Here is a 57,671-nt window from a genome sequence, read left to right as displayed (position 1 = left end):
CCCCGACCAGGCGCCGCGCCAGGCCGGGCCGCAGATGGGCGCCGACGATCCCACGGACCAGGTGCGCACCGTCGATGACGGCTATCTGTATCCTGCGTCGAACCAGATGCTGAAGGTGACCATCACCCCGGCGCGGTAGCGGGGGCACGAGCGGCAGCGCTGGCCGCTGGACCACGGCCCGGGTGCCTGGCGGCCGCGCGGGGCGTCTCCGCCCAGCACGGCAATGGTGACGCCTCCTCGGGGACCTGCCGCCTACGGAGGAGCCTGCCGGTGTTGGATGGCGTGCTCGGCCTCCATCGTGTACCGGCGGCTCTCGGCCTCGTCGGGTTCGAGCCCCAGCTCACCATAGCGATAGGCCATCGCCAGCGCCTGGAGCGCCGCGGGGTGCTCCCGCTCGCCGGCGCTCTCGTAGAGTTCCACGGCTCTTCTGTCATTCCTCGGTACGCCGGCGCCTGCTCGATACGCGTTGGCGAGCAGGAACATCGCGTCCGGCGACCCTCCGCGCGCCGCGATCTCGAACCAGCGCGCAGCCTCCGCAGGGTCCGCCGTCACGCCATCGCCGTTCTGGCTGATCACGCCGAGGAAATACGCGGCGCTCGGGTGCTGCGAGGCGGCGGCTCGCAGCAGCCAGGCGCGGGCGCGCGCCGCGTCCCTGGGGACCGACGGCAGCCCCTTCAGGTAGATCCTTCCGAGCGATACCTGCGACTCGACGTCTCCCTGCTCGGCCGCCCGCGCGAGTGAATCCATCCCGGCGAGGACCTCCCCGGGATCCGCGAGCGTGAGCAGGCGAAAGCCGAGCGCCCGCGCCTCCATGCCGCTCGGGGGCGATGCCCCAGGGCGCGACGGCGGCGAGGGCGCCGCGGCGGCCGTCGGGCGGTCCGCCTCGGGACGATCGCCCCCGCGCAGCCCTCCAAGGGAAAGAGCGGCGGCGCCGCCGAGCACGAGGGCGCCGCCGGCCAGCACAGCGAGCCGCACGCGAGGCGGGACGCTCACCGGCTCAGGTCGATGGAGTACACCGAGAGCATCTTGGCGCTGCCGTCATCCTGCGCGACGAGCGAGAGGTTGGTCAGCCCGGCGGCCTCCGCCTTCGGCAGCGCGTTCTGCGCCGAGGTGAAGGTCACGGGGCCCATCGTCGTGACCCGGGCGAAGCGCCAGCTGCGGGCAGCGCCGTTCTGGGCCCGCGTGAGGTTCTCTATCTTCTTGATGTACGCGATGAGCACGTCGCGGTTCGTGTCCGGCGCGGCGTAGATCGTCTTCGAGCCGTCGAGGCCAGGGAAGCTGCCGCCGCCGCTCGCGCGGTAGTTGTTCGTGGCCACGATGAACTCCGCGGCCGGATCCATGGGCTCCCCGTTCCACTGGAGGTTCTTGATCCGGCCGCTGGCCTTCATCCCCGTGGGCGGCAGCGGCTGGGTCACGTCGATCTCGTACGTGATCCTGCTGTCCGTGAACATGTCGAAGTTGTATCCGGGCATCGCGGTGTTGATGAGCGGCTGCGGCTCCGTCTTGCTCGGATCGATCTGATTGAACCGCGTCGCGGCCCTCTCCAGCCAGTCGAGGATGTCCGCGCCGGTGACCTTCACCGCCTGGACCGTGTTCGCGTACAGGTAGAGATCGGCCGCGTTGTTGATCGCGATGCTCCCCGCCGGCACGTCGGTGTAGTCGTTGCCGCCCTGAAAGCCGGACTTGAACGGCGCGCTCACCGAGAGCACGGGCAGCGACGCGTACTGCGGCAGGTTCTCCTGGACGTAGCGGGCGACGTAGTCGGCCTGGGCCTGGTTGACGATCTGGATCGCGCTGGCGTCCCCCACGTCGGCGAACATCGACGACATCGGGAAATCGCTCGTGCCGATGGGCGTCTTGACGTAAGCGACCGTCGCCTGGTGCTCGGCGTCGAGGAGCGGCGCGATGGAGGCCTCGGCCGCGACGAGGACCTTCGTCTTGTCCGGCTGCGCGTCGCAGAGCGTCGCGAACGCGCAGGGCGCCCCCGTGCGCCAGCGCTCCGTTGCATCACACGCCTCGGGGAGCCCACCCTTGCAGGTCGTGGCGATCGGCCGGGCCTCGACGACCGTCTTCGCCTTGTCGACCTTCCAGCCCTCGCCGTCGTGGGTGAGCCCCAGCTTGATGACACCGAGGTGCTGGCCCCAGAAATTCGCCATGACGGCGGGGACGCCGTCGACCGTGCCCGCGTCCTTGTCGACCTTCGGCAGGCTGAACTGCGCCACGGTGCTGCTCGGGTTGGGGAAGATCTGGTGCGAGTGGCCCATGAGCATCGCGTCGATGCCGGGCACCTGGGCCAGGTGCCACGCCTGGTTCTCGAGGGTGGGCGTATACGGCGAGTCGTCGAGGCCGCCGTGGATGATGGCGACGACCAGCTCGGCCCCCCTGGCGCGGAGCGCGTCCACCAGCGGGGCCGCGACCTCCTTCACCCCCTTCGTGAAGACCTTGCCGTCGAGCCATTTCTTGTCCCAGCTCAGGATCGTCGGCGGCGTGACGTCGATGAAGCCGACCTTGACCGTGCTCTCGATGGCGCCGCCGCCCGGCGCCGTCGCCTTGATGGTCTTCTCGACGATGACGGTGCTCGGGAAGAGCGTCTCGTTCGTCTTCAGGCTGAAGACGTTGGAGTTCACCAGCGGGAACCGAGGGCCCTCGCAGTCCGCCGAGCCAGCGAGATCGAGCCCCTCGACGTCGAACGGGGTGTGGGTCACCTGCGAGAGGAAGGCGAGGCCGAAGTTGAATTCGTGATTGCCGATCCCGCCGACGTCGAACCCCAGGTGGTTCATCGCCTTGTACATGGCCAGCGTCTCGCCGCACGCGATCGGCTCGACGAGCGCCTGATAGTCGGCGAGGACGGTGCCCTGGATCGTGTCGCCGTTGTCGATCAGGAGATTGTTCGTGAACTCGGCCCGCGCCTGGTTGATGAGGGTCGCGGTGCGCTCGAGGCCAATCGATGGATCAGCGACCAGCTTGAAGTAATCGAAGCCGAGGATGTTGGTGTGGAGATCGGTGGTCTCGAGCAGCGCGAGGTCCGCCGTGGCTCCGCTCGGCGTCGCCGGGGCTCCTCCCGCGCCGCCACCGCCCTGCTCGCCGCCTGCCGCGCCGCCGCCGCCCTGCTCGCCGCCTGCCGCGCCGCCGCCGCCCTGCTCGCCGCCTGCCGCGCCGCCGCCCCCCGTACCGCCTCCTCCCGCTCCGCCTGAGCCTGCTGAGCTGGAGGTCGATGAGCCCGTGCCGCCCTGGTCATCGCCGCACGCGGTCAGCGCGGTCATGGCCAGAATCACCGAGGAAACCGACGCTATCCGTCCGACTCGACCTGTCATCGTGAACACCTTTCCGAGCGCCGCCTCGGCGCGATGCTTCTTCGCGCGAATACAGCCATGTTGAATCGGGGCGGTCGAGTTTTGGCACCTATGCATGCCCGGATCAAGGGCCTCGATGGAATTCTCGGCATGTCAGCAGCACCGGAGAGGCGATGCGGCGGAAGAACGCTTGAACGGCGCGCCCGCTGCGCGCCGCTGCGTCAATCCGATGGACGGTTGGCAACAGTCTCGTTAACGCTCGCCACGTGCGAAGGACCGCACGCAAGGACGCGCTCTCGCAGCCTGTGGAGTGAAGGGTCGGGACGGCGGCGGGGCGTCGATTGGGGCCCGGTGTCTCAGGCGCACCGGCGCGGAGGGGGCAGCGCCTCCTCCGTGCTCCGGGAGCTCCCGCGGGGGCCCACGCGGGCCATCATGGCAGCTGTCCCCCGCCCTGGACTGGCCTCAAAACACGATCGTCCAGCCTGGGTTGCTCACTTGCTGCTTGGTGTAGGACACGCCGTCGACCTTCAGCCCTTCCGCGTTGAGCAGCGTGATGATCCCGCCCTTGTTGGAGAGGACCATCGGAGCCTGGACGACGACCGTCGTCAGCCCACCGGGCTGAAGCTCTCCGGTAAGCGCCATCTTCGATTTGGCCTTGTCGGCCAGCGACCAGCCACCGAGGTTGATCTTCCGGTTCGACGTATTCAACAGTGTAACGGTCTCCCGTTCGGGTGTGCGCGTGTCGTTCACGAGGGCGGCGACGATCCGCACGATCCCGTCGGGCTGCTCTACCGTGGGGAGTTCACCGCCTCCACCGGTCACATCGGACGGCGGTCCGGATACAGGGACGTCGAGCGTATGCCCTGTCTGGTCATCGGTGTGCCACGCCTGCGTCTGAAATTTCATGAAGATCGCGACCCACTGGTCCCCACGCGGGAAGTGGATGAGGAGGCCGCCGTCCTGCCAGACACCATCGTCCTTCTTGAAGCGGGCGTCGTTGCCCTGGTTCATGTGGATATCGTGGATGCCGTTTCCGGGCAGGAAGCCGAAGATCTTGTCCTTGGTCCCGCTCTCCGGACCCCAGCGCTCCCCGAAGGCGTACAGGAGCGCCGTCTCGTCGGCCATCGCCCGCTGCACGTAGTGATCGAGCTTCTCGTTGAGGTCGTTGTCAGGGCCTGGGGCGGAGAAGGGCAGCGGGACGAACTCCGTCCGATCCACGAGGTTGCCCCGGATGAAGTCGAGCCCGAGCCCACCCGGCTTGCTCTCCAGCCGATGGAAGCCCCGCGTCAGCTCGTGGACCTCCTGAAGCAGCGGGTGCGCGAAGTGTGACTTGACGACGTATTCGACCTGAGAGCCGTCCTGCGACTGCACATTCACCGCGATGCGATAGTCGATCGTGTCGTCCACGACGTGGATCTGATAGTGCGGGTTCGCCCCCGACGCGAGGCGCCGATCGATGACTGTACCCTTCAATACGCCATAGCTCTTCAGCGGCATGTTGCCTCCGGCATTCATCGGCTGAGCACGGCCGGTGCCCGCCTGTGAGATAGTATCAAGACCCTACTTCACTGCCTCGAATGGTGATGGGTCATCCGGCGTGCGCTCCCCCTTGGGGCCGGTGACCGACGGGTGTTGAATGGAACGCGCGATAGCGCGTTCTACACCATGTGAAGCCGTCTTTTTTTTGAAGTCAAGGCTGAACTGCCCGTGGACTCTGAAAGTCCGCCGCCCTGTCACGCAACGGTCCATTTGCGGAAAGCTAGCTGCGAAAGCTAGCGGAAATCCAGGGAGCTGATGCCGGAACCCCATCGTCTCTCGAGCGGCCAATGCCAAGCCGAGGCGCACGCTCCTTACAGGCACATCAAATTCATCATCGATTTGGTCGCGCCGCGCCAGGCGCGCTTCAAGCGGTGTGCAATCACCGGGGCCATTTCGACCGCGACGGATCTCGCCGGGGCCGTCACCTCTGCGCTGAGACTACCTACTCGCGGCGGCTGCGGCCGGCGCGCGCCGGGTCGGTCGCCGGCAGCTCCCCGAGGAGGTGGTCGATGCAGGTCCGGACGGCGGCCGTCAGGGCTCGATGCGCGCGATAGAGGAGACTGACGCCTCCGGCCTCGGCCTCGTAGCCTTTGAGGACGCGGACGAGACGCTTCGCGGCCACGTCCTCGGCGCAGAACACCTCCGGAAGCATCGCGATACCGACGCCCGCGAGCGTCGCGCGGTAGGCGGCGGAGGACTCGCTCACATAGAAGCGGGGCTCGAAGGCGACACGCCGCCTCCGGCGCCCCTGCCCGAGCGTCCACGCCGCCATTCCGTCGGTCGCGTGCACCGCGATGCAATCGTGACGCGCGAGGTCCTCGATCCGGTGGGGAACGCCCCGCGCCTCGAGGTAAAGCGGGCTCGCATACAGCAGCTTCCGCGTCGCCCGCCAGAGCTCTCGCGCCACGAAGTCGGTTGTGTCGTCCACGTGGCCCGGGACGATCGCGATATCGAAGCCCCCGGCGAGGAGGTCGACCCGCCGCGAATCGATCTCGAGGTCGACCGACACGTGAGGGTGCTTCGCGAGATAGGTGCAGACGACGCTCGCCACCGCGGCGCCGAGGGCGATCGGCGCCACGATCCGCACGCGGCCTCGCGGCTCACTCTGGAGCTCGCGGACGTGATGCGTGCCTCTCGTGAGATCGTCGATCGCCCGTTCGGCGTGGCCGAAGTACGCGCGCCCGGCCTCGGTCAGCTCCAGCCGGCGCGTGGTTCGCTCGAGGAGCCGGACACCGAGCGCGGACTCGAGCCGCGCGATGCGCCGGCTCACCGTGGAGACCGGCACGCCGCGCTCGCGGGCGGCGGCCGAGAAGCTGCGCGTCCGGACGACCCGCACGAGGAGCGCGGCGTCGTTCAGGTCCAGATCGATTCGTGCGTCCACGACAACAGTCCCTTCCCTCCAGGCACACTAATGCGCTCCGGTGGCCGGCGCTAGGCTCGACCACGTGAAGAAGCCCATCGTCACCGGGCCACGCGGAGCACGGGGCGCCGCGTCCGCGTGATCCCTGGGATGACCGCGCAGGGTCGCTGCGCCGAGCGCAGCAGGAGGTTGTCATGATCATCGTCACCGGAGCCAACGGTCACCTCGGCCGAGCCATCATGGAGCGGCTCCTTCAGCGCGTGCCCGCCGCTCGGCTCGGCGTCAGCGTGCGCGACCCGGAGCAGGCCAGCGCGCTCGCCGAGCGCGGCGTCCGCGTGCGCCGGGGGGCCTTCGAGGACGCCGCGAGCCTGCGCCACGCGTTCGAGGGCGCCTCGCACGTCCTGATCGTCTCCATCAACAGCGCAGGCGAGGCCGCGGTGCGCCAGCACGAAGCCGCGCTCGAAGCGGCGCGCGCGGCGGGCGCCCGCCGCGTCCTCTACACGAGCCACATGGGCTCGAGCCCGGCGTCCCGCTTCGAGCCCATGCGCGACCACGCGGCCACCGAGGCCTTGCTGCAAAGGTCGGGGGTCGCTTTCACCTCGCTTCGCAACGGGTTCTATGCGGCGTCCGCGCTGATGCTCCTCGAGCGGGCGCTCGAGACGGGCAAGCTCGTCGCGCCAGAAGACGGCCCGGTCTCGTGGACAGAGCACGGCGACCTCGCCGACGCGGCGGCGATCGCGCTGACCGACGAGGCGCGCCTCGACGGGCTGACACCGCCGCTCACCGCCTCCGGGGCCCTCGACCTCGCCGACATCGCGGCGATCGCCTCGGAGCTCCTCGGGCGCCCGATCACGCGGGTGACCGTCAGCGATCGAGCGTTCAGAGAAGACATGGTGTCTCACGGCGTCCCCGAGCAACGGGCAGACCTGCTCCTTGGCATGTTCGCGGCGAGCCGGGAGCGCGAGTTCGCCGCGGTGGATCCGACCCTGGAGCGCCTGCTCGGCCGGGCGCCGATGTCCATGCGCCACTACCTGACGGCGCGCCTGTCACGCTGAGGCACGGGGCGCACCTCGAAGAGCAGGTCGTCTTGGGCCTGCTCCGAGCGGTTGTTTCGAGAGACGAGCGCCGCCTCGCGGCGCTGCGCGAGGCCGATTGCGGATGAGGGGCGGGCGCCGGAGCTCAGCGCACCATGGTGAAGAAGTTGAGCTTGTTGCCGTCCAGGTCGCGGAAATACCCTCCGTAGAAGCTCTGTCCGCGCGGCCCCGGCGCGCCCTCGTCCTTGCCGCCGAGTTCCAGGGCCTTCCTGTGGAGCGCGTCCACCTTGGCCGGGCTATCGACGACGAGCGCGACCATCACCCCGTTGCCGACCGTGGCCGGCTGGCGGTCGAAGGGCAGGGCGACGGCGAGCGCAGGCGCGTTCGGCTTCACCGCCCAGATGATCATCCGCTCGAGCTGCCAGAGCCGCGTCGCGCCCAGCTCGCCCAGCAAGGCGTCGTAGAAACGGGCGGCGCGCTCCAGATCGTTCGTGCCCAGCGTGACATATCCGATCATCGATCTCTCCGTTCGTTGAAATGATTCGTCTTCGTTGCCTGATCAGGGTCGGGTGCCCCGAGCGCCATGCCGACCTGCCTCGATCGCGCGTGGCGCGCGCAAAAAGCGACCCAGGCCTGCGGAGAGCCGTGTAGCATGGCCACTGCCCGCGAGGCGCGGTTCCCGCGCTTCGGCAGGGTGATCGTGTTCTTCCACGAGGTGGGTGCGGGGCGGCGATTGCAGGACTGGACTCGCCATGAGCATGACGACGACCACGACGACGATCCAGTTCCTCGACGATGGCGAGGCGAAGCCGCAATCGGTCGAGGTCAGCGACGCGCTGGCGGCCGCGGTGGGCCGAGCCGCGGAGGTGAACCAGGGCAAGGATCCTTTCCTTGTGTCGTTCACCTCGCTGCTCATCGGGCTGGTCACGGCGCCCGACGAGGTCGGTGAGTGGCTGCGCGCGCAGATCGATCGGCCCAGCGTTGGCCTGGACGTGCTGCTGCACCGTCGTGGGCTCCGTCGGGAAGACCTCGATCGGCTCGCCGCGGCCGACGAATCCGCGCTGCTCGCGCGGCCCCTGCCGCGGTCGAGCTCCGCCCGCCGGGCGCTCGACGAGGGCCAGCGGCGCGCGCGCGCCCACGCGGCGCCGGTCGACACGCGACACGTGCTGGCGGCTTATCTTACCTTGCCGGACTACCACGAGGGCGACTTCCACGAGCTGGGCATCGCTCGCGCCACCTGGGCTGCGGCGTTCTCGCGGTTGATGGCCGAGCGCTACCCCCACGAGGGCTGGGCTGCCCCCGCGGCGAGCGCTCCTCCCGCGACGACGGCGGCCCCGCCGTCCGACGCGGCGGCGCTCGATCTGTCCGATCCGAGGCTGGAGTCCCAGGTGGTCCGGGCGCTGAAGGAGGCGTTCGCGCTGGCCGGCTCCCAGCAAGTGCTCCCGTCACACGTGCTCACCGCCGTGGTGAACGTGTCCGAGGAGGCAGGCTCTGCCGCCTTCGAGCGCTTCGCGCGCATGGCGCCGCTGGCCCGCCGGCGTCGGTCGCCGATCGCCTCCGATCAGACGATCGCTTCCGAGGAGCTGATCGCCGGCGACGAGTCAGCGGTGCTCGCGCTCGACGCAGGCAGGCTCGACGAGCAGCTGCGCCGCCAGCTCGCATGGGCGCAGCGCCCGCGCGCCGGCGAGACCGCGCCGCACCCGGTGTGGGGCCGCGACCTCGTGACCGCGGCCCTGCTCTGCAGCGGCGAGGCCGCCGCGACGCTGGAGAAGGCGGGGCGCTCGCTCGACGTGATGCGCGACCTTTGGCATGCGTTCGTCTCGTCGGACGCCGAGCACCGATCGCGCGATGAATGGAATGGGTGGTGGCGGGCGGCGGGCGTGCCGCTGCCAGGGCCCCGACGCGCCGGCTACGCCACGGAGACCGACAGCGGCGACGACAAGCTCGGCATCGAAGCAGAGGCGCGGGCGTTCGCCCGGCTGATCCTCGACCGGGACGTGGAGGCGCCGCTCTCCATCGGCCTGCTCGGCGACTGGGGGTCGGGCAAGTCGTTCTTCATCGAGCAGATCAAGAAGCAGATCGCCGTGCTCAAGGGAGAGCGGCACCCCGAGCTTTACACGAAGCCCGTGGAGATCGAGTTCAACGCCTGGCACGCGTCGGACGCGAACCTCTGGGCCAGCCTGGTCACGAACATTTTCGACGAGATCTGGGAGAAGATCTCGCCCCGTGACCACGAGAAATCGCCAGAGGAGGCGCGCCGAAAGCTGCTGGAGAAGATCGAGGAGGCCCGGGGCGCGGTGCACGAGGCGGAGACGCAGGTCGCGCTCGGGCGTGCGGCGCTCGCGAAAGCGGAGAAGGATCTGGAGCGACGGCGCAGCAAGCTGGCATGGTTCCAGTACGCCAGATCGATCACGCGCGAGAGGCTCGCGGAGATCGCGAAGGCCGCCGGGTTTCACGAGCCGCTCGACACCATCAACGCAGTCGACGCCGCCGCGCGGTCGCTGGCCGACTCTGGCAACCGGCTGCGCCTCGTCGTCGCGGCTCTCCTGGAGAGGCCGCTCCGGTACATCGCGCTCCCCACGGCCCTGATGGCCGCAGCCGTGGTGGGCGTGTGGCTCCTGGTCGAGGCGTATTTCCCGGCGGCATGGGCCGCTCAGGTGGTCAAGTGGGCGGCGGCGCTCATCGGAGCCGTGGGCGCGCTGGTGGGCCCGCTCCAGGCGGCCAGCAGCAACGTGTCCGGGCTCGCGGACAAACTCACGGAGATCCGCGACGAGTACGACCGGGAGCTCAAGAAGCAGAGCGACGAGACGATCGACGAGCTCACGAATGCCCGGCGCGAGCTCGAGAGCGCCGAGGCCAGCGTCGCCGCCGCGAAGGCGCGGCTCGGCGAGCTGCTCAACCAGCAGGCCACGCTCGATCCCCGGCGCAGGCTCGGCGCATTCCTGCAGGAGCGCGTCCAGTCGACGCAGTACCGATCACAACAAGGCATCATCGCGCTCGTCCACAAGGATTTTCGCAAACTGTCCACGTACATGAAGGACCTGCGGGAATCGCAGCCACAGGAGGACGCCGGCGAGGGAGCTCAGGACGACATCGAGCCCTTCGACCGCATCGTGCTCTACGTCGACGACCTCGATCGCTGCCGTCCGGACCAGGTGGTGAACACGCTGGAGGCGATCCACCTGCTGCTCGCGCTCGACCTCTTTGTCGTCGTCGTGGCGGTGGACTCGCGCTGGCTCATCCGCGCCCTCGAGGTGCACTACCGGGATCTGCTGGTCGCCACCGACGGTCCGCTCCGCGCCTCCACGCCGCAGTGTTACCTCGAGAAGATCTTCCAGATCACCTATGCGCTGAGCCCGATGGATCCCCAGTACTTCAGCCAGTACGTGGCGTTCCTCGCCGGCGCCGGCGCCGGGGCCGAGAAGAGAAAGGTCACGCAGGGCGCCCCCCCGCGAGCCACCGGGGCGCCGCGCACGGTGACCCAGCGTGCAGGCGCCGCTCCGGCAGGAACGCAGACAATCCAGGCGGAGCCGGAGCGGGCCGCGGCCGGGACACCTTGGGCGACGGTCGGCCCAGCGCCCAAGGCGCTGCCCGCCCACTCCGTGCGAATCGACAAAGGAGAGCAGGAGTTCATCTGCCGGCTGGTGCCGCTGCTGCCGACGCCGCGTATCGCCAAGCGCCTGGTGAACGTCTATCGGGTGATCAAGGCCGGCAAGGACGCGGCGGCGCTCGATCGGTTCGAGCGGGAGCGGCGGTCCGAGTCGTGCTTGCTCATGCTCGCCATCCTGTTCGGGCAGCCGGTCGTCGCCTCGGCGCTGCTCCGCGCGCTCCATGAAGGAACGGAGCCGTTCGACGACCGGGAGCAGTCTTTCGTGGAAGCCGTCAGAAAACGAGAGGCGCTCGACGGCGAGCCCGCCTATGTGCACGAGGAGTGGGCGAGGCTGCACGCGACGCTCCAGGGCCTGAACGTGGCTGTCACCGTGGGGGAGTGCGCGCGGGAGCCGGAGGAGGTGGCGCGTTATTCGCTGGTGTCGGGTCACGACTGGCACACATGGGCGCGGCCGTCGCCCTCTCGTTCTGGCACGAGCAGCGCGAAGGCATCTTGAACAGGACGGCCGTGTCACGCCGCCGGCGGCCGCGAGCCCTGGCGACGGACGCGGGCGGCGCGCACGATCGGAGGTGAAGGCGAGCGCATTCTTCTGATGGATCCTGCGCGGCCGCAGAGATGGCGACCGCGTCAGCCCGCGACGGCGTGAGCGCTGTCGCGCCGCGCTCCCGTGATCACGAACGCGATCCCCGAAAGGACGTACGGGCTCGCGATCACGAGCGCATCGAAGGGCTGGTGAACCCGGGTGAGGCCATAGCTGGCGCCGCCGATGGCGAGGAGGCCGGTGATCCAGGTAGCTTGATTCCAGGTCCTGGTGGCGAGGCACAGGCCGGCTCCAGCGCCCATGATCGTGATGAAGGCACTCATCAGCGAGAGGTCCGGATGCGCACGGTTCTCTCCCAGAGCCCCCGGCGCGAACGGTGCCCCAGGCGACATTGCGCCCTCGCGGTGAATGAACCGGCGAGCCGAGCGCGGCCGGCCGCGCCGGCGGATCGAGCGCTGAGAGCCCCCTTCCTGCGGGATGGACGCCATGGCGGGTACACCGAGCGCCTGCTCGCACACAGGGATCCATCGCTCACCCCTGGATGAAGGCGATCTTCGCGGGGTGATCTTTTGGTACCGTGGTCGCAGGCGCCTCGCCTGCCTGATGCGCGCTCGCTCGGTCGAGCAGGGCGCACCGAGTCGGGCTTCGCGCGCCTGATGGGGTTCGAGGGAGGGGTATGCGAACGAAGGCTTTCATCGAGAGAGCGATATCTCGTGCTGTCGCGCTGCTGGCGCTCCCGGCGCTCGGCGCGTGCGGCGCGGAGACACCGCCGTACGACGACCTCCCGCTGCGCGACGCGCTGAGCGCCGCGCCGGAGGTCCTCGCCGCCTTGCCGGAAGAGATCCTGCGCGACGTGGCGGTGCGGCTGGAGGAAGCGCACGGCGAGCAGGGAGACGAGACGGCGATCGACGACGCGGAGATCGCGAGCGTCCCCGCGCTCGTCCGCAGCGCGGACGCGGCGCGGGACGAGGTGGGGAAGGACGCGATCGTCCTCGGCGCGCTGGAGCCGTCCGAGGACGGGTTCGTGCTCCGCTCGGTCACGCCCGTCGCGGCGGGGCGCGGGCCCGAGGGGGCGCTCGCTCGACCCGCGCCGGCCCTCGCGGGGCCGCCGGCGTCGGCGGAGACCGCGCCGCTGGAGGACGCGGCGCTCGGCGGCCGGGCGGGCGAGATCCTGGCGGAGCTCGCGCGGCGCGCGGACGCGCAGGACCTCGTCCGCGTCACCGGCCTGCCCGCGGGCGTCATCGCCCAGGATCACACGGTGTACGTCAACGCCGCGTGGCTCGTCGCGCTGAGCGCCCTCTCGCCCAAGGACGCGCCCGCGCTCCCCACCGACCCGGGCGGCGCCGCGATGCCCGCGTGGCCCCGGAGCGCGCCGCGATCGGTGCGCGTCAACCCCTATCACCTCCCCTCGTCCGTCGCGGAGTGCGCCGCCGAGGTGCGGGACGTGTGCACCTGCGCCGTGGCCGGGCCGTGCGAGCACGACCGCACCGACCCGACGTTCGCGGACGCCCAGGCGGAGTGTTCCTGGGTCAACGCCGGGGCGCTGAACGCCGAGGCGCTCTGCGTCCTCGCGCTGCTGAGCATCGACGGGGTCAAGGAGTGCGTCCTCTCCGCGGGCAGCGGCGCGTGCGCCGCGCTGCCGATCGCGGGGCGCGACGGCGCGACGGCGTTCGCCGGGGACGAGGGCTGCATGGCCGTGCTCGACCGCTGCCTCCAGTACGGCAGCCCGACGGTCCCGGCCGTCACCCCGAGCGCGCCGAGCGGCACGTCGAGCGGCGACGGCTGCGGCAGCTGCGGCGGCGGCTGCGACAGCTGCAACGAGGACGTCTCGGGTTGCAACGAGAACTGCAGCGATTGCAACCAGAACTGCCACGACTGCAACCAGAACTGCCGCGACTGCGACCAGAACTGCAAGAACGGCGATCCATCCACCGGCAGCAACTCGAGTTGCAAGCTGAGCGCCGGCCGGCGCGATCCCGGAGGAGGCCACCCGGGCGCGCCCGTGCCCCTCGGCGCCGCGTTCTGGCTGCTCCTGCCCGCGGGTTACATGCTGCTGCACATCCGGAGGCGGCCGTGAACCGGGCGGTGATGCTCTGGCTCGCGAGCCACGGCCTGCCGCCGTGGCTGGCGCCGACCTACGCGGTGATGGTCGCCGCCGCGGGGCTCCTCGGGGCGGCGGCGTTCTTCTGGCTCGTGCGCCGGGATCGGGGGGATGTGGCCGTGGAGGGTCGGGCGCTCCTCTCGGGCTACGTCGCGGCGCTCCTCGGCGGCTACGTCTTCGAGGCGCTGCGCGCCGCGCCCGAGGCGCTCGCGGGGGGCTCGTGGGGTCCGATGCTCCACGCCGGCCGCGCCGCCTACGGGGGCCTCATCGCCGGCGTCGCCGTGGCCGGCCTGGTCCTCTACCGCAGCGGCGCGGCCGTGCTCCCGTTCCTCGACCGGCTCGTGCCCGGGCTCGGGATCACCTACGCCTGCGTGCGCACCGGGTGCTTCCTCGCGGGGTGCGACTACGGCCGCGTCACCGGGGGCGCGCTGGGCGTCCGGTTCCCCGCCGGCAGCCCCGCGGCGGCGGACCACGCGGCGGCCGGCTGGGTGCCCCTCGGCGCGCCGAGCCTGCCCGTGCACCCCACGCAGCTCTACGAGGCGGCGCTCGGGGCGATGGCGTGCGCGATCGCCGCCCTCTGGCTCGTCCGGGGGCACCGGGATGGGCGCGCGTTCGGGACATGGCTCGCGCTCTACGCGGCGGGCCGGTTCTTCGTCGAGCTCCTCCGAGGGGACGCCGGGCGCGGCGTGTACGGGGGGCTCAGCACCGGCCAGCTCGTCTCGCTGGCGCTCCTGCTGGGGCTCGCGGCGGCCGTCGTGCTGGCGCGCCGCGCGCTGCGAGCGCGGCGCGCCGCCGCCGTGGCGCCCGCGCTGGTGGCGCTCGCTTCCCTGAGCCTCGCCGCGGGCGAGGCCGCGGCCCAGCCGGCTCGCCCCGCGCCGCCCGCGCCAGCAAAGCCCGAGGCGGCGAAGCCCGAGGCCGCGAGCTCAGCGCCGGCTCCGGCGCCTGCTCAGAGGCCGTCGCCGGCTCCAACGCCCCATCCGTACGCGCCGCCCCCGGGCGGGTACCCCGCGCCCTACCCCTACCCGCCGCCCGCGGGCGGGTACCCCGCGCCCTACCCCTACCCGCCGCCCGCGGGCGGGTACCCCGCGCCCTACCCCTACCCGCCGCCCTCGGGCGGGTACCCCGCGCCTTACCCTTACCCGCCGCCCGCGGGCGGGTACCCCGCGCCCTACCCCTACCCGCCGCCCGCGGGAAGCTCTCCCCCGGCCTACCCCTACCCGCCGCCCGCGGGAGGATACCCCGCGTCCCCCTCTCCCTCGCCCGCGGCTGCCGCACAGCCGGAGCGGCGCACCCCGGATACGCCGGGGCCCGCTGCGGAGCAGCCCGCGACGGGTCATCAGGCGGAGGCCAACGCGCGGAGGATGGCGCTCTCGCTCGGGATCTCCGGCTACTTCGTGCCGGGGCGCTTCGCGGTGAAGGACGGGATGTCCGTGGATCTCGACGTCCTCGCGCGCCTCCGCCTGAGCGAGACGCGCCGCTTCGAGGTCGGCGCCGAGCTCCGGACCGTCTCGACCACCGACGTCAACCAGCTCGCAGTCGGCGTGCCCCTCCGGCTCGTGATGGGGGTCGGATCGCACGTCGAGATGTCGGTCGGGATCACGCCGGGCTATCACCGCATCTTCTTCGACTCCCCCTATTTCGAGAGCGTCGGCGCCTTCGGCGCTCGCTTCGGGTGGGGGATCCAGTTCCCGATCACCTCGCACCTGCTCATCGGCTTCTCTCCCCTGAGCTTCCTCGTGCTCGCCTCGGACGACGTGGACGCGCTCGTGGCGTACGAGCCCGGGCTCTGGGCCGGCGCAGGATTGCTGTGACAGCCGTCGCTGGAGCTGCCTTGCGCGGCCGTTCTCTAGGCGCCACCGATCCTGGTCGCGATGATGAGCCCTGACGACCAGCAGAGCTTGGTCAGCACGAGATCCTGGCGTCGCTCGAGAGCGGCGATCAGCTCTGCCGCCTTGGGAGCGTGGTCATCAGGCCAGTTGGGCTGAGGGAGCATGTCGTCGATGACATAGAGCCCGCCGGGTTTGATCAGGCTCAGCGCCTCGTCGAGGGCGTAGTACTTGCCCGGCCATGTATCGGCAAAAACGAGCTCGAATTGCTGACCCAGGGCGGAGCGCAAGAAGGCTTCGCCATCCATGTTCTTGAGCGTGAGGCGGGGGTCGCCTCCGAGGTGCTGGCGCGCCACGGCCTGGACCTTCTCGTCGTGCTCCACGGAGACGAGCGTGGAACTGGCATTCATGCCATCGAGGATCCAGCACGTAGAAATGCCCGTGCCGGTCCCGAGCTCGAGGAAAGCGCCCGACTTGGCGGCGGCGAGCGTACGCAGCATCGAGCCCGTCTGCCTGTCACTGGCCATGGCAAACCCGATCTCCGCGGTGGCCCGCTCGATCTCCTCGAGCGCCGCAGGCGGCCTCAAATTCTCTAGATCCTTCATGACCCGATCCCTCTTCACGCGGCCAGTCGCGCGTCACTCTACAGCACCTCGATCTGGCGGCCCCCCTGGAAAGAGCCAGCGGTGGAGGGCGTGCTGCGCGGGGGGGCGGCGGGGCAGGCCCCCACAAACCCCGAGCGCCGGCCCGCAGCGCAGCCGGTCGCCCCCCGATCTCGCCTCCCGCGTACAAGGCAATAGCCCCCCAAAAGGCGCGAGTTTGTGGGACAGCCCCGCCGCCCCCCCGCGCAGCACGCCCTCCACCGCTGGCTCCGCTGCAGCCGGCCGAGCTCACTCCCCGAGCAACGCGCGCGCAAGCGCGAGAGTCCGGGCGTTCGCGGACACGTTCTCGAGAAAGCTCCTCCGGAACGCAGGATCCTCGATCCTCGCCGCACGGGCGAGCAGCGCCGCGCGCTCCTCGCGGACGACCGCGCGCGCGCCCTCGGCGTCGCCCTTCGCGTGCAGCGCCTCGGCGTACAGCGCAGGGATCACCTCCTGCCGCAGCAGGAAGACCGTGCCGGCCTGCCGCTGGAGCGCGAGCGCCTCGCCGGCCATCGCGCAGGCCTCCTCCGTCCGCCCTTGCTGCAGCCGGATCTCGGCGAACAACGAGAGATGCACGGCCCCGGAGAAGGGCGCCATCGCCACCGGATCCCCCGCCGCGCAGAGCTCCTCCTCCGCCCGGGCCAGCTCGCCGAGGAGCATCCGCCCCTCGGCGAGGAGCTGCCGCGGGATCACGCTCCGGCTGCGATCGCCGCGCGCGAGCATGTGCTGGAGCAGGCGGCCGCCCATCTCCAGCGCCTCGGTGATCCTGCGCCGCTCGAGGAGCGACACGATCCGGCACGTCACGGAGGTCGTGAACACGTAGTCGAGCAGGCCCTCGGTCGCGAGCACGCGATCGAGGCACTCGTCCGCGGCGGCCATGTCGCCGAGCCTCGTGTAATCGATCGCCACCAGCATCCACGCCCAGGGGACGAACAGCCCGCTGCCGAGGGACTCGGCGCGCCGCGCGGCGGCGAGGTTCGCCTGGAGCGCTCCCCACAGGTCCCGCGCCGCATGGCAGCGCCAGAAGCCGCGGGTGAACTCGATCCAGAGCGCCGCATGGAGATCGCCCTCGACGGCCGGCGCGATGACGAGCTCGAGCCGGCGCACGATCCGCTCCGCCAGCGCCGTCCTCCCGTCCCAGAGCAGGCTGAAGACGATCCGGGTCGCGAGCTCCGGGCTCAGGACGTCGACGGGGAGCTCCTCGGCCAGGAGGCGCGGGACCAGCACCTCCACGGCCCGCCGGTCGTCGCAGAGCGCGACGCAGTACATCGCGCCGCTCAGGGCACGCCAGGAAAGGAGGCTCCCGGGCGCGGCGAGCTCGAGCGCCTGGAGCGCGCTCGCGTGGGCGTGCGCGGCGTCGTCGGTCCAGATGAAGGCGTTCATCCGGAGCAGGTGGAGCTCGGCCAGCGGCTCGCCCTCGGCCCCGCAGGCGATCCCCTTCTCCACCGCCGCGAGCGCCGCCTGCACGTCCGCCCCGTGGAGCGCCAGGGTGGCGGCGCGCAGGTAGAACCCCCCCGCGCGCGGCCCGTCCCCGCCCCGCGCGAAGTGCTCGGCCAGCACCATCGGGTCCTGCTCGCCTGCCGAGAGCAGCCACTCCCCGGCGAGCCTGTGCCCGACAGCCCTGTCTCGCTCGGTGAGCATCGCGTAAGCCCCCTCCCGCAGGAGCGCGTGACGGAACGCGATCTCCTCCTGTCCCGCGAGGCGCGAGCTCGGGCGGCGCTCGAGGATCTCGCGATCGAAGAGCTCCGCCAAGGCGTCCGCGTCGCTCGCCCCCGACGCCAGGGTGCGCGCGCCGACGAGCGCGCTCACGCCGCCGATCCACGAGACGTCCCCGAAGACGCTCGCCGCCCGGAGCAGCCGCCGCACCTCGGGCTCGAGCGCCGCGAGGCGCGCCTCGACCATGCCCAGCACCGTCTCCGGCAACGCACCGCCGCGCCCCTCCGCCACGGCCCGGACGAGCTCCTCCAGGTAGAAGGCGTTGCCCGCGGCCCGCTCCACGATCGCCGCCACGGTCCCCGGCTCGACCGACGCGCCCAGCGCGCCGCGCACGAGCTGCTCGGCGGCCCGCGCGGGCAGCTCGCGCAGCCGCATCGCCGTGAGCCCTCGCTCGACCCAGAGCCGGGGGAAGAGCTCGTGGACCTCGGGCCTGGCGAACGCGAGCACCGCATAGGGGCGCTCGCAGAGCGCCCGCAGCGCGTGATCGAAAATTTTCACCGAAGGCGCATCTCCCCAGTGCAGATCCTCGAGGACGACGAGCATGGGCCGCGCGCTCGTCACGGCGCGCGCGTAGTCCAGGTAGGCCTCCTGGATCCGGTCGGCCATGTGCGCCGGGTCCTGCCGCGCGGCCCGCAGCATCGGCCCGTCGTCGGCGAGAGGAACGCCGAGCAGCTCGCCGAGGAAGCAGGCCACGCGCCGCTGCTGCTCCCCTGCGAACAGCTGCCCCACGGCCCGCGCGAGCTTCTCCCGCTGCGCCTCGGGGGCCTCGCCGGCCGCGATCCCGAGCGCGCCCCGGAGCGACCCGGCGAGCATCGCGAACGCGGAGCCCGCGCCGATGGAGTCCCCGCTGCCGACGCCCAGCACGAGCTCGGGGTGGCGCGGCCGCAGCGCCTGGACCAGCTCGTGACGCAGGCGGGATTTGCCCATCCCCGCGGCCGCGGTCACGAGCGCCACGGCGGCGCGCCGCTCGGTGAAGCTCTCCTCGACGAGATCGAGCAGGCTGCGCAGCTCCCGAGCGCGCCCGACATAGGGGCTCGGCTTGCCCAGCAGCCTGCGCGCGCCGTCGGCGACCTCGCGCTCCGCCTCCACCCAGGAGAGCCCGTCCTGCTCCGCGACCTCGAAGCGCGCGTCGAGCAGGGCCCGCGTCACGGCGTCGACCGCGACGCGGAGCCGGCCCGGGCGGCCCCGGGCGGCCGCGTCGTCGAGCAGCGCGGCCGCCCTGTCCAGGACCTCGCCGAGCAGCGATCGTCCCGTCGCCTCGCCGCGCCCCGTCACCAGCACGACGTTGGCTCCGGGGACCGACGCGCGGATCCGCAGCGCACAGCGGGCCGCGATCGCCGCCTGGTCGGTCGCGCTGCCCGCGCCCGCCCCCGCCGCCAGGATCGCCACCACCGCCCCGCTGGCCAGCTCCTGTACGGCCGCGCCCAGGGGCGAGGCCTCGTGCCGGACGGCGGCGACCGCGCTCCGCTGCGATCGATCGGCAGGCACGATCCCCGTCGACGCCGGCGCGCTGACGTCCGTCGGCCCGACGGCCACGATCGAGCAGAGCCACACCTCCGCGGCGGTCACGAGCTCGACGGCGGCCAGGCTGGAGCGAGCGCCGCCCGCCGTCGAGGCGCCGAGCGCGTCGAGGCAGCGCACCACCGCCGCGCCGTCGGCCGGGCGCTCCGCCGGGCGCTTGGCCAGCATCTGCGCCACGAGCTCGTCGAGCGCCTGCGGCACCTCGGGCCGCAGCGCGCTCGCCCGCGGCGGCTCCTCCTGGAGGAGCTTGGTCAGGATCGTCATGAGGTGCCGCCCTTGAAACGCCGGACGACCCGTCAGGCACTCGAAGAGCACGCACCCGAGCGAGAAGACGTCCGCGCGCGCGTCGAGCTGCGCGCGCTCCCCGCTGGCCTGCTCCGGGGCCATGTAGCCGATGGTGCCCACGAGGGCCCCCGTCCGCGTCAGCCGCGCCGAGGCGCCCGAGAGCCGGGCGATGCCGAAGTCGAGCACCTTCACCCGGTCGGCGGCCCCGCCCGGAAGGAACAGGTTGCTCGGCTTGATGTCGCGGTGGACGATCCCGCGCGCGTGCGCCGCGCCGAGCGCGTCCGCCACCGCGCGCACGAGCGCGACGCTCTCCTCCACGTCCAGCGGTCCCCGCGAGAGCCGGGCCGAGAGGCTCTCCCCGGAGAGCCACTCCATCGCCAGGTAAGGCTCCCCGGTAGGCGCCACCCCGTGCGTCACGTAACGCACGACGTGCGGGTGATCGAGCGTGGCGAGCGCCCGCGCCTCGTGACCGAAGCGCGCCGCTGCCTGCGCGTCGACATCGCCCAGCAGCTTCACGGCGACGACATCGCCGCTCGCGCGATCCACGGTCCGGTAGACGGTGCCCATTCCTCCCGTTCCCGCGAGGTCGACCACCTCGAACCGGTCGGCGAGCAGTCTGCCGTGGAGCATGCGCGCCAAGGATGTCCCCACGCTCACTCACGCGCCAAGCGGAACGAGCGGCGAGCTACGGCGCGATGTCGTCGAAGCGCTCCGCGACGGCGTGGCGGCTCTCCGCGTCCCGCGCCGTCCCCGGCCGGAGCAGCTGCGCCGTGCGCATCCCCGCCGCCGCCGCCGCGTCGAGCTCAGCCACGATGTCGGACAGGAACAGCACCTCTCCCGGCTGCAGCCCGAGCGCCTCCGCGATCCGCTGGTAAGCGCCCGCCTCTCGCTTCGGCCCGGTCGTCGTGTCGAAGAACGCCGTGAACAGGCCGGTGAGATCGCCGGCCGTCGTGTGCCGGAAGAGGAGCTCCTGCGCCTCGACGGACCCGGAGCTGAACACGGCGAGCGTCACCCCGAGGTCTCGCCATCTCCGCAGCGCCGGCGCCACGTCTGCGTAGACGTGGCTCCGGAGCCCCCCCGACTCGTAGGCGCTGCGCCAGATCTTGCCCTGGAGCGCCTTCAGCGTCGTCTCCTTGCGATCCTGGTCGATCCACGCGAGCAGCGCCGCAGCGAGCTCGCCGTCGCTCACCGCCTGCTCGCTCTCGCCCCGCTCGCGCGCGACAGCGCGCCGGGCTGCCTCGACCTCCGGGCTCCCGGCGTGCGCCGAGACGTACGCGGCCATATCCCGGCGCGCCACGGAGAACAGCGTGTCGTGCACGAAGCGCACGTCGGTCGTCGTCCCCTCGATGTCGACGAGCACCGCGCGCGCAGGGGCCGCCACGCTCACGCCTCGAGCCGCGGGAAGCGCGACGCGATGTCCGACCCGGTGTGCTCGGCGACCCACCCCCTCGGGTCGGAGAACCACCGGATGCAGGTGAACGAGGGCTCCGGCCCCATGTCGAACCAGTGCCGCGTCCCGGCCGGTACGCTGATGAGATCGCCCTTCTCGACGAGGAACGAGAGCACGCGCTCGCCGTGATGGATGCAGAACAGCCCTCGTCCCTCGACGAAGAAGCGCGCCTCGTCCTCGGTGTGGATGTGCTCGTCCAGGAACTTCCGCCTGAGGTCGGCGTGGTTGGGGGTGCTCGGCGACACCGACACGACATCCGCCGTCACGAACCCGCACGCCTCGGAGAGCCGCTTCACCGGCCCCGCGTACGCCTCGAGCACCTGCTCCTGCGCCGTCCCCGGCGGCAGCGGGCGCTCGGCGGACCAGCGCTCGAAGCGGATCTGCGCCCCGGCGGCGACGCGGGCGATGTCCTCGAGCGTCGTGTATTCGTCGGCCCTCGTCGGGTCGCTCTCCCGGTAAACACGCAATCGGCTCATGATAACCCTCCTTCCAGCAGCGCGCAGTCCAGCATGAACTCGATCGCCTCGATGTGGCGGATGGTGCCGGCGATGTCCGATCCCCACGTGTACAGCCCGTGACCTGCGATGAGGTACCCGTACACGGGCGGATGCGCCGACATGAACGCATCGACGTCCTCGGCCAGCTTCCGGATGTCCTGCGTGTTGACGAACACGGGGAGGAGCACCGTGGCGCTGTGCGTCGTCATCCCGGAGAGCGCCTTCGCCACCTCGTAGCCCGAGAGGGTCACGTACCCCTCTTGCGCGCACCGCCGCGACAGCACCGTCGCCGCCCGCGAATGGGTGTGCGCGACGGCGCCGATCTCGCTGTCGTGCCGGTAAAGCTGGCAGTGCAGCGCCGTCTCGGCCGAGGGGCGGGCCGCCGAGGGCCCGGTCAGGCGGCCGTCCGCATTGACGACCACGATGTCCGACACGCCGAGCGCGCCCTTGGGCCGCCCGGACGCCGTGATCGCGAGGGTGCCGTCGCCGAGCCGCGCAGAGAAATTGCCACTCGTGGCCGGCGTCCAGCCGCGCTCATGGCAAAAGCGGGACAGCTCGATGAGCTCGGCCGCGACCGAGGAGAACGATGCAAACGACGTCCCGCGTACGCTCACGGCGCAAACATACCAAAGCGAACGCGGGTGATCAACGCGCCGCGCCGCCGTTCGAGCCGCTGAACCCGGGACGCCGCGCGGCTCGCGCTCACGGCGCCGGAAGGCGCTCGGCGTCGCGCCGGCCGGCGCCGCCCCTCGCGCCGCGGAGCAGGCCGGCCCAGAAACCGAGCCCGTGCGCGGCGTGCACAGCGGGAAAGATGGCGCAGAGCAGGGGGAAATCGCGCGGCGAGGCGCGCCGCGCGAGCCGGAGCGACTCCGCGATCACGAGCGCGGCATAGGCGAGCGAGGCGAGCGCCAGCGCCGGGCGGACCGCCGGCAGGAGCGCTGACGCGACCGCGAGCAACGCTCCGGCCGTCACCATGCAGAACGGCAGCGCCGGCCGGAGCGACAGGAACCTGCGGCGGCACAGCAGCGTGCGCGCGCGCCCCTTGCCATACGAGAAATACTGCCGGACGAGCGCGGCGAACGACGACCGCGGGTAGTAATAGGCGACGATCTCCCGGGACAGATAGACCGCGCCGCCGGCCTCGATGATGCGCTGGTTCAGCTCGGCGTCCTCGTTGGTGATGGCGGCCGGGTCGTAGAGGCCGGCGATCTCGAACGCCTCCCGCCGGAAAGCCCCGTTGAACACGGACTCGACGAACCCCTCGCGCGACGGGTCCCGGTACGCCGAGCCGCCCACGCCGAGAGGGCTCGAGAGAGCGACGCAGAGCGCCCGCTGAAAGCCGTTCCGGTGGCGCGGCCGCGCCGCGCCGCCCGCGTTGAGGGCGCCGGTCCTCCGGAGCGCCGCGACCGACGCAGCCACGTAGTCGCCGGCGTAGTCGGCGTGGGCGTCCATCCGGACGATCACCTCACCTCGCGCCCGGCGAATGCCGATGTTCATCGCCGCCGCCTGGATCCGGTCGGGGTTGTGGAGGAGCGTCACCCGTGGATCTTTGGCCGCGACGCGGCCGACGAGCTCCCGTGTCCTGTCGGTCGAGCCGCCGTCGACCACGAAGATCTCGAGGAGCTCTGGAGGATAACGCTGCTGGAGGGCGCAGCGGAGGACGTCCTCGATGTAGCGCTCCTCGTTGTAACAGGGAATGACGATGCTGCACCGCGGCCGCTCGGCGAGCGGGCGCAGAGAGAGACGCCCGCCTCGAGGCGCGCTCGCTGTTCGATCCATGGACTCCCCCGGTCTCTCGCGGGTCGAGTCGACCCGACGCAGGACTGCGACAGCAGCAGATACAATCGCGGGGCCAGGCGCTCTCGCGGGGTCGCCCGGAGCGAACTGCACTGCGCGACGCGGCCTGGACCCGGCCGGGGCAGGCCGCTGGGCTCGGGCTGCACACCGGCGAGCTCATGCGAGGGGCGCGCGACGCGAACGCCAACGCCAACGCGAACAGGCGAGCTCGGCCTCGTGCTGGCAGGGCAGCGGCCGAAGGGCGCGTCCGCCGGGGCACGAGGGCCAACGAGCCAGGAATCGGGGAGCGCACGGCCCGCGCGGAGCTCATGCTCCGCAGCACGGCCACGCCCCGATTCCGTGGGCTTCCCACGGTTCCGCGTGGTCCGCGACAGAGCTTCTCGAGGAGGCGTGCAGATGGACTTCGATCTCGTCATCTCGCGGGGAACGATCCTCGATGGCAGCGGCCAGCCTCGCTACATGGCGGACCTGGGGATCCAGAAGGGCAGGGTCGCCGCGATCGCCGGGCCAGGCGCGCTCGCGGGAGGGCGGACGCTCGACGCGAGCGGGCTCGCCGTCGCGCCCGGCTTCATCGACGTTCACTCGCACATCGACTGGCTCCTCGCGCTGCCGGACCACGAGGACGTCCTCGCGCCGATGGTCGCCCAGGGCATCACGACCGTGGTGGCGGGCAATTGCGGTCATTCCCCTGCCCCGGTCACCGAGGCGTCGATTCCGCTGGTGGAGCACTCCGCGGAGATCCTGAAGGACGGAGCGCTCGCCTATCGGTGGCGCTCGATGGGCGAGCTGCTGACCGCCCTCGAGGCCGGCGGGCTGCTCGTCAATGCGGCGCTCCTTGTCGGCCACGGCACGCTCCGCCAGGCGGTCATGGGCAACAGCGCCGCTCCCCCGACCCCGGAGCAGATGGACGCGCTCTGCGCGCTCGCGCGCGCGTCGATCCGCGAGGGCGCGTTCGGGCTCTCGGCCGGGCTGGCGTACACGCCCGGGGTCTTCGCGCGAAGGCACGAGCTCTTGACGCTGCTCCGGACGGTGGCCGACGAAGGGGGCGTGTTCACGGTCCACGGCCGGGCCTACACGTGGATATCGCCGTTCTACAGGCCGCTTCTCCTCGGCCCGCCGCACAACCTCCGCTCCGTCCGCGAGCTGCTCGGCCTGGCCGAGGAGAGCGGCGCGAAGATCCAGCTCTCGCACCAGATCTTCATCGGCCGGCGGACGTGGCCCACGGTGCCGTGGGTGCTCCGGGCGATCGAGCGGGCCGTGGACAGAGGGGTCGACGCCGCCTTCGACGCGTTCCCCTACACGGTCGGCAACACCACGGTGAACGCCCTCTTCCCCGCCTGGGTGCTCGACGACTTCCGCGCCCGCATCGACGACCCGGCCATCCTCCGCCGGCTCCGGCGGGAGTTCGCGATGTTCCGGCGGCTCCTCGGGCTCTCCTATGCCGACATCCGGCTGCTCTGGGGCGGAGCGCCGGAGCTCGTGGAGCTCGAGGGCCTCGATTTCGAGGCGATCGCGGGGCGCCTCGGCGCGAGCGAGTTCGACGCCTATGTGCACGTCGCCCGCGTGAGCGACGGCAGGGCGCGCGTCCTCCTGAACACGTACTCGGGGGTCGATGCGCACGACGAGCCGCTCCGGGCCGTGCTCTCGCACCCGCTCTGCGCGTTCGAGACCGACGCGATCCTCACCCGGCGCGGCCGGCACAACCCGGCGTCGTTCGGCACGTTCCCCCGCGTGTTAGGTCACTACAGCCGCGACCTCGGCCTGTTCCGGATCGAGGAGGCCGTGCGCCGGATGACCTCGCTGCCCGCCGAGCGGATCGGGCTCCGCGACGTGGGGCGCATCTTGCCCGGGCACTGGGCGGATCTCGTCGTGTTCGATCCGGCCACGGTGGCGGACAACACGACGCCGCGGCGGGCCGACGCGCCGCCGTCCGGGATCCGCGCCGTCCTGATCACAGGCGAGGTGGTGGCGCAGGACGGCGTGCTGACCAGCAAGACCCGGCAGGGGCGCCTCCTGCGCAGGTAGGCGGGCCGGCCATGCCGTTCGCTGACCGTGATCTGCCGGGAGGCGTCCGCCCCGCCGCCGCCTTGAAAGCGGAGGGGAAGCCCCGCAGTCAGGGGCACGTCGCCGAGTCGTCGTTGCCTATCACGGACGCTTGTGGAACGCCGGTCCGCTCACGGAGCTCTTCCGCTTCACAGGTGGGGAGCTTCGGGTTCGTCGTGATCTCGAGACCGTAGTGGATCCGCTCGAGCGAAGAAAGTCCATCGAGGCTGGTGAGCTCCGGGTTGTTCGAGATAATGAGATTTTGATCGATCGCCCGGAGCTCAGAAAGTCCATCGATGGACGTGAGCACGGCGTTGCTCCCGATGGTGAGATCTTGGTGGATCGTCTCGAGCGCCGAGAGCCCCTCGAGGCTCTCGAGCGCCGCGTTTCCGCGGACGAGGAGGTTGGCGAGCTGACTCACGCCTTCGAGGCCCTGCAAGTTCCTGAGAGCCGGGTTGGACCTCAGCGCCACTGCGCCCGTGCCGGTCAGGTTGCGGAGCCCGGCGAGGCTCGCCAGGACGGGGTTGTTCTCGATCTGGATTCCAGAGCGCACCGTCGTCAGACGCTCGAGTCCGTCCAGGTCAGCGAGGCGGAGGTTCGAACGGATGTTCAATGCGCCATCCACGGTCTTCAGGCCTTGAAGCCCCGTCATGCTCGCGAGCGTATCGTTGTTCTGGATCGTCAAGGCCGTCGCGATGGACTCGAGCCGCTCGAGCCCCTCGAGCGTGGGGAGGTTACGCGTGTACCGGATGGTGACCGTGCCCGTGACGTGCCGCAGACAGCCGAGGCGGTGCAGCCGATTCACCCCTTCGCTGAGCATCAGGTCCCCCTGGACCTCCGAGATGAGCGGCAAGTCGTCGACATCGACCTGGTACTTCAAATCGAGCGATCTCGAGCTCGGCCGCGCCGTGGCGCAGTCCAGCTCCGCGGGCGCCCCCGCGCTCCCGCCGGCTCCATCCGGAGCCCCGCCGCTCGTGCTGCCCGCGTCCATGCCGCCCGCGTTCGCTCCCGCGCCGCCGTCGCTCGCCCCGGTCGACCCGAACAGGCCACCCGTGCCGGAGCCGTTGCCCGTGGTTCCGCCCGCGCCAGCTCCCCCAACTCCTCCTCCTGTCGCCTCGTTCCCCGCCCCCACGGAACCGTCGACCTCGGAGGAGGTTCCCCCTTCCCTGTCGCCCGCGATGCCAGGATCGTCAACAAGCACCCTACCGCAAGCCAATGGGCCTCCTGCTGCGACGAGCCCTGCCGCCATTATCGGCGCCCAGTACCAAACCCGCCTGCTACGCACCGGCATGACCGAACCTCCGCCACCCAGTATATGCCCGGGCGATGCCCTGGGGTGAGGGCTGGCGAAGCCGCACGGATCGAGGCCACATCGTCACGGGCGCCGACGTTTGCGCCACCATTGACGAATTATGCCACGAGCGCTTGAGCGACCAGCTCGCGCGGCTCCTCGATCAGGCTCCGGACCGTTGGACCAGCTGCGCGATGGCGCGCGCGCTTGCCTCGTTCGCGGGTGAGAACACGAACATCGAGAGGCCGTCGCTGCCTTCGACGTGGAACACCGACGACTCGAGCACGATCTCGCCGACATCGGGACGGACGAGCCGCTTCTGGAACCCGCCGTGCGACCGGATCTCACCTTCGTCCCACAGGCGGCGAAAGTCGGGGCTCGTCTCCATCAATTCGTCGATCAGCGCCGTCGCCTCGTCGGATTGGCCGGCGCGCGCGATGTCGACGCGAAACGACGCGAGGCAAATGCGGCGAACGTCTTCGACATTGTGCACCTTGTTTTCTGAACCCGGCTGGAAGACCCGGCGCAGCAAGTTGCGGTCGCGCTCCGGTACCGCCGCGTAATCGCCAATCACCGCGACCGCCGCGCGATTCCACGCGACGATCTGGAACGTCGGCGTCTTCACGAACGCGGGGACCGAGAGGTTGTCGAGCACGCGCTGGAGCGACGGCGTGACCGCCACGGGCGGCGCGGGCTTGCGCGGCGGCGGGCGGTCGTGCGCGAGCAGGAAGAGCATCTCGCGGTTCGTGTCGTCGAGTTCGAGGGCGCGGGCGAGGCGCTCGAGCACGTCGTCCGACGGCACGCCGCCGCGGCCTTGTTCGAGCCATGTGTACCACGTGACGCTCACGCCGGCTCGAGCGGCGACCTCCTCGCGGCGCAACCCGGGGGTGCGTCGGCGCGCGGTCGTTCCGGGATGGACGCGCTCACGGCGGTCGCGCAGGAACGTGGGGAGGGTGGTAGTCGCCATACCAGTATAGGCGCCCGTCTTTTCGGACGAGCAATCCGAGCGTACGGTCCTCACATGACCAAGTCAATGCGAGTGTTCGTCACCGGCGCGACCGGCTGGATCGGTACGGCGGTGCTGAAGGAGCTGCGCGGAGCCGGCCACAGCGTCCTCGGCATGGCGCACAGCGATGCGGGCGCCGACAAGTTGAAGGCGCAGGGCGTGGAGGTTTATCGCGGCGACATCAGGGACCCGAGAGGCCTCGTCGAGGGCGTCCGCGCGACCGATGCGACGATCCACCTGGCGTTCCACATGGACTTCTCGGACTTCCCGAGGATCAACCAGATCGATCGCGACGCGATCCGCGCGATGCTCGACGCGATGGCGGGCACGAACAAGGCGTTCGTCGGCACGAACGGCACGCTGGTGGTTTCGAAGCCCGGCAAGGTCGCGTTCGAGGCGGACGAGTCGCCGGCGAGCTCGCCGCTCTCGGTCCGGTTGCAGGCCGAACGTCTCGTGGTCGATGCTGCGAAGCGTGGAGTGCGAGGCAGTGTCATCCGGCTGGCTCCGACGGTGCACGGCGCCGGCGACAAGGGCTTCATCGCAATGCTGATCAACATGGCGCGCGAGAAGAAGACCGCTGGTTACGTCGACGAGGGCAACCATCACTGGCCCGCGGTGCATCGCGACGACGCGGCGCGGTTGTACCGGCTTGCCGTCGAGAGCGCACCGCCGGGATCCGTGTTGCACGGCACCGCCGAGGAAGGCATCACGATGCGCGCGATCGCGGAGACGATCAGCAAAGGCACCGGCGTGCCGACGAAGAGCGTGCCTGCCGCGGAGGCAGGCGCTCACTTCGGATGGATGTCGATGGTCGTCGGGCTCGATAACCGGACCTCGAGCGAGGCGACGCGTGCGCTGCTCGGCTGGAAGACGGAGCAGCCCGGCCTGCTCGACGACATGCGCGCTCACTACTTCTGATCTACCGTGCAGCCATCAAGGGCTTGTTCGTGCCTGCTGACGACACGCCCCCACGGGTCACCCCCGGCGGCGTCATGCTCGATCCGTGCGGCTTCCCCCGGGCGGCGGCGCCAGGCGCGTCCTGGATCGAGTTGGCGTGCGATGGTGGAGGCTCTCTGCTCACCTGGTACGCCGTCGGTCCCTCCACGCGGGACCTGCAAATCCGGGCCGCCGGCGCGGGGCGTTCGACGATCTCCGGCCGCGCAAGGGTGACGCCGACGCAAGACGCCCGGTGCTGCGAGAGCCGTGTTGTTCGTCTTATCCTCCCGACCCGTGGCACCTCGATCTCAGAAAGTCCCCGCCTCGTCGAGCGCTCCTCGTCGGGTGCGCGCGCTGGGCAATGTCCGCCAGGGCGCGATCGCGGTCGTGGGATGGCTCGTCCTTGTACGAGCGGAGGCCGCCCACGCCGCGAACGTGGGGGCCGCGGTGGAGCTCGATGAGCAGCGCTGCGTGACGCTCGACGCGGTGCGGGCGGCAGCCGCGCTGCGCGGAGGGCGCGTGGACGCCGACTCCACGGTACGGCTGCGGGTCCATGTGCGCGAAGCGGAACCGCCGAGCGCGGTGACGCTCGAGATCTCGGGAGAAGGCGCTCACGGCGCCATCGAGGCGCGCACGATCGTGGCAGACTCCTGCGCAGAAGCCGCCTCGGCGCTCGGGCTGGTCGTCACGATGGCCGGCGAGGACGAGCAGGCCCAGGTCGAACCTTCCCGCGCCGAGCCTCCCTCCCTGACGCCGCCGGAGAGACCGTCGCAAGGCACAACCCGCGAGCTCAGCCCAACCCCAAAAGCGCCGCCGGCGAGACCATCGAAAGGCACAGCCCGCGAGCTCAGCCCAACCCCAAAAGCGCCGCCGGCGAGACCATCGAAAGGCACAGCCCGCAAGCGCAGCCCAACCTCCGCAGCATCGCCGGCGAGACCGTCGCGAGCCACGGCTCGCGAGACCACACCCGCGACGAAGCTGTATACGTCGCTCGGCCTCGTCGCCACGCCCCTCTACGAAGGGCCAGCAGGAGCGCGGCTCTCGGGCGGGTTCGCATCGGGTCGGCTGTTCTTTCCATGGGCCGAGCTCGGCATGGGGGCGACGTTGCCACGCACCGTCTTCGGCGGGGGAGCGGCGGTGAATCTCACCTGGTTCACCGCTCGTGCCTCGCTGGCGCCGCTCGGCGCATCCCTCGGCGATCACGTCTTCGTGAGCGCTTACATCATGCTCGATGTGGGCGCGGTGCTCGCCTCGGGGGAGGGAGCCCCGAAGGTCGACAGCCGATGGCGCCCGTGGCTCGAGGCCGGCGCCGGCGCACGGATGCGCGCGCTGGTTGGCGCATGGTCCTTCGTGGAAGGGCAGATCGCGGCCGCGCTGCCCCTCCGTCGGGACGAGTTCTACTTCGTGCACGGCGGGACGGCCTATCAGGCGCCCGCCGTGCGGCTCGACGCGGCGCTTTCCGTCGGGATATTTTTTCCGTGATCAAAACGGGGGCCTCGCGGATCGCCTGGGATGAGCCCCTCGTGATCGCCACCGACGACGCCCCCGTTTCCTCCGCCTTGTGCCTGGCTCGCCCTCTGGGCGGACTCGTCGACGCGCAGGCGCGTTCCCCCGGTGGGTCCACCACCGATCTCGCCCGCGAGGCACGCTTCGAAGAGCTCGCGTCGCACCTCGAGTTCCTGTGGCGATTCGCGTGCCGGATGGGCGTGGGCGAGGCGGCGGCCGAGGACATCGCGCAGGAAGCGTTCGTGGTGGCGGCGTCGCGCCTCGACGCGATCCTTCCCGGCAAAGAGCGCTCGTACCTCGTCTCGGTCGCGGTTCACATGGTCCGACGCGAGCGAACCCGGCGAGCGCGTCACGAAGAGCTCAAGGGAGAGCCCTCCGCGCCAACGGGCGAGCAGCCGGACAGGCGCCTCGACGAGGCCCGCGCGCGCAGGCTGCTGGATGCGTCGCTCGAGGCGCTCGACGACGGGCTTCGCGCGGTGTTCGTGCTCCATGAGATCGAAGAAGAGACGATGGCGGACATCGCCCTTCTGCTGGACTTGCCGCCAGGGACCGTGGCGTCACGGCTCCGCCGCGCCCGTGAAGCGTGGAAGCGAGCGACGGAGCAATTGAAGAGGGGTCTGCCGGTGAGCGGCGGGAGGCGACGGTGAGCGACTCGTACGACGACTTCGACCGCGCGCTGCTGCGCGCCGGGAGGGCGGCGAAGGCGCCTTCCTCGCTCCGCGCAAAGGCCCTCGCGGCCGCCGCGGCGGGGACCGCGACTGCGGCCGCAACGACGAGCCTCGGCGTCGGCACGGCCAAGGCGAGCGGGGGGATCGCGGCGCAGGCCGCTCACGCGCTCGGCCTGAAGGCGGTCCTCGTCGCGTCCGTCGGCGTCACGTCCGTCGCCCTCGTGCTCGGGGGGGCGTATGTGGCGGCGACCCATCACGCGGACGCCGTCGTATCCGCAGCCCCCGTGCGCCCGCCTCGCGCGGCGGAGGCCTTTGGGGTGGCGCCGGCAACCGCGTCACCCACGCAGGAGGCCACGCTGGAGGCCACGCAGGAGGAGCCCGCCCTGCCTGCGAAGGCGGAGCCCGCCGTCGCCTCTGCCACCGAGCCCGCCCCGCGCGCAGAGGCGTCGCCCGCCCCGCGCGCAGCGGCGTCGATCACGAACGTGGCGCCCGCGTCCCAGGGGACCGGGCTCGCGCGCCAGGTCCCCTCCTCCGTTCCTGCGGCGACGGCCGTCCCCGCCGTCGACCCCCTTCCACGAGAACCCCGCAGTGAGGAGGTCGCGCAGTCCCCTGCGGCACCCACCTCCGTTCTACCCAACTCCGTTCTATCGGACGAGCTCCGGCTCATCGATACCGCACGAGCGGCCCTCCAGCGTGGAGACGTGCCGCTCGCCCTTCGCCTCACCGCCGAGCACGCGGCGCGCTTTCCAGGGGGCAGCCTCGCGATCGAGCGCGATGTCCTCCGCGTCGACGCCCTCGTGGCCGGAGGGCGCATCGCGGAGGCCGCGTCGCACGCGTGCGCCTTCGTCGCGCGGAGCCCGCGCTCCGCTCAGGCGCCACGCATGATCAAGGTGGGTCGCTGTTCAAATACGATTCCGTGATCAAAAGCGCGTGGAGAGAGATCGCCGGGCAGTGGAGGATTCTCGATCATGCGACTTTCGCAGCTAGCACTCTCCTTGTTGTGGTCCCCGGTCGCTCTCTCAGCCACCATGTTTGGGTGCGACATCGTTCGCGAGCCGATCGGTGATCTCGACCCCGACCAGCAGCCGCTCGACCCCGATGGCTCGGGCGCGGGCGGCGCAAGCGGCTCGTCGAGTTCCGGCAGCGCGGGCGGCTCGTCGGGCAGATGCAGCGCGCCGGTGGCCTCCCGTCCTTTCAGCCTGGACGGCTCGGCGGCGACGAGCGGCACCTCTCCGCTGGCGATCACTGGCATCGCCTTTGATCCCTCCGGCAACCTCGGCATGACAGGATACACGGTGTCGGGCTTCGACATGCCCGGGTCCTCGGAATACGACGACGCCCTCTTGGCAAAGTACGATGCCGCGGGCAACCACACCCGCAGCAAGCTCTTCGGCGATGATTCGAACCGGCAGGCCGGCAGGCAAATCGTTTTCGACGCGGACTGCAACATGTTCCTCGTACGCTCGGTCATGACCTCGTCCTGGTTCGACATGTACCTGGACAAGCTCGACAGCGCCGGCGACCCCCTCTGGAGCAAGCGCCTCAACGCCGGGCATGAAGCAGATTGGAACATCACATCCATCGCGGTGGATCCGGCGACGGGCGGCGTGGTGTTCATGGGAAGATACGCCGGGGACCTCGATCTCGGGGGAGGTCTTCTACCGTGGGTAGAGGATGACGACAACCCGACGAGAGCCTACGCGGCGAAGTTCGATGCGATGGGACAATTCGTCTGGAGCAAGCCCTCCCCCCGCAGCAGCGGCAAGTACACGCCAGGCGGCTTCATGGCCGTCGACACTTCAGGGCAAATTGTGCTCGCGGCGGACAATTCGAACATCGTCGATAACGGTTCAGGCAAACGGGCGTGGTTCGAACTCTCGCGGTTGGACGCCTCGGGAAACACTGTCTTGCATCAGGACTTTATAGCTCCTCTCCATGATGAATCAGCCTCGGCCTCCCACGAGGGCCTCGTTGGCGTCGCGGTGGACGGAGAGGGAAACATGTTCCTCGCCGGGAACGCGCACTGCGACTTTGACCTCGGCCTCGGACCGCTGGTTGGCGCGAACTGTTCATCCGACAATGCCTTCGTGGCGAAATTCGATGTTCATCATGGATGGCCCGTGTGGAGCCGCCTCATCGAGGGCAGCCTTGCATCCAGAGCCGTGAGCCTCGGCGTCGACGCTCTCGGGAACACCTTCGTTGCAGGCAGCGTCACCGGTACCCTGGACGCCGACGGCACGGCGCTCGGCGCAGAGGACGGAGCTGAGCGGCAGTTCGTCGTGCGGCTCGACGGGGATGGGCATATCTCGTGGTCCCACATCCTCAGCCCCGAATTCAGCAGCGTGCAGGGCCTCGCCGTGGCTCCGGAAGGAAACGTCGCGATTCTGGGGCATGACGCCAGCGCCGTGACTTCGACCATCCGGGGCGGAAATATCGTCACGAAGCTCGACGTCACAGCGCCGTGATTCTATGCAGGGGGCAGCAGCGGCGACGGCCGCGCTGGATGTCTCCTCCCCCGCTGACCTCACGTGCAGCCGACGACGACGGCCGCCTCGACTCATGCGAGGGTCGTTTTGCGAAAATGAAGACCAGGACCCCTCGTGGGACGACCTCCGCATCTTGCTCGCGGTCCATCGGAACAATGGATTGGCTTCGACGACTCGCTCGATCGCCTACCTCATCAGCAAGGTGGGTCGCTGTTCAAATACGATACCGTGATCAAAAGCGCCGGGAAAGGGATCGCCTGGTCATGGAGGATGTTGTTCATGCGTTTCCTGAAGAGTGTACTCTCGTTGTTGTTCCCACTCGCTCTCTCAGCCGCCACGTTTGGGTGCGACATCGCTCGCGTGCCGATCGGTGAGCTCGACCCCGACCAGCAGTCGCTCGACCCCGATGGCTCGGGCGCGGGCGGCGCGGGCGGCTCGTCGGGTTCCGGCGGCGCGGGCGGCTCGTCGAGCAGGTGCAGCGCGCCGGTGGCCTCCCGTCCCTTCAGCCTGGACGGCTCGGCGGCGACGAGCGGCACCTCTCCGCTGGCGATCACTGGCATCGCCTTTGATCCTTCCGGCAACCTCGGCATGACAGGGCACACGGTGTCGGACGTCGGCATGCCCGGGTCCTCGCCATACGATGACGCCCTCTTGGCAAAGTACGACGCCGCGGGCAACCCCACCCTCAGCAAGCTCTTCGGCGATGATTCGAACCCGCAGGCCGGCCATCACATCGTCTTCGACGCGGACTGCAACATGTTCCTCGTACGCTCCTCGGGGCGCTCCTCGGGCTGGTGGGACATATTCCTGGACAAGCTCGACAGCGCCGGCAACCCCCTCTTGAGCAAGAGCCTCAACCCCTGGTATGAAGCAGATTGGAACATCACATCCATCGCGGTGGATCCGACGACGGGCGGCGTGGTGTTCATGGGAAGATACGTCGGGGACCTCGATCTCGGGGGAGGTCTGCTACCGTGGATACAGAGTGACTACGACCCGACGAGAGGCTACGTGGCAAAGTTCGACGCGATGGGGAATTTTGTCTGGAGCAAGTTCTCCCCGCGCGGCAGCGGCAGGTACATGCCAGGCGCCATCATGGCCGTCGACACTTCAGGGCAAATTGTGCTCGCGGCCGACGATTCGGACATCGTCGATGACGGATCAGAGAGAGGCAAACTCGCGCGGTTCGAACTCGCGCGGTTGGACGCCTCGGGAAACCCTATCTGGAGTCAGGAATTGACCGCTCCTCTCCATCCTGGATCAGCCTCGGACTCCCATAACGGCCTTGCTGGCGTCGCGGTGGACGGAGACGGAAACATGTTCCTCGCCGGGAACGCGCGCTGCGACTTTGATTTCGGCGGCGGACCGCTGGTCGGCGCGAATTGTTCATCCGACAATGCCTTCGTGGCGAAGTTCGATGTTCATGGAGACCACCTCTGGAGCCGCCTCATCGAGGGCAGCCTTGCATCCAGAGCCGTGAGCCTCGGCGTCGACGCTCTCGGGAACACCTTCGTTGCGGGCAGCGTCACCGGTACCCTGGACGCCGACGGCACGGCGCTCGGCGCAGAGGACGGAGCCGAGCGGCAGTTCGTCGTGCGGCTCGACAGGGATGGGCATATCTCGTGGTCCCACATCCTCAGCCCCGAGCTCAGCAAAGTGCAGGGCCTCGCCGTGGATCCTGAGGGAAACGTCGCCATCATGGGGCGAGACGCCGGTGCCGTGAATGCGAGCGCTTGGGGCGCAAATGTCGTGACGAAGCTCGACGTCGCGGCGCCGTGATTCTATGCAGGGGGGCAGCAGAGGCGGCGGCCGCGGTGGATGTCTCCTCCCGCCGCTGACCTGAGGTGCAGCCGACGATGACGGCCGCCGCGACTCGTGCGAGGGTCGTTTTGCGAAGATGAAGACCAGGACCCCCTCGTGGGACGACCTCCGCATCTTGCTCGCGGTCCACCGGGACAAGAGCTTCCTCGCCGCCGGCAAGGCGCTCGGCGTCGCGCCTTCGACCGTCGCTCGCCGCGTCGAGGCGCTCGAGCGCACGCTCGGACGCCCCATCGTACATCGCGCCAACGACGGTACGCGGCTCGACGCTCACGCGCTCCGGCTGGTGGCGCTCGCCGAGGAGCTCGAGCTCGGGCTCGCGTCGCTCGTCCGCGACGGGGGCGACGCGGAGGTCTCGGGCACGGTGCGCGTGTCGCTGCCCGAAGGCTTCATCCGTCCCATCGTGCCGGCGCTCGCGCGGCTGCGCGCCAAGCACGCCGCGCTGGCCGTCGAGCTCATCTCGGAGTCGCGCGTCGCCGATCTCGCGCGCGGAGAGGCCGACGTGGGCATCCGGATCGTCCGCTCCACGTCGCCGTCGATCGTCTCCAAGTTCCTCGGGCGAGCGAGCACCGGGCTGTTCGCGTCGCGCGCCTACGTCGACCGGAGGCTCCCGGGCGCGAAGCTCCCGCGCGACATGGCCGGGCTGCATGAATGGGTCGGCTTCGACGACTCGCTCGATCGCCTGCCCCATCAGGTGTGGCTCCGCGAGTACGGCGCGAGCCGCTTCGTGTTCCGCTCGAACTCCGCGATCGCCATCGAACAAGCGGTGCTGGAGGGGATGGGCATCGGCCTGCTGAGCGAGATGCAGGGCAGGACGTTTCCCGGCCTCGTGCAGCTCGATCTGGAGGCGTCGCCTCCGCACGTGGACGTCTTCCTCGCCTTTCATCGCGACGCGAGGAGGACGCCGCGAGTCCGGGTGGTGGTGAAGGAGATCGAAGCGGAGACGCGCCGGCAGCTCGGCTGAGCTGGACGCTACGGCCGGATGGCCAGGAGCGGGGCCGCGAGCTGGGGAGCGGCTGTGTTCATCATGTCGATGAGCATCCGGGGCTCCGCGGCCCCGAGCCTGCCGAGATCGCTCGACATCTTCGTGCGGCTCATCATCCAGAGCAGCGCCGTCACGACGAGGCGGGGGAGCCTCGCCGACACGCCGATGGCCGTCGGGAGGATGGCGTTGCCGTGGGCGCGCACGATCTCGAATCCGGCCGCGAAGGCGCGCGCGTGGGTCGCGGCTTCCTCCCACGTCACGCCCGCGCCGCGGGCATGGACGATCACGCCGATGGACATCAGCGGCGCGACCATCGCCGCGTGGCTGCGAAGCCAGCTCTGCATGTCGCGCTCGACGACCGTGGGGACGCCGGCCGCGTTGAACAGCTCCGCCACGTCGGCGTCGTCGACCGTGGTGCCCGCCCGCACCTGCGGGTGAATCCGACCGTCGATGAGGAGCGTGAACACGCCGCCCGGGAACCCGAAGCGGAATCGCTCGGCCCCGACGGCGTCGCGCAGCGGCTCCAGCCGCTCGAAGGTGTTGAACATGAACATCACGCGCCGCGCCGCGCTCGCGCGCAGGGCCGGCAGCACGGCCGCGACCTGCGGTGAGAGCACCGTGACGAGCACGAGGTCCCACGGCGTGGCGGCGTCGAGCGAGGAGGCGACCGTCACGCCTGCGCGTTCGCCGTCACCTCGGACGATGGCCCGCTCCTCCTCGAGCCAGCGGAGGCGCGCGCCGCGAGCCACGACCGTGACGTCGTGCCCAGCCCGCGACAGATGCCACGCAAACGTGCTCCCGATGGCGCCAGGCCCCAGAATCGCGATCTTCATGGCAGAGAAGATACCCATGGGCGCTGGCGTCAGGAACGCATACCCATGCCGATCGGATCTGCGAATTTGCAACATGACACTCACGGCGCACGGCGCGGTGGCGCTCCGCCCGCGACCCGGCGGCGAGGCTCCGCCATGGGCTGCGGCAAGAGGCGTTCCTGCCATCGAAGGTGCACCAGCCGGCGCCGCTGCGGCCCGGTGCGCCGCTCCCGGGAGCGGCGGCGCCGGAGCCGCCAGCCCCGGCGCGCTCCAGCCGCCCTCCCGGGGCTCGTCGCAGACGCAGCGCCCGCGCCGACGAGACTGCACAAGTGCCAGAGGAGCAGAAGTCGATGCATTGCTGCACACTCCTGCTGCAAGGAGTTGCCATCTCCGGTCTCGGAGCTCGGGGCGAAATGCATTAGGGTCGATCGGCAGGTCGAGGCGTGGAAGGGCGCCAGGCTCCGGCGCCGGGTGGGAGCAGCGCGATGAACGAGATCAATTTCTACAAGCTTCCGCGTGCCATTCAGGACGGCGTGATCGAGGCGTTCCGCGGGCGGTTCGCGCCGGCGCCGATCGTCAGCCGGTTCGGGACTCGGCACACCATCGTGGCTTGGCTCGCGGTCAGCGCGGCGGCGGGCCTCCTGCTGGCGGCGCTCTGTGCGGCCGGCTTCGGCGACGTCAACAGCGCTCTCGCGCTCCACCCGACGGCGGCGGCCGCCGCGTACGTGCTGCTCGCCGCGACCACCGTCATCGGCGTGCTCCGGGCGCTCGCCTACAACGCCGACCTCATCACGCTGCCGTTCACGCCCGGCCTGTTCGTCTTCCCCGCGAACCTGGTCGACGCGCGCGACCACAGGCTCCGGGTCTTCTCGCTCGCGGAGCTCTCGCGCGTCTCGGCGACCCCTCGAGGCGCCGTGGTCCTCACGTTCGGCGGCACGCAGCACGCCTTTCCCCTCGAGGACCCGTCGCGCTCGGGCGACGTGATCCGGGAGGTCGAGGCGGCGTGCAGCCGCATGAAAGCGAAGCCCGACCCCGCGGAGCTGCGCCGGCTCGATCCGTTCGAGCCGCCTGCCATCGAGAGCCCGTTCGCGTCGCCCATCCCGCTCTCGCGCGAGGCCCCGGGGTGGCACAGCTATGCATGGCTCCTCGCGGCCGCGGTCGGCGTGGCCCTCGGCCTGGGGCTCTTCTTCCTCCGCAACCGGATGAGCGACGCTCGGATGTACGCCGCGGCGCGGGAGCGCGACGACGTGGCCGCGTACCAGAGCTACCTCACGCGCGGCCGCGGCCACGGGGACGCCGTCTCGCAGGTGCTGCTGCCGCGGGCCGAGCTGCGCCTCGCGGCGGCGAGAGGCTCGGTGGAGGCCATCGACGACTTCATCCGCGCCTACCCGAGGACGGGCATCCAGGCCGAGGTCGCCGCGGCCCGCCGCGCCGTGCTCGCCGCGGAGCTCGAGCGGGCGCGGGAGGTGGGGACGCTCGCGGCGCTGCTGGCGTTCGCGGAGCGCTATCCGAAGCACGGCCTGGACAAGGCCTTCAATGACGCCAGGCACGCGCTCTATGTGCGCGCGCTCGATCGGTACAAGAGCGAGATGCCCGAAGGGAGCGAGCAGAACGCGGATTTCGCGCGGCGGCTCCTCGCCTACGCGGAGCGCGTGGGGCCCAGGAGCACGCCGCAGGGCCTCCGCGGCCCGGCCGTCCAGGTCCGCTTCCGGCGGCTTCCGTCGCAGGACATGGAGCGCGCCGACGATATCGTCCGGAAGATCCCGATGTTCAGCGGCGGTGCGTCCCTGCCCTCGCGCTACGTGGATGCGACCCGCCTCGATCCCCAGGAGAAGCGGACCGCGACGGCCCTGGCGGAGGGGCTCGCGCGGGGGTTCCAGCCGGAGCTCGTCACCTTCGAGCCGGGCCCGCCCTTCGAGGGCTCCGCAGAGGAGCAGCTCTCGGTGACCTCCCCCTCCCTCGTGGTGAGCTATCGCGTCGAGCCGTCCGGGATCGCCCATGCCAGCAAGAAGCCGCAGATCATCATCATGGGGCTCAAGTTCTTCTTCAAAGCGGAGTTCATCCTGCCCGGAGACGCGGAGCCGCTGCTCATGAGCCACAAGAGCGCGCGGCGGGTCCCGGCCGGGCTCATCCAGCAGCAGCCCCCCTCCCCGCGCCCTGGGATCCTCGAAGCCATCGTCTACGAGGCCATGATGCGCGAAGCCTTCATCGACCTCGGAGAGCGCTACCTCTCCAAGTGGTTCCGGAAGCGCGACGAGCCCAAGTGAGGGCTGCTGCGACAGCGCCACTCTCGGGCGTGCTGGCAAACGAGGGAACGCCCCGGACAGCTGATGACCGGACGAGGCCGAGCGTCGAGCTCACGAACATCGCTTGGCTCGCCGGCGGGGCTGCCGGGGCTCCGGCGCCCGGGAGCAGGGCACCTTGCGGTGTCGCGCGATGTTCGATATCGTCGATCGTCGGCAGGAGGAGCGCCTCAACCACCAGCAAATATGGCTAACTACGTCTCTCCTCATCCCGGGCTCGAGGGCTCAGGGACCGCCTTCGCGTCGGTCGCCGCGGCTCTCGGGGCGCACGGAGACATCGGGAAGAAGGTGCTCTCGACGCTGGGCGTACCTGAGCTGGTCGCGGGCGAGTGGTACCCGCTCCAGATGCTCCTCGACCTGCTGAAGGGCGTGGCCCGGGCGAGCGGCGACCATACGCTGCTCGCCATCGGGAAGGCGCTCGTGGATCACGCCGTGTGGCCGGCCATGCCGCCGACCGTGGTGGACGCCCTCCAGATGATCGACGTGGCATACCACATGAATCACAGGCTTGACGGAGAGGTGATGTTCGATCCGGCGACCGGCGTCATGCGGGAGGGGATCGGCCACTATCGCTGTCATCCGGAGAAGCACCAGATCATCATGGTCTGCGATACGCCTTATCCCTCGGAGCTCGATCGTGGGATCCTGCTCGGCACGGCGCGGCGAGCGGCGTCGCGCGGGGTCAGGCCGCGCGTCGACGTCGTGCTCGACGAGTCCCGCCCGTCGCGGAAGCACGGCGCCGACTCCTGTACCTACCGCGTCACATGGTGAGCTCCCATGGCGGGGATCTGGGGAAGGCCGTTCAGGAGCTCGAGCGGGGATCGGGTAAGGGACTGTTCGTGGGAGGCGTGAAGCTCCCGCTGGCGCTGGCGGAGCTGGGATTGATCGATGAATACGAGCTCGTGGTGCACCCCAGGCTAGCGGGCCATGGGCCGACGTTGTTCGCGGGGCTATCGAAGCATGTCGACTGAAGCTCGTGAGTCGGCTGGAGCTCGGCTCGGGGGCGGTGGCGATGCCCCTCGGTGCGCCTCTCGCGCACCACGTCGCCGCCTTGCGGACACATCCTCAGCAGCAACCCCACGGTCGTGAGAGTCGCATCGCACATCCCATGTGCCCCACCTCACTCGTTATCTAGAGATTTTACTTCTTCAGCCAGGTCTGGGTCCTGCCGAGGAGGGAGATGCCCAAAAAGCCGCGCACCTTCAGCTTCTTCCCGCCCTCGATCGCCTCGAGCTTGCAGCTATAGGTCTCGCCGTTGTTCGGATCGAGGATCGTACCGTCATCGTACTCGTCGTCATCGCGGACCATGTTCCTGATGATGACGAGCCCCACAATGGGCTTGTTCTTGTCAGCCCCTTCACAGGCGGTGCAGATCTTCGGCTTCCCCTTCTCGTCGAGCGGCTGCTTCAGGCTCACGATCTTGCCGAAGATCTTCCCGCCCTTCTCGTAGATCTCTACCACCGACTGCTCGACCCCCTGTTCATCGATCGTCCGCCACTGGCCGGTCACAGGGAGAGGGTCCGCGAGCACGAGCGACGTGGTGAGGGAGCAACCCAAGGCGGCCAAAAGAGCCAGGAACCTCTTCATGTCGTCAGAACTCCTTTCATCGGTCTACGAAGCCACGGCGTTCGGCCCTGGCGTGGTGCTTGATCCGCATGTCGGTGTGCGCCGCTGAGCGCAACATGCCTTGGAGGGGGACGGGGCGCCGCGCCGTTTGTTCATCGGGCCGGGGAGAGCGGCGGCGGGAGGCAGGGCTCTGGTCAGAGGGGGAGCCGGACGGTGGACATGGCTCCTCTCGCAGCAGCCCTGCGGCGCGGTGGACGTCATTTTTCCCCCGAGCGTACCGAGCGGGCTCGTGGAGCGCAACGGCGCCGTGCAGCGGCGCGCCGGGACGTTTGGTGGCCAGTCTTCGCGTCTTCGCGCGCGTGTGGCACGCTTCACGCCGGCCGCTCGCGGCCGAGGCAGGTCCGCCGGAGCCAGGATCCGTCCAGCGAGACGACGCCGCCCTCGAAGCGGATCGGGGCGGCGAGCAACGCGCGAAAGGCCTTGTATCCCACCACCCCCGGGCGGAAGGCGTGCAGGAAGATGTGGTGAAGCCCGTCGGGGCCGATCGCCACGGACGGGTGCCCTGGCCCCCACCATTCCGCGCTGGAGCTCAGGAGGACCTCCGACGACTTGCGGTAGGGTCCCGTGGGCGCGTCCGCCACGGCCGCGCCGATGCCGTAGTGCGCGGTCGAGAAGTCGTTGCCGGCGTAGAGCAGGTGATAGCGCCCGCCCTCCTGGGTGATCCAGACGCCCTCGATGAGGTGCGCCTCCCAGGGCTGATCGTTCTCGAGGATGACGGCGGGCTCCCCTTCCAGCGAGCGGCCGTCCGCCGACAGCCGCTGGGCGTGGATGCGGGTCCTGAGCGCCCGCGCGATCGCGGCGATCTCGGCCGCCTCCGCGCCGCGCGCGCGCGCCCCGAGCTCCTCGAGCCGCTCCGCGAATCCCGTGAACTCCGCCGTCGCCGCCTCGACCAGCGGCTGCAAGACGAAGAACTGCTCCATGGGCTCGAGGGTCTCCGCCCACGGCCACAGCGTCAGCGCCAGGACCGCGGTGCGCTGGTCCTCCGGGGCGGCGAAGAGCTCGTTCACCCTGGCGGGCTCCCGGTGGAGCAAGGCGGCCAGCTTGCGCGGCCACACGCCGTTGTCGTCCTTCTTCCAGACCAGCCAGGGCGCGCCGCGGGCGTCCACGAGGATGTGGGCGTCGATCACGTCCCCGGTGACGATCGGCGCTTCATCCGCGTTGAACGGGCCATCCGGGCCCTCGGATCTGGCGAGGCCGATCGCGAGCGAGCGGTCCTGCATGCGGGCCGTGAAGCAGAGCCAGTACGCGTCCGCGACCCGGTGCATCTCCGGAGCCCAGAAGTCTGCCTGGTTGGGGCCGGTCAGCGCCCAGGCGGGTGCGTGTTCCTCCGGGAAGACGAACCCGGTCAGCTGCCAGGTGGCCAGATCGCGAGAGGCCAGGATGGGAAAGGCGTTCGGCGCGTCGTTCGAGGTCACCAGCAAGCGCCATTCGCCCTCGCCCACCCGCACCACGCAGGGGTCGCCATAGCCGTAGAGGATCTCCGGCGCGACCGGCTCGGTCAGCAGGGGTCGCAGCGTCGGCCCGCCGTTCCGCGGCGGCGGCGGGGTGCGGGCCAGCGGCATGCGGGCGCCGAAGTCCCGCGCCAGCGCCTCGAAGAAATCGAGGTAGTCCGGCTGCTCCGCCCGGGCGAGCGCATAGCTCCCCGCGCCCCGCCCGGGCTCGATCACCCGGAAGCCGCGGGGCCCCCGGACGTCGACAGCGATCTCGAAGGCGAACGGCGCGCCGGGCGGCGTCCGCAGGCGCAACGGCGTGGCTTCGGCGTTCATGCGGCAGGCTCCTCCGTGACGTCGGCGATCGGGACCAGCGACGCGCGCCCGCCATGCCGGACGCGCTCGGTCCCGGCGTCGCCATGTCCTGCCACGCGCCGCGCGGGTGCGCTCGGCGAGGGACGAGCTGCGCGGCGCTACCTCAGAGCTCGCCCACCTGGCTGTGCTCGTAGAAATCAACAAGCGCCTGGCCGCCGCGGCCGAGGCCCGCCTGGGCATTGATGTAGGGCACCGCGTCTCGAATCGCCTTCATCGTCAGCCCGATGTTCTTGTGCGTCCCGACCACGAGGGCGGTGTGGTGCTCCACCGCCCGCTCGGGCTGCGTCAGATAGCGAAAGAGCTCCTGAATGCGCGGGATGTGGATGCGGCCGCGCGTGCCGAACGTGTCGATGCCTTCCTCGCTGACCCGGCCCACCCCGCCGTAGAGGAACACGCTGCCTTCGCGCGCGTTGGTGCAAGGTCTCAGAAAGGCGCAGGTGCCCGCCTTGAGCTCGCCGTCGACAGCGCCCCAGGTGTTCTCCGCGCCGATGTCGGCCTGGGTGGCCAGGATCTCCTGGCGGGTGATGCGGGCGCCGGGGCGCATCACGCTCTTGGCCCAGACGCCGCAGTGGAAGAGATCCACCTCCTCGCGCTCGTCATCGTACATGTTGTTCCAGTCGCCCAGCAGCGGCACGAGCCCGGAAGCGCACTGGAGCATGTACATCCCCATCCAGCCCGCGATGTCGGTCTCGCAGGCGGCGGGGATGAGCTTGTCCGAGAGCATGCTCATGCAGGTGCAGGGCATCACGCCCACCTCTCCGCCAATCTGGTACTTCTGCATCTCCGTCCAACAGCGCACCGCGATGCCGTCGAGGTCATTCTCTTTCACGAAGCGATCGAAGACGACGCCCATCCGGGCGATCGCCTCCAGCGAGGCGCGCGGAACGTCAGCCGCCGCCATGTAGCCGGAGACCGCTTCCAGCTGAGTGGATAGCTCGCGCGGCGAGACCTTGCGCATCTGTCGATCGAGCGCGATGAGCTCCAGGCCGACCGTGCTCAGGCCCATGTGCCCCAGCAGCTCGGTGGAGACGTTGGTGACCGTCTGGAACGCGTCGGGCCCCGACCCCACGAGCCCGAGGCGCACGCCGCGGCCCCGGCGACGGAACTTCGATGCCAATACGCAGCTCGCGTAGAAGGCGTGGAGATCGTCCGCGAAGGCCGCCGAGCTCACGGCCTCGCAATGCTTGGACGTGAGGGTGTACGGGTAGCCGATGTGGCGGAGCGCGTTGGCGGCCGAAAAGCGCCCGCACGCCCCGTCCCGCCGGCCCTTCTGCCCCATGCGCCCCAGACCGCGCACGTCAGGCTCGGTGTGCAGCAGCACCGGCACATCGAGGTCGGCCAGCCGCAGGAAGTCCCGGATCCCGTTTTCATCGGAGAAATTGTACATCGAGCAGATGACGCCAATGGCCCCGCCGCCGTCGGGATCGCGGCGGTACTGCTGGGCGACGCCCGCGGCCGCGCGCGCGTCGGCGTAGGTCTCGACGTTGCCGAGATCGACGTAGCGCACGCGCTCGCCGAGCACACGGCCCACCGCCGACTGGGTGGCCTTCGCTCCCTCCTCGGCGAACTCCGTCGGAAAGAAGCCCCGGTTGCCCATGAAGCCCAAAATCACCGGTTCACTCTGTGCCATTGCTGTCTCCTGGAGCAGGCGGGCTCGAGCCAGAATGACCCTGGACCTCCGCCAGCGCTTCGACACCGCCGAACGACTCTTCGATCGGGTGGATCCGTGGGATCGCGGCCACGGCTCCCTCGCGCGCGGGGGACCGCGAACACCGGCCGCGTATTCCGCTTCAATACTATGCATGTCCGTGCTAGCGTCAACAGCTAATCCGAATTAGCTAAAGGGAGCGCGCGCTTGAACGATCCCCCCGACCCCGACCCCCCGCACGTGCCCGGTCTGCGTCCGATCCGTATGAAGGACATCGCCGAACAGCTGGGGTTGTCCCAGACCACGGTGTCTCACGTCCTGACGGGCAAGCATGCGAAATTTCGCATCAGCGCCGCCACGGTGGAGCGGGTCTGGGCGCTGGCCCAGAAGCTGGGCTACCGGACCAACGCCATGGCCCAGGCGTTCCGGGAGCAAAAGTCGTACGCCATCTCCCTCGCCGTCGAGGACCTGTCGAACCCGTTCTGGGCCGGGATAGCCGTCGGCGCCGAGCGCGAGGCCGAGCTCCACGGCTACACCCTCGTGGTGAGCCACCTGGCCGGCAACGCGGGGCGCCTGCGCCGCGCGTTGCAGCTCGTGCACGAGTCCCGGGTGGATGGGCTCATCGTGTCCCCGATTTCCGGAGGGGATTGTGATCTCATCGCGGCGCACGAGCAGGGACTTCCCTTCGTGCAGATCGACAGGGCGGTCCCGGACCTCGACGTGGCGTGCGTGCGCACCGATCACGCGGCCGGTTCGGTGCTGGCGCTCCGCCACCTCCTCAGGCACGAGGATCGGTCGCTCGTCTACATCGGCGGCCCGCTCGACATCGCCACCTACCGACATCGTCTCGACGGGTTCCAGGCGGAGTTGACGCGGAGCGGCGTCGCGGCGGCGGCCATCGAGGAGTTGAAGGAGGCCACCCCGGAAGCGGCCGAGGCGCGCATGGTCGAGCTCCTCCAGCGGCTGCGTGGACCTCTGGCGGTCTACGCAGCCAATTTCTGCACCACGGTCGGGACCCTGCGGGGCATCCGCGCCGCCGGCCTCTCCGTGCCCGACGAGATCGATGTCGTCGGATTCGATGACATCCTGATGGCCGATCTCTTGCGCTATCCCGTCGCGACAGTCGATCAGGACGTCGGCGGGATAGGGCGCGAAGCGGTCCGGCTGCTCCTTCAAAGGCTGGCGGGCGCCGAGGTCGCGCGAGAGGTCCTGCTCCCCCCTCGCCTCACCGCGCGGACATCGGACGTACCGCGCAGCGAGGGGCGAGCTCGCGCGCGGAGAGCGCGGAGAGCCGACGGCTCACCGGATCCATCTCGGCAATCCAGGAGCGGCGGTCCCGGAAAGAACAAGAAGTCCAACTAGAACACGAGTTGGCGTGCGCTCGGAATCGGCCGTCACGTCCGCCCGGAATACGCCGTCCGCAGCTGCGGAACCAGCAAGGTCGACGTTGCGGACGCCACGTTCCCCCTCCGTCGGTCGGCAGCGCGACTCCGCAGATGGCATGCTCCGTGCCTGCTTCGTGCGAGCGTGATCAATATTAACGACTCACGAAGAGGCCTGGTGCACGGCGACGATGCCTGCCGAGACTCGGGCGCGAAGGGACGGCCGCCGGTAACTGCCTACATCAACCGCATTGCCACGGCCGTGCCGCCGCACGACGTGCATTCCTCCTTTGTCCGCTTCGCGAGGACGCTGTTCAGCGACGAGCGCAGCCGCGTGCTGTTCGGGCGTATGGCGGACAAGGCGCAGATTTCACACCGGTTCTCCGTGCTGGCCCCGAGCGTCGAGGTGGGCGGCGCCTCGATCGACGCGGGGCGGTTCTACCTGCGCGGCAGCTTCCCGACGACCGCAGACCGCATGCGTTTGTACGAGAAGCACGCGCCGGAGCTCGCCGCGCAGGCCGTCTCGGGCCTCGATCTCGGGACCACGACGCGCCGGATCACCCATGTCATCGTGACGTCGTGCACCGGCTTTTCCGCGCCGGGCATCGACCTCGATCTCGTCGAGCGCTTCGGCCTCGATCCATCGGTCGAGCGCACGACGATCGGCTTCATGGGGTGTTATGCGGCGATCAACGCGCTGAAGCTCGCGCGGCATATCGTGCGGTCGGCGCCCGAGGCGCGCGTGCTCGTTGTGAACGTCGAGCTGTGCACGCTGCACCTGCAGGAGGCCATCGCCATGGATCAGATGCTGTCGTTCCTCCTGTTCGGCGACGGCTGCGCCGCGGCCGTGGTCAGCGCCGAGCCGACCGGGCTCGCGCTCGACCGGCTGCACGCCGTCGTGGTGCCCGGGACGCGCGAGCTCATCACGTGGAACATCCGCGACCTGGGCTTCGAGATGTTCCTGTCCGGCCGCGTGCCGGGCGCGATCGACCGGGGGCTCAAGGCCGCCGCGGGCGCGATCCTCGACGGCGCCGCGCCAGGCGAGATCGACCTCTGGGCGGTGCACCCCGGCGGGCGGTCGGTGCTCGACGCGGTCGAGCACGCGCTCGAGCTCGGGCCGGACGCGCTCGCGGCGTCGCGCGACGTGCTCGCGCGCTTCGGCAACATGTCCTCGGCGACCCTCATGTTCGTGCTGCAGTCGATCATCGCTGACGCGCGGCCGGGCATGCGCGGATGCGCCATGTCGTTCGGTCCAGGTTTGACCGCCGAGACGATGCTGTTCCATACGGACTAGACCGATGAGCGCCCTGGACTTCTCGCGTCGCTCCACGCTCGACGAGCTGATGGATACCCAGCCCGTGGGCTTCGAGGAATTCCGCGCTTGCCTGGTCGATCTGGCGCGGGTCAACCGGCTGACGCTCGCTTACCGGCCGACGCTCGCGTTCCTCGAGCGCCTCGTCGCGCGCGGCCTGCCCGAGAACCGGCCGCTCGAGGTGATCGACGTCGGCAGCGGCTACGGCGACATGCTGCGTCGGATCGACGCGTGGGCCAGGGAGCGCGGCATCGCCGTCTCGCTCACCGGCGTCGACCTCAACCCGTGGTCGCGCCGGTCGGCCGCCGAGGCGACCCCGCCGGGCCGGCCGATCAGCTGGGTCACCGCCGACGCCTTTGCCTACGAGCCGCCCGGCGGCATCGATGTCGTGTTGAGCTCGCTCTTCACGCATCATCTCCCCGATCCGGCGGTCGTCCGTTTCCTCGCCTGGATGGATGCGAAGGCGCGGCTCGGCTGGTTCATCAACGATCTGCACCGCCACCCGCTGCCGTATCACTTCTTCCGCCACCTCTCGCGATTCGCGGGCTGGCACCGCTTCGTGCAGCACGATGGGCCGGTGTCGATCGCCCGCGCCTTCTCGGCCAGCGACTGGCGCTGTCTCATCGCCGAGGCCGGGCTCGATCCGCGCGCCGTCGAGGTTCGATGGTGGATGCCGTTCCGGCTCACCGTCGGGAGGCTCAAGGTCCCGTGAACGACGCTGTCGTCGTCGGAGGAGGCCTGGCCGGGGCGGCGGTCGCGCTGCTCCTCTCGCAGGCGGGGCGCGAGGTCGCGCTGATCGAGCGCGAGGCCGGCCCGGCGGACAAGGTCTGCGGCGAGTTCCTGTCGCGCGAGGCCGCGCTCTACCTTGCGTCGTTCGGCCTCGATCTGCGGGCGCTCGGCGCGGTGCCGATCGAGGCCGTGCGCCTGGTCGAGCGCGATCGGGTCGCGGCCGCGGCGCTGCCGTTCCCCGCGCTCAGCCTGTCGCGCCGCGTGCTCGACGAGGCGCTGCTCGCGCGCGCCGCGGCGGCGGGCGCGTCGATCCGGCGGGGCGTCCGGGTCCAGGCGCTCACGCGGGCGGGCGCGGGCTGGGGGGCGCGGCTCGAGGACGGCAGCGCGATCGAGGCGCGCGCCGCGTTCCTCGCGACCGGCAAGCACGACGTCCGGGGCCTGAGGCGGCCTTCCGGGCTGCAGGACGATCTCGTCGCCTTCAAGCTGCACTGGCGGCTGGTGCCGCGGCAGGCGGCGGAGCTCGACAGGCACGTTGAGCTCGCGCTGTTCGAGGGCGGTTATGCCGGCCTGCAGCCGGTCGAGGGCGGTCGGGCGAACCTCTGCCTCCTCGTCCGCAAGAGCCGCTTCGCCGCGCTCGGGCAGCGCTGGGACCGCCTCCTCTGCGCGATGCGCGAGGGGTCGCCGCACCTCGACGCGCGGCTCGCGGGCGCGGAGCCGTGCCGGGCGCGGCCGCTCGCGCTCTCGACGATCCCGTACGGCCATGTCCAGCGCCGCGCGGACGGGATATGGCGACTCGGCGATCAGGCGGCGGTCATCCCCTCCTTCTCCGGAGACGGCATGTCGATCGCGCTGCACAGCGCGCGGCTCGCGGCCACGGCGTACCTCGAAGGGGCGAGCGCGGCGGCGTTCCAGCGTCGGCTCTCGCGCGACGTCCTCGGACAGGTGCTGCTCGCGACCGGCCTCTCTCACGGCCTCGTGCGGCGGCCAGGCCAGGCGGCGCTCGGCGCGGCGGCGCGCCTTTGGCCGGGCCTCATGGCGGCCGTCGCCGGGCGCACGCGCGTGCCCGAGGCGGCGCTCGTGCGCGGAGGGCTGCCGGTACCTGCGAGCAGCCGCTAACTCGGGGCAGGCCGCTCCACGACGAGGAGCCTCGGTCAGTCGGCGGGCGGAATGAAGAGGCCAGGGCAGGGCTCGTCGCCGAAGACCCTGGTGCCGAGCCGGTACATCGTGATCTTCGGGTTCGGCGCCCAGTTCCAGCTGCCCCCCGCATGGGAGTAATCGTTCGACTGGTTGAACGCCTGCCAGCTCGACGCGTGGAACGCGATGTTGAACCGGTCGGTGGAGGACGAGGGATCGACCGAGAGGAACGGGAAGCGCACGTCGAGGTAATGCGTCGCGCCCGCGCAGCCGCCGCCGGGCACCTCGTGGAAGCTCATCTCGAGCTCGCTCGAGCAACCCCAGCACGTCGCCTCGAGCGAGCCGGGCGGCTCCTGGCTGAAGTAGTACCGCACGGTCGAGCCCGCGAGGTACACGCTCTCGCTTCCCGTGTTGCGCACCTGGATCCCGGGCGTCACCCAGCTCGACTGCGGCGCGTGGGAGTCGTACAGCACCTCCAGCTGGCAGTCCGCAGGGCACGACGTGGTGCTCTCGCCGCTGCTGCAGACGCCGTCGCCGCAGGAGCAGTCGCTCGCGCACGAGGCCGGGCTCTCGAGCGGGCCGCAGGCGCCGTCACCGCAGGAGCACAGGTCGGAGACCGTGCGCTCGCACATGGCCTGGATGGCCCGGAAGGCATAGGTCACGTCCTCGCCGCGGCACGCGTCGTCGGCGCAGGTGAACGGACGCACGCAGTCGCCGTCCTGCACGAAGTCGCGCTCGCCGCGCACCAGGATGCCCACGAGCTCCTTCGTGTTCGTGTCGAACACCCCGGACCCGGAGTTGCCCACGAACGTGTCCAGGTTGCCGACGAAGAAGTCGAGGCTCGGCGCGTTGCTCCGGACCGCGGCCCCGTCGGCCAGCTTGAGCGGCAACCCGCGGGGGAACCCGTGCACAACGAGCGGCGTGCCGATGGCCAACGGAGCGCTCGACACACGCACCGCGGCGGGCGTCCGCCCCACCACGGGCCGATCGAGGCGCACGACCGTATAGTCCGCGCCCCGCCGGTCCTGGTAATAGGTGATGAAATCCACGCAGCTGTAGACGTCATCGCTGGTGATCTGGCCGAGCTGGCCGGACGGCGTCATCGCATAATCGAAGACGAAGCGGCTGTCGCGGCAGTTGTTGATGCAGTGCGCGGCCGTGAGCACCAGGTCGTCGTCGATCAGCGTTCCGCTGCAGTCGGCGAGCGCCGGCTGGGAAGCGAAGCGCTCGTCGGGGCACACGCCGTCGCGCTGCGCCCATGTGGGCCCGGCGATCTGGATGTTGTTCGGGTCCGAGTCGTCGACGGCCGACGCGGGGATGAGCGCCACGGTGAAGTCAAGCGCCCGCGCGGCCCAGGCGGGATCCGCGTACGTGAAGGGCTCCTCGCGGTCATCCTGGCCATAGATGACCTCGGAGCGGGCCTCGCCGGCGGCCTCCTCCCCGGCAGGCGCAGGCGCCGCGCACCCCGCGGCAGCCCACACGGACAAAAAGCCAGCAGCAATGATGAAGCGGTTCGCTCTCATGACAAGCTCCAAGTGTTCGAGGCAGAGCGGGGATCACCCGGTGGGCCCGATAACGACGTGTCAACGCCTGGCCGACGTCAGCAAGGATCTGACGCCCGACAAGCAAGGACCCCCGAGTGGCACGCTCGTTCCGTTCGCAGCGAGGGGGATCTACTTCGTCGTGCGGCGCGCACCAATTCGTATGCGCCATGGACCTCATGCACACGCTGCATCGAGCCGGGGCGGCCCGGGGCGCGGGAGTACGACACGCTCGCCGACGACCTCGCCGCCGTGCTGGAGCAGCTCGATCTGCGGGAGGTCACGTTGGTGGGACACTCGATGAGCGGCAGCGAGATCGCACGTCACCCGCCATGAGGGAATGGGTGAAACACCAGATGCTTCAGTGCTCGATGAAGGCCCGCACGGGTTGTTCATCACCGACGACGAGCGCGTCAGCCGCGATCCCGTCGCGTTCGCGCGAAGCTGAGCCGCCCGCCTGTCCACAAGGGACACGGCCCCCGTCGCCGACGCGATCTGGGATCGCTTGGTCCACAACGTGCACGTGCTGCCGCTGAAGGGGCCGTCGGTCAGGAAGAAGAAAGGGCTCGTGGTGAAGAACACGGTAGAGTTGGGGTGACCATCCCAGCGTCCCTTCCGCTTCGAGATGTGGATCAGGTAGGACCCAGACCCGTCGCTGCGCTCCGAGCGCGGCCGAGCGCTCCTGAACGGGTGGCCGGGCGCTGGCGGAGTGGGCGGCCGAGTCGACCCGAATAGACATTCAGCAGCAAATGAGCGTAGCTTGCCCGCTGTGTTTACCGTAAAGGAAGTGAGTATGAATCAGTTTGTGAAATCAGGGGGGACAAGGGGAGCTGCCCGTCAATCAGTCCGAGGGACTCTCGTCACGGGCGCTGGGCCTGCTCCGCGCGCAACGAGCAGCGCCATACCGCGCATCCTCGGGGGCATCGCGATCGTCGGTGCGCTCCCTCTAGCGTATTGGCTCGGCACCCGTACGGCGACGGCCGATCGTCCGGCGCTCGCGGCGCGGGAGTCTGGCGCGCCGGATCGTAGCGTCGCCGCACCTATCAAGAAACCGCCCGTGATCCCGGCTGCGCCCGACGTCGTGCGCGAGGGATCCCCCGCCCAGCCCGAGCTGGCTGTCAGCGCGCCGCCCTCCGAGCCTCTGGAAGCACCGCAACAGGAGCCGTCGGCGCTCGAGCACCGCGATCGGGTTGTGGCTGAGTTGCGCGCCTCCGGCGTGGACCGTCGCCTGGGTGCGCCGGCATCGACGGTTGTCAAAGGGTGGTCGAGCAAGCTCGCGCAGTTCGCGGTCGGCGGGTCGTTCGAGCGGGAGGAGTGCTACGCGAAGGGCTGCTTCGTGACCATCGTCCATCCATCGCTGCAGGACGCGGAGAAGGCCACCGACATCATCACCCGGACCGGCGAATTCAATGGCTGGCAAGCGGGCAAGATGCGCAGCGGTCCGATCGCTCACGACGATGGCCGCGTAGAACTCACGTGGGTGATGTATCCACCACCGCCCGACGGCCATGTGCTCCTCGAGACGCTGCCCCCGGACAACTTCGAGGAGTTGATGCGGCGCGGCTCCCCCCAGTGAGGAGCGCTCCCCTCTGCATCGCCGTGAGCGTCGGGCTTCTGTCTGGCGGCCCTTGGCGGGGGTGCGACGCCGCGGCGCACCTGGTCGCGCAGGTGCTTCCCGACGTCCCGGTGGTGCAAGGGGGGTGCTGACGGCGCCGCACGAAGTCTGTCGCGTGCTCGGGCTCCGACCGGACGCGCTGACCGCGCCTGCTTGTCTCGGCGCTGCCTGTAGAACCCTCCCGCGGCTAGATGCCGTTGTCGTTCACTGGAGACACGCTCACGGTGGAGGTGATCCCTTCGAGCGTCACGTTCGACGGCAGCCTGCACATGACACCGACCTGCACCTCGGGGCCGATCAGCGTCTTGTAGACGCCGAGACGCACTCGACGGGTGATGCCGGCCACCTTTGTAAATGGTGCGGATTCGGACGTGCTCCCATCCCGGGTGACCCAGGTGAGCTTGCAGTCCGGGCAGCTGCCGCCGGCGACGCAGCCCGACAGAGCGGTGCCTCCCGAGTATTGAACGTCGGTGAACGAGATGAACCGGTTGTGCTCGGCGGAGTCGTCCGCGGGCGGAGTGATGGGACAGAACACGTCCAGCTCCGAAGACGACGAATTGGTGATCCCGGACTCACTGCGCGTGATCCCCGAGACCCCGCTCGCGGTGGTGGCCGCCGAACACTCGATGCCGCTGACCTGGACGTTGTTCCAAATCGGCGTGAGATCCCAGGGATCGGGGAACGTCGACGGCAGCGCATCGGGATTGTGAAGGGAGTCGCAGTTGTCAGCGAGCTGACACAGCATGACCTTGTAGCCGAGTATCGCCGTGAGGGTCGGCACGACGCAGTTGTAGTCCAGGCTAGCCGCAGTCAAGCCCTCGTTGGCTTCCAGCGTGTGCGTCGCGTCGCTCCCCCAGAAGCTGCCAAAGGAATTGGGGTTGGAGTAGTTTGACGCGTCGGCGAGCTTGATCTCGCCGCTCCCGATACCACCGGTGTTGCTCACCGTCGTGCTGTAGTACTTGGATCCATTTTGGGTTTGCATCCCGGCGTAGCAGCTGACGGTGCGGGACGGGGCAAAGGACTGCCGCTGGAAATTCACGACCGCCAGCATGGCCTCCGCCCATTCATGGGCATCGAAGGTGTAGGTGCCAGGCCCATTGGAGCCCCAGCGACTGGCCAGGGAAATCGGACAGATGACCGTCCGATTCGACGCGGTGGTGTTGAGGAGGGCGCCGCTGCTGTAGACCACGCGATCGTCCGAGAGCGGTGTCGCGAAGTGACATGCCGCCCCACCGTCCTTCAGCAGCCAGGCCTTGTGCGTGGCCGACGCTACCCCGGCGAACAGAAAGCAAACACCGAACAACGCTAACATCGCGAGCTTTTTCATGGTGTTCACCTGTCAGTTCGGGATGACCGCGCTCATGTAATAGTTTATGGTGGTCAAATTGGGAGCATTGCAGGTCAGGCCCCAGTTCATCGTGGATTGGGAGCCGAATTCATTGAAGAAGTACATGCTGCCGCTGCCTGTCCACGAGTTCGGCCCCGGGGTGGTGCAGCCCTGAGCCGGGTCCGCCGAGCACGCGTAACGCGTGACTCCATAAGAGATGGCTCCGTTGGTTGCCTTCTCGAACTGGCGGCAGCTCACCGACGCAGTGTTGGCGGCGTCATACACCCTCACCACGGTTGCCACAGGGTCCACGTAGGTTGGATCATCGCTGGCCACTCCGTAGTAGGCCGTCGACCGGCGCGTGATGGGGCAGAACACCGTGACCCCTCCAGGGGCCAAGGTCAAGATTCCCCCTACGCTGCGTTGGAGAAACACCTCGTCGCTCGATGTTCCAGCGACGCATCGGCTGCCGCTCATGTTCACGTTGTTGTCCCCCCGGGTGTAGATGAAGTTGACCGGTGCCGCGTCCACCCCGACCGCCAGAGTGCTGACCACGCCGAGCGTCAGCGCCTGCATCTGTAATTTCATCATGTCCTCCTTCGGATTCCCTTCCCACGTGCGAACGCCGAAAAACGACCGGGCCCCGCCTTACGTAGCCGCACGGTTCCGCATCTGGCGCAAAGGTTGTTCGTGAGACCTCGGAGAGGCGCTTCCGACGTTGCGTGTTGCCCGTTGCTGCACCTGATGCGCTTGCCCGCCGGTGTCCATTGAAGAATGGCGAGCGACACGCGCCAGAGGGTGTGGTCGCGGGGAGCTCCAGCATCCCGCGTGCCAGATGCCGAGGAGAGCCGAGTCCCAGGGGCGCTCGCCTCCGCCGCCGGGGCGTCAGCGGCGCGTGAGGGGCTGGCAGTGCACCCGTCGCCTGGGAACAGCTCCGGCCAAGCAACAGGCGTAGAGAATGTTGCCGTCGCTGATCATGGAGCATGTCACGGTGCGGGTGTGACATGTCGCGGTGCGGGCGTGACATGTCACGGGACAGGGGTGACATGTCACGGGACAGGCGTGACATGTCACGGTGCAGGTCGTGAGCGGAAGGGACTGGCTCGTCGGGAGCACGGTTTCAAATCACGATCGCCAGGAGGCTCGGGAGACTGAAGTCACTGACGAGCGCCCTCGCTCATCTCGGCGCCTCTCGCCTGAAGCCGCTCTCCCCCGGACCTACAGCGGCCGGAGCCCGGATGCGCGCGCGGCGTCCTGCAGGAGCCCTCGAAGCCAGACGTGCCTCGGGTCTCGCTCGTGTCCGGGGTACCAGACCATCTGCATCTCGATGGCCGGCAGCTCGAGCGGCGCCGCGCGCACGACGAGCTCGAGCTCCTTGGCGCGCGCGAGCGCGAAGCTCCGGGGGAGGATCGCGATCCGGTCGGACGCGACGAGGAGCGGGACGGCGAGCGCAAACGTGGTCACGACGCGGGTCACGCGCCGGGTGAGGCCCTGCTCGGCGAGCCGATCGTCCACCACGCCCCGGCGGGAGGCGGCGAGCGGCGCGACCATGACGTGCTCGGCCCCCGCGAAGCGACGCGCCGTCCAGGGGCCCTTCGCGAGCGGGTGCCCCTTCCGGAGCACACAGACGAAGTCGTCGGTGAAGAGCTTTTCGGCGCACAAGCCCCGCGCGCGCGACGTGTCCGGGATGACGGCGATACCGCCGTGATCTCGCAAGAACACCTCGACCTCGACCGTGACCGTCCGCACGGACAGGCTCGCCCTGGGCGCGCGCTCGGCGAGGAGCCGGTCGAGCGTCGGCAGGAGGACCTCGGCCACCCTGTCCGATGTGGTGACGGTGAACTCTCCTTCGTACGTGCCAGGATCGAACGGAGCGCTCACGTCGAAGAGGCGCTCCGCCGCGGCCAGCACCTCGCGCGCCGGGCCCCTCAATGCCTCGGCCAGCGGCGTCCTCACGAGCGCTCGTCCCGCCCGGACCAGGAGGGGATCGTCGAAGTCGTCACGAAGCCGACGTAACGCGTTGCTCGCCGCTGCCGGCGTGATCCCCAGCTTCCGCGCGGCGCGAGCGACGTGGGCCTCCTCGAGCAGGAAATGGAGGGCGCGCGCGTGGTTGAGATCGAACGCGGATACATTCACGCCGTGAAGCATACGCCTGTCGAGCATCAACTTCCACGAAGGTCTTCGGCGCCGTACGGTCTTCCCATGACAGCGGCGCTCGTTGCTCGCGGAGAGCATGAGCTGCCGTGATGCCTATCGAGGAGACGACCATGGCAAGGAAGATAATCGGCGTGATCGGCGGCACGGGCGCTCAGGGCGGCGGCGTTGTGAACGCGCTGCTCGCCCGGGGCGATTTCACGGTGCGGGTGGCGAGCCGCAACCCCACGAGCGACGCGGCGCGAGCGCTCGCCGCGCGCGGCGTCGAGCTCGTCAAGGCGGACTTGCTCGATCCCGCGAGCCTTGTCGCTGCGCTCGAGGGCGCGCACGGCGCCTTCGTGGTCACCAACTTCTGGGACCCGAGCCAGGGGGCGCGCGAGACCGAGATCGGCGCCAAAGCCGTGAGTGCGGCGCGGGCGGCCGGAGTCGAGCACCTCGTCTGGTCCACGTTGCCGGACGTCGCCAGGGTGAGCGGCGGGCGCTACAACGTGGCACATTTCACGGGCAAGGCCCGGGTCGACGACGTGGTTCGGAGCGCCGGCTTCGCGCGCCACACGTTCGTGCAGGCGCCCTTCTATTTCCAGAACTTCCTCTCGTCAATGGCGCCGCAGCCGCTCCCGAGCGGCCGGCGCGGCTGGGCGGTGCCGATGAATCCCGCGCTGCGCGTCATCCATGCCGGCGATCCCGCCGACGTGGGGCGGGCCGCCGCCGCCGCGTTCGGCGCGGGAGACGGGTTGCCGGATGGGAGCGTGCTCGCCGTGAGCGGCGGCGCCTATTCGTGGGACGATTTCGCCGGCACCCTCAATGCGCTCGGGCACCGCGTGGAGGCGGCGCAGGTGCCGGCGGAGGTCTACGACGGCTTCTATCCCGGCGCGCGCGAGATGCGCGAGATGTTCGAGTACTTCGCGGAACACACCTACTTCGGCCCGCAGCACGAGGCGCACATCGCCGCCGCGAACGCGCTCGTGCCCGGCGCCTTCACGACGTTCGCCGACTGGGCGCGCGTGCACTTGAGGCCCTGACACGTCCATCAGGCCGGCTGCCCGGGAATCTGAAGCGCCGCAACATTCGCGTGAACGCCATCGGCCGCGGCGTGGTCATCCCACCGGCGTACGAGGGGACGGGGATGACCGATGAGCAGAGTCGGCCCACGCCGCTCTCGTCGCCACGGAAGGTACATCGCGCAGATGGAGGCGAGACAGACGCCGCGCGACGGCAGCATCGCGTGGACCTCCGGCGGGGGCCGGTCGACTACGCGATACGGCAGGCCTCTTCGAAATCGAGGCGCGGGTTGCGCGGGTAGAGCTTCGCCGGATCGCCGTGGCCTAGGTTGATGAGGAGGATCGATTTCCAGGGCACGTCGGCGAGGAACGCGGCGTCGACTTTCTCCCGGTCGAAGCCGCCCATCGGCCCGCAGTCGAGCCCGAGCGCGCGGGCCGCGAGGATCAGGTAGCCGGCCTGGAGCGAGGCGTTCTGGAGGAGAAAGAAGTCGCGCTGCTCCTGCGGCATCGCGGCGAGGGCCTCGCCCATCGTGGGGCGCGCCGGGAAGAGCTTCGGCATCTTCTCGTGAAAGCGCGTGTCGTGGGCGATGATCGCGGTGACGGGCGCGCTCATGGTCTTCTCGACGTTGCCCTCCGCGAGGCAGGGGCGCAGGCGCTCCTTGGCCTCAGGGCTCTTCACGAAGACGATCCGCGCCGGCACGCTGTTGGCCGCGGTCGGGCCGAGGCGCAGGGCCTCGTAGAGGCGGTGCAGGGTCGCGTCGTCGATGGGCTCGGCGAGCCAGCCGTTGTGGGTGCGGGCTTCGAGGAGGACTTGCTGGAGGAGTTGGTCGCTCATGATGCTTGCTCGGTGGTATGTGGGTGAGGTGGGGCGAGTCGCTGCGTGAGATCCCGCCGCAGGTCGCGAGCGCGTGCTCGCCGACGCGGGCCTCGTTCTCGGGCTTCGGGGCGCTCGCGATCCAGTAGCCGATGGTGCGTGCCTTGTCGTTCATGAGCGGGCATTCTGAGGCCTGGACACGCCTGCAACAATGCATCAACAGTTGGAAGCATCTGCCAGGATTTGATCCAGATGGACGACCCCCTCGAGACCTCCGAGCTCCTCGCCTTCTCGAAGACCGTGGAGGCCCGATCCCTGTCCCGCGCCGCCGCCGAGCTCGGCGTCCCTCGCGCCACCATCAGCCGCCGCCTCGCGCGGCTGGAGGAGCGGCTCGGCGTGCGCTTGCTCCGCCGGACGACGCGCAGCCTCGCCCTCACCGACGCGGGCGAGGCGCTCTACCGCCACGCCCGCATCGTGCTCGACGCCGTCCACCACGCCGAGGCGAGCGTGCGCAAGGC

Annotated in this window: 46 protein-coding genes and 2 pseudogenes (2 of these 48 running past the window's edge); 24 read left to right on the top strand and 24 right to left on the bottom strand. The window is 70.1% G+C overall.

Annotation, left to right across the window (positions count from 1 at the left end):
- A protein-coding gene (locus WMF19_RS08970; RefSeq protein ID WP_437898703.1) for a spondin domain-containing protein crosses the window boundary here: on the top strand, nt 1-139 show its end. The gene continues 1,274 nt to the left of window position 1, outside the view; only the last 139 of its 1,413 coding nucleotides appear in the window; its start codon lies beyond the left edge, outside the window; it ends in the stop codon at nt 137-139.
- Between the two features lie 113 nt (nt 140-252).
- On the opposite strand, the gene WMF19_RS08965 is transcribed toward WMF19_RS08970, so the two are convergent.
- From WMF19_RS08965 to WMF19_RS08950, 4 genes are all read right to left on the bottom strand, one after another.
- Complete coding sequence (locus WMF19_RS08965) at nt 253-993, bottom strand: tetratricopeptide repeat protein (RefSeq protein WP_437898702.1); 741 nt, start codon at nt 991-993, stop codon at nt 253-255.
- Entirely contained in the window at nt 990-3,263 is a 2,274-nt protein-coding gene (locus WMF19_RS08960) for a 5'-nucleotidase C-terminal domain-containing protein (protein ID WP_437898701.1), read from the bottom strand. The genes WMF19_RS08965 and WMF19_RS08960 overlap by 4 nt, the downstream gene beginning before the upstream one ends.
- A gap of 492 nt (nt 3,264-3,755) precedes the next feature.
- The gene (locus WMF19_RS08955) at nt 3,756-4,790 is read right to left on the bottom strand and encodes a DUF2278 family protein (RefSeq protein WP_437898699.1); all 1,035 of its coding nucleotides are present in this window, start codon (nt 4,788-4,790) and stop codon (nt 3,756-3,758) included.
- A 484-nt stretch (nt 4,791-5,274) separates the two neighbouring features.
- The gene (locus WMF19_RS08950; protein WP_437898698.1) at nt 5,275-6,213 is read right to left on the bottom strand and encodes a LysR substrate-binding domain-containing protein; all 939 of its coding nucleotides are present in this window, start codon (nt 6,211-6,213) and stop codon (nt 5,275-5,277) included.
- Nucleotides 6,214-6,386: 173 nt separating this feature from the next.
- Here WMF19_RS08950 and WMF19_RS08945 point away from each other — a divergent pair, with 173 nt between their 5' ends.
- Nucleotides 6,387-7,247, top strand: a complete 861-nt coding sequence (locus WMF19_RS08945) for an NAD(P)H-binding protein (protein WP_437898697.1) — start codon at nt 6,387-6,389, stop codon at nt 7,245-7,247.
- A 124-nt stretch (nt 7,248-7,371) separates the two neighbouring features.
- Here the strand turns inward: WMF19_RS08945 and WMF19_RS08940 are convergent, their stop codons facing one another.
- Nucleotides 7,372-7,743: a VOC family protein gene (locus tag WMF19_RS08940; RefSeq protein WP_437898696.1), complete on the bottom strand. Its 372-nt coding sequence runs from the start codon at nt 7,741-7,743 to the stop codon at nt 7,372-7,374.
- Between the two features lie 235 nt (nt 7,744-7,978).
- Between WMF19_RS08940 and WMF19_RS08935 the strand changes: the two genes are divergently transcribed.
- Nucleotides 7,979-11,332, top strand: coding sequence for a P-loop NTPase fold protein (locus WMF19_RS08935; RefSeq protein WP_437898695.1), 3,354 nt, complete (start codon nt 7,979-7,981; stop codon nt 11,330-11,332).
- 131 nt (nt 11,333-11,463) lie between these two features.
- Here WMF19_RS08935 and WMF19_RS08930 read toward each other — a convergent pair whose 3' ends face one another.
- The gene (locus tag WMF19_RS08930; RefSeq protein WP_437898694.1) at nt 11,464-11,700 is read right to left on the bottom strand and encodes a hypothetical protein; all 237 of its coding nucleotides are present in this window, start codon (nt 11,698-11,700) and stop codon (nt 11,464-11,466) included.
- Nucleotides 11,701-12,053: 353 nt separating this feature from the next.
- Here WMF19_RS08930 and WMF19_RS08925 point away from each other — a divergent pair, with 353 nt between their 5' ends.
- Together WMF19_RS08925 and WMF19_RS08920 are read left to right on the top strand one after the other, a co-directional pair.
- Complete coding sequence (locus WMF19_RS08925; protein WP_437898693.1) at nt 12,054-13,454, top strand: hypothetical protein; 1,401 nt, start codon at nt 12,054-12,056, stop codon at nt 13,452-13,454.
- Nucleotides 13,451-15,289: a prolipoprotein diacylglyceryl transferase gene (locus tag WMF19_RS08920; RefSeq protein ID WP_437898692.1), complete on the top strand. Its 1,839-nt coding sequence runs from the start codon at nt 13,451-13,453 to the stop codon at nt 15,287-15,289. The genes WMF19_RS08925 and WMF19_RS08920 overlap by 4 nt, the downstream gene beginning before the upstream one ends.
- 35 nt (nt 15,290-15,324) lie before the next feature.
- Here the strand turns inward: WMF19_RS08920 and WMF19_RS08915 are convergent, their stop codons facing one another.
- The 6 genes from WMF19_RS08915 to WMF19_RS08890 form a co-directional block, all read right to left on the bottom strand.
- On the bottom strand, nt 15,325-15,909 hold the full coding sequence (locus WMF19_RS08915) for an O-methyltransferase (RefSeq protein ID WP_437898691.1): 585 nt from the start codon (nt 15,907-15,909) through the stop codon (nt 15,325-15,327).
- Between the two features lie 285 nt (nt 15,910-16,194).
- Nucleotides 16,195-20,097 (bottom strand): protein kinase domain-containing protein, encoded by a 3,903-nt coding sequence (locus WMF19_RS08910; RefSeq protein ID WP_437898690.1) that lies wholly within the window; start codon nt 20,095-20,097, stop codon nt 16,195-16,197.
- Between the two features lie 55 nt (nt 20,098-20,152).
- Entirely contained in the window at nt 20,153-20,854 is a 702-nt protein-coding gene (gene mtnC / locus WMF19_RS08905; protein WP_437898688.1) for an acireductone synthase, read from the bottom strand.
- Nucleotides 20,851-21,393 carry a 1,2-dihydroxy-3-keto-5-methylthiopentene dioxygenase gene (locus WMF19_RS08900; RefSeq protein ID WP_437328316.1) on the bottom strand — a complete coding sequence of 181 codons (543 nt, stop codon included), beginning with the start codon at nt 21,391-21,393 and terminating at the stop codon, nt 20,851-20,853. Before WMF19_RS08900 ends, mtnC begins: the two co-directional genes overlap by 4 nt.
- Entirely contained in the window at nt 21,390-22,028 is a 639-nt protein-coding gene (locus WMF19_RS08895) for a methylthioribulose 1-phosphate dehydratase (RefSeq protein WP_437898687.1), read from the bottom strand. The genes WMF19_RS08900 and WMF19_RS08895 overlap by 4 nt, the downstream gene beginning before the upstream one ends.
- An 88-nt stretch (nt 22,029-22,116) precedes the next feature.
- Nucleotides 22,117-23,193 (bottom strand): glycosyltransferase family 2 protein, encoded by a 1,077-nt coding sequence (locus WMF19_RS08890; protein ID WP_437898686.1) that lies wholly within the window; start codon nt 23,191-23,193, stop codon nt 22,117-22,119.
- A gap of 414 nt (nt 23,194-23,607) precedes the next feature.
- On the opposite strand from WMF19_RS08890, the gene WMF19_RS08885 reads away from it, so the two are divergent.
- The gene (locus tag WMF19_RS08885; RefSeq protein WP_437898685.1) at nt 23,608-25,236 is read left to right on the top strand and encodes an N-acyl-D-amino-acid deacylase family protein; all 1,629 of its coding nucleotides are present in this window, start codon (nt 23,608-23,610) and stop codon (nt 25,234-25,236) included.
- Between the two features lie 88 nt (nt 25,237-25,324).
- Here WMF19_RS08885 and WMF19_RS08880 read toward each other — a convergent pair whose 3' ends face one another.
- The 3 genes and pseudogenes from WMF19_RS08880 to WMF19_RS08870 all read right to left on the bottom strand — a co-directional run.
- Nucleotides 25,325-26,455: a hypothetical protein gene (locus WMF19_RS08880; RefSeq protein WP_437898684.1), complete on the bottom strand. Its 1,131-nt coding sequence runs from the start codon at nt 26,453-26,455 to the stop codon at nt 25,325-25,327.
- Between the two features lie 253 nt (nt 26,456-26,708).
- On the bottom strand, nt 26,709-27,281 hold the full coding sequence (locus tag WMF19_RS08875) for an MmyB family transcriptional regulator (protein WP_437901607.1): 573 nt from the start codon (nt 27,279-27,281) through the stop codon (nt 26,709-26,711).
- 60 nt (nt 27,282-27,341) lie between these two features.
- A pseudogene (locus WMF19_RS08870) lies at nt 27,342-27,512 on the bottom strand (helix-turn-helix domain-containing protein); the annotation flags it as partial.
- On the opposite strand from WMF19_RS08870, the gene WMF19_RS08865 reads away from it, so the two are divergent.
- The 7 genes from WMF19_RS08865 to WMF19_RS08835 all read left to right on the top strand — a co-directional run bounded on the left by WMF19_RS08865 (nt 27,459) and on the right by WMF19_RS08835 (nt 35,929).
- The gene (locus tag WMF19_RS08865) at nt 27,459-28,469 is read left to right on the top strand and encodes an SDR family oxidoreductase (RefSeq protein ID WP_437898683.1); all 1,011 of its coding nucleotides are present in this window, start codon (nt 27,459-27,461) and stop codon (nt 28,467-28,469) included. The pseudogene WMF19_RS08870 and the gene WMF19_RS08865 sit on opposite strands and share 54 nt — an antisense overlap.
- A 312-nt stretch (nt 28,470-28,781) precedes the next feature.
- Entirely contained in the window at nt 28,782-29,969 is a 1,188-nt protein-coding gene (locus WMF19_RS08860) for a hypothetical protein (RefSeq protein ID WP_437898682.1), read from the top strand.
- 41 nt (nt 29,970-30,010) lie between these two features.
- On the top strand, nt 30,011-30,640 hold the full coding sequence (locus WMF19_RS08855; protein ID WP_437898681.1) for an RNA polymerase sigma factor: 630 nt from the start codon (nt 30,011-30,013) through the stop codon (nt 30,638-30,640).
- The gene (locus WMF19_RS08850) at nt 30,637-31,581 is read left to right on the top strand and encodes a hypothetical protein (protein ID WP_437898680.1); all 945 of its coding nucleotides are present in this window, start codon (nt 30,637-30,639) and stop codon (nt 31,579-31,581) included. Before WMF19_RS08855 ends, WMF19_RS08850 begins: the two co-directional genes overlap by 4 nt.
- Before the next feature lie 48 nt (nt 31,582-31,629).
- Nucleotides 31,630-33,126, top strand: a complete 1,497-nt coding sequence (locus tag WMF19_RS08845; RefSeq protein WP_437898679.1) for a hypothetical protein — start codon at nt 31,630-31,632, stop codon at nt 33,124-33,126.
- Between the two features lie 300 nt (nt 33,127-33,426).
- Nucleotides 33,427-34,926 carry a hypothetical protein gene (locus WMF19_RS08840; protein ID WP_437898678.1) on the top strand — a complete coding sequence of 500 codons (1,500 nt, stop codon included), beginning with the start codon at nt 33,427-33,429 and terminating at the stop codon, nt 34,924-34,926.
- 118 nt (nt 34,927-35,044) lie between these two features.
- Nucleotides 35,045-35,929, top strand: a complete 885-nt coding sequence (locus WMF19_RS08835; protein WP_437898677.1) for a LysR family transcriptional regulator — start codon at nt 35,045-35,047, stop codon at nt 35,927-35,929.
- 8 nt (nt 35,930-35,937) lie between these two features.
- Here the strand turns inward: WMF19_RS08835 and WMF19_RS08830 are convergent, their stop codons facing one another.
- Nucleotides 35,938-36,783, bottom strand: a complete 846-nt coding sequence (locus WMF19_RS08830) for a ketopantoate reductase family protein (protein WP_437898676.1) — start codon at nt 36,781-36,783, stop codon at nt 35,938-35,940.
- Nucleotides 36,784-37,247: 464 nt separating this feature from the next.
- Between WMF19_RS08830 and WMF19_RS08825 the strand changes: the two genes are divergently transcribed.
- The 3 genes and pseudogenes from WMF19_RS08825 to WMF19_RS08815 form a co-directional block, all read left to right on the top strand.
- The gene (locus WMF19_RS08825) at nt 37,248-39,029 is read left to right on the top strand and encodes a hypothetical protein (protein ID WP_437898675.1); all 1,782 of its coding nucleotides are present in this window, start codon (nt 37,248-37,250) and stop codon (nt 39,027-39,029) included.
- A 222-nt stretch (nt 39,030-39,251) separates the two neighbouring features.
- Nucleotides 39,252-39,836, top strand: coding sequence for a hypothetical protein (locus WMF19_RS08820; RefSeq protein ID WP_437898674.1), 585 nt, complete (start codon nt 39,252-39,254; stop codon nt 39,834-39,836).
- A gap of 11 nt (nt 39,837-39,847) precedes the next feature.
- Nucleotides 39,848-40,080: pseudogene (locus WMF19_RS08815) on the top strand (dihydrofolate reductase family protein); the annotation flags it as partial.
- A 125-nt stretch (nt 40,081-40,205) separates the two neighbouring features.
- On the opposite strand, the gene WMF19_RS08810 reads toward WMF19_RS08815, so the two are convergent.
- From WMF19_RS08810 to WMF19_RS08800, 3 genes are all read right to left on the bottom strand, one after another.
- Complete coding sequence (locus WMF19_RS08810) at nt 40,206-40,652, bottom strand: DUF2147 domain-containing protein (RefSeq protein WP_437898673.1); 447 nt, start codon at nt 40,650-40,652, stop codon at nt 40,206-40,208.
- Between the two features lie 350 nt (nt 40,653-41,002).
- Nucleotides 41,003-42,457, bottom strand: a complete 1,455-nt coding sequence (locus tag WMF19_RS08805) for a family 43 glycosylhydrolase (RefSeq protein ID WP_437898672.1) — start codon at nt 42,455-42,457, stop codon at nt 41,003-41,005.
- A gap of 142 nt (nt 42,458-42,599) precedes the next feature.
- A complete protein-coding gene (locus tag WMF19_RS08800) occupies nt 42,600-44,126 on the bottom strand; it encodes an L-fucose/L-arabinose isomerase family protein (protein WP_437898671.1) in 1,527 nt (508 codons plus the stop codon).
- A 282-nt stretch (nt 44,127-44,408) separates the two neighbouring features.
- Between WMF19_RS08800 and WMF19_RS08795 the strand changes: the two genes are divergently transcribed.
- From WMF19_RS08795 to WMF19_RS08780, 4 genes are all read left to right on the top strand, one after another.
- A complete protein-coding gene (locus WMF19_RS08795) occupies nt 44,409-45,506 on the top strand; it encodes a LacI family DNA-binding transcriptional regulator (RefSeq protein WP_437898670.1) in 1,098 nt (365 codons plus the stop codon).
- 198 nt (nt 45,507-45,704) lie between these two features.
- Nucleotides 45,705-46,820 (top strand): type III polyketide synthase, encoded by a 1,116-nt coding sequence (locus WMF19_RS08790; RefSeq protein ID WP_437898669.1) that lies wholly within the window; start codon nt 45,705-45,707, stop codon nt 46,818-46,820.
- Nucleotides 46,821-46,824: 4 nt separating this feature from the next.
- Entirely contained in the window at nt 46,825-47,550 is a 726-nt protein-coding gene (locus tag WMF19_RS08785; RefSeq protein ID WP_437898668.1) for a methyltransferase domain-containing protein, read from the top strand.
- Entirely contained in the window at nt 47,547-48,683 is a 1,137-nt protein-coding gene (locus WMF19_RS08780) for an NAD(P)/FAD-dependent oxidoreductase (protein WP_437898667.1), read from the top strand. The genes WMF19_RS08785 and WMF19_RS08780 overlap by 4 nt, the downstream gene beginning before the upstream one ends.
- A gap of 35 nt (nt 48,684-48,718) precedes the next feature.
- Here WMF19_RS08780 and WMF19_RS08775 read toward each other — a convergent pair whose 3' ends face one another.
- Nucleotides 48,719-50,224, bottom strand: coding sequence for a trypsin-like peptidase domain-containing protein (locus WMF19_RS08775; protein WP_437898665.1), 1,506 nt, complete (start codon nt 50,222-50,224; stop codon nt 48,719-48,721).
- Between the two features lie 475 nt (nt 50,225-50,699).
- Between WMF19_RS08775 and WMF19_RS08770 the strand changes: the two genes are divergently transcribed.
- Both WMF19_RS08770 and WMF19_RS08765 read left to right on the top strand, forming a co-directional pair.
- Nucleotides 50,700-50,840: an ATP-binding protein gene (locus WMF19_RS08770; RefSeq protein ID WP_437901606.1), complete on the top strand. Its 141-nt coding sequence runs from the start codon at nt 50,700-50,702 to the stop codon at nt 50,838-50,840.
- Nucleotides 50,841-51,299: 459 nt separating this feature from the next.
- A complete protein-coding gene (locus tag WMF19_RS08765) occupies nt 51,300-51,818 on the top strand; it encodes a hypothetical protein (RefSeq protein WP_437898663.1) in 519 nt (172 codons plus the stop codon).
- A gap of 226 nt (nt 51,819-52,044) precedes the next feature.
- Here the strand turns inward: WMF19_RS08765 and WMF19_RS08760 are convergent, their stop codons facing one another.
- The 3 genes from WMF19_RS08760 to WMF19_RS08750 form a co-directional block, all read right to left on the bottom strand.
- Nucleotides 52,045-53,184 carry a hypothetical protein gene (locus WMF19_RS08760; protein ID WP_437898662.1) on the bottom strand — a complete coding sequence of 380 codons (1,140 nt, stop codon included), beginning with the start codon at nt 53,182-53,184 and terminating at the stop codon, nt 52,045-52,047.
- Between the two features lie 12 nt (nt 53,185-53,196).
- Nucleotides 53,197-53,775 carry a hypothetical protein gene (locus WMF19_RS08755; RefSeq protein ID WP_437898661.1) on the bottom strand — a complete coding sequence of 193 codons (579 nt, stop codon included), beginning with the start codon at nt 53,773-53,775 and terminating at the stop codon, nt 53,197-53,199.
- Nucleotides 53,776-54,402: 627 nt separating this feature from the next.
- Nucleotides 54,403-55,320, bottom strand: a complete 918-nt coding sequence (locus WMF19_RS08750) for a LysR family transcriptional regulator (protein ID WP_437898660.1) — start codon at nt 55,318-55,320, stop codon at nt 54,403-54,405.
- A gap of 131 nt (nt 55,321-55,451) precedes the next feature.
- Between WMF19_RS08750 and WMF19_RS08745 the strand changes: the two genes are divergently transcribed.
- Nucleotides 55,452-56,360 carry an NmrA family NAD(P)-binding protein gene (locus WMF19_RS08745; RefSeq protein WP_437898659.1) on the top strand — a complete coding sequence of 303 codons (909 nt, stop codon included), beginning with the start codon at nt 55,452-55,454 and terminating at the stop codon, nt 56,358-56,360.
- A gap of 229 nt (nt 56,361-56,589) precedes the next feature.
- Here the strand turns inward: WMF19_RS08745 and WMF19_RS08740 are convergent, their stop codons facing one another.
- On the bottom strand, nt 56,590-57,174 hold the full coding sequence (locus tag WMF19_RS08740) for a malonic semialdehyde reductase (RefSeq protein WP_437328294.1): 585 nt from the start codon (nt 57,172-57,174) through the stop codon (nt 56,590-56,592).
- A 231-nt stretch (nt 57,175-57,405) separates the two neighbouring features.
- Between WMF19_RS08740 and WMF19_RS08735 the strand changes: the two genes are divergently transcribed.
- Nucleotides 57,406-57,671, top strand: the start of a protein-coding gene (locus WMF19_RS08735) for a LysR family transcriptional regulator (RefSeq protein ID WP_437898658.1). Its footprint extends 721 nt past the window's final position; the window shows 266 of its 987 coding nt (coding positions 1-266); its start codon is at nt 57,406-57,408; its stop codon lies beyond the right edge, outside the window.

This window comes from Sorangium sp. So ce124 (genome assembly GCF_051525235.1).
Lineage (GTDB): Bacteria > Myxococcota_A > Polyangia > Polyangiales > Polyangiaceae > Sorangium > Sorangium atrum.
Note: the sequence above shows the minus strand (reverse complement) of the source record. Positions and strands in the feature narration are given on the sequence as shown.

Excerpts from the sequence above, each read along its gene's own strand:
- WMF19_RS08960 (WP_437898701.1), bottom strand. The coding sequence starts at position 3,263 with ATGACCGCGCTGACCGCGTGCGGCGATGACCAGGGCGGCACGGGCTCA.
- WMF19_RS08955 (WP_437898699.1), bottom strand. The coding sequence starts at position 4,790 with ATGCCGCTGAAGAGCTATGGCGTATTGAAGGGTACAGTCATCGATCGG.
- WMF19_RS08945 (WP_437898697.1), top strand. The coding sequence starts at position 6,387 with ATGATCATCGTCACCGGAGCCAACGGTCACCTCGGCCGAGCCATCATG.
- WMF19_RS08940 (WP_437898696.1), bottom strand. The coding sequence starts at position 7,743 with ATGATCGGATATGTCACGCTGGGCACGAACGATCTGGAGCGCGCCGCC.
- WMF19_RS08935 (WP_437898695.1), top strand. The coding sequence starts at position 7,979 with ATGAGCATGACGACGACCACGACGACGATCCAGTTCCTCGACGATGGC.
- WMF19_RS08930 (WP_437898694.1), bottom strand. The coding sequence starts at position 11,700 with ATGAGTGCCTTCATCACGATCATGGGCGCTGGAGCCGGCCTGTGCCTC.
- WMF19_RS08925 (WP_437898693.1), top strand. The coding sequence starts at position 12,054 with ATGCGAACGAAGGCTTTCATCGAGAGAGCGATATCTCGTGCTGTCGCG.
- WMF19_RS08915 (WP_437898691.1), bottom strand. The coding sequence starts at position 15,909 with ATGAAGGATCTAGAGAATTTGAGGCCGCCTGCGGCGCTCGAGGAGATC.
- WMF19_RS08910 (WP_437898690.1), bottom strand. The coding sequence starts at position 20,097 with ATGCTCCACGGCAGACTGCTCGCCGACCGGTTCGAGGTGGTCGACCTC.
- WMF19_RS08900 (WP_437328316.1), bottom strand. The coding sequence starts at position 21,393 with ATGAGCCGATTGCGTGTTTACCGGGAGAGCGACCCGACGAGGGCCGAC.
- WMF19_RS08890 (WP_437898686.1), bottom strand. The coding sequence starts at position 23,193 with ATGGATCGAACAGCGAGCGCGCCTCGAGGCGGGCGTCTCTCTCTGCGC.
- WMF19_RS08885 (WP_437898685.1), top strand. The coding sequence starts at position 23,608 with ATGGACTTCGATCTCGTCATCTCGCGGGGAACGATCCTCGATGGCAGC.
- WMF19_RS08875 (WP_437901607.1), bottom strand. The coding sequence starts at position 27,281 with ATGCTCTTCCTGCTCGCGCACGACCGCCCGCCGCCGCGCAAGCCCGCG.
- WMF19_RS08865 (WP_437898683.1), top strand. The coding sequence starts at position 27,459 with ATGGACGCGCTCACGGCGGTCGCGCAGGAACGTGGGGAGGGTGGTAGT.
- WMF19_RS08845 (WP_437898679.1), top strand. The coding sequence starts at position 31,630 with ATGCGACTTTCGCAGCTAGCACTCTCCTTGTTGTGGTCCCCGGTCGCT.
- WMF19_RS08840 (WP_437898678.1), top strand. The coding sequence starts at position 33,427 with ATGCGTTTCCTGAAGAGTGTACTCTCGTTGTTGTTCCCACTCGCTCTC.
- WMF19_RS08835 (WP_437898677.1), top strand. The coding sequence starts at position 35,045 with ATGAAGACCAGGACCCCCTCGTGGGACGACCTCCGCATCTTGCTCGCG.
- WMF19_RS08830 (WP_437898676.1), bottom strand. The coding sequence starts at position 36,783 with ATGAAGATCGCGATTCTGGGGCCTGGCGCCATCGGGAGCACGTTTGCG.
- WMF19_RS08825 (WP_437898675.1), top strand. The coding sequence starts at position 37,248 with ATGAACGAGATCAATTTCTACAAGCTTCCGCGTGCCATTCAGGACGGC.
- WMF19_RS08820 (WP_437898674.1), top strand. The coding sequence starts at position 39,252 with ATGGCTAACTACGTCTCTCCTCATCCCGGGCTCGAGGGCTCAGGGACC.
- WMF19_RS08810 (WP_437898673.1), bottom strand. The coding sequence starts at position 40,652 with ATGAAGAGGTTCCTGGCTCTTTTGGCCGCCTTGGGTTGCTCCCTCACC.
- WMF19_RS08805 (WP_437898672.1), bottom strand. The coding sequence starts at position 42,457 with ATGAACGCCGAAGCCACGCCGTTGCGCCTGCGGACGCCGCCCGGCGCG.
- WMF19_RS08800 (WP_437898671.1), bottom strand. The coding sequence starts at position 44,126 with ATGGCACAGAGTGAACCGGTGATTTTGGGCTTCATGGGCAACCGGGGC.
- WMF19_RS08795 (WP_437898670.1), top strand. The coding sequence starts at position 44,409 with ATGAAGGACATCGCCGAACAGCTGGGGTTGTCCCAGACCACGGTGTCT.
- WMF19_RS08785 (WP_437898668.1), top strand. The coding sequence starts at position 46,825 with ATGAGCGCCCTGGACTTCTCGCGTCGCTCCACGCTCGACGAGCTGATG.
- WMF19_RS08775 (WP_437898665.1), bottom strand. The coding sequence starts at position 50,224 with ATGAGAGCGAACCGCTTCATCATTGCTGCTGGCTTTTTGTCCGTGTGG.
- WMF19_RS08760 (WP_437898662.1), bottom strand. The coding sequence starts at position 53,184 with ATGAAAAAGCTCGCGATGTTAGCGTTGTTCGGTGTTTGCTTTCTGTTC.
- WMF19_RS08755 (WP_437898661.1), bottom strand. The coding sequence starts at position 53,775 with ATGATGAAATTACAGATGCAGGCGCTGACGCTCGGCGTGGTCAGCACT.
- WMF19_RS08745 (WP_437898659.1), top strand. The coding sequence starts at position 55,452 with ATGGCAAGGAAGATAATCGGCGTGATCGGCGGCACGGGCGCTCAGGGC.
- WMF19_RS08740 (WP_437328294.1), bottom strand. The coding sequence starts at position 57,174 with ATGAGCGACCAACTCCTCCAGCAAGTCCTCCTCGAAGCCCGCACCCAC.